The following is a 57,671-nucleotide window of genomic DNA, read 5'->3' on the forward strand; positions in this document are numbered from 1 at the left end:
ACCCTCGGTGACCAGGCACCGGATGTCGTTGCCGGTGACGTCGCTGACCTCGACGGCGACCCGGCCGTCGTCGATCAGCAGCCGGTCGCCCGGCTTCACCTCCTGGGGCAGCTTGCGGTAGGTGCAGGAGACCCGGTCCTTGGTGCCGAGGATGTCGTCCCCGGTGATCACCACCGAGTCGCCGGTACGCCACTCGTGCGGCCCGTCGGCGAACCGGCCGAGCCGGATCTTGGGGCCCTGCAGGTCGGCCAGGATGGCGACCGGGATGCCGACCGCCTCGGAGGCCTCGCGGACCAGGCGGTACACCGACTCGTGGTCGGCGTGACTGCCGTGGCTGAAGTTCAGCCTGGCCACGTTCATGCCCGCCTCGACGAGCCCCCGGATCCGCTCCGGGGACGAGGTGGCGGGGCCAAGAGTGCAGACGATCTTCGCGCGGCGGTTCACGCCCATCAGGCTAGTCTCTCCTCCGGGTCGACCTGCGGGCCGACCCCTTGCGGACTGAGGAACAGGGTCCGACGACGCGCGGGGTGGGCGCGTGGCCGGCGGGACGCGGGCCACGCCGGGGGCACGTCGGGAAGTGGCGGGCATCGGCGACCGCGCGCCGGGAATCGTACCGCCCGACGACAATCGCCGTCTGCGCGCTCCCGTGCTCTCGTGCGCCGCCACCGCCACCGTCGGTCACCGTCGCGCCACGCCCGCCGCCCCGGCGGTCAGCTGTCGGTCTTGACCAGCGGGAACTCCAGCGATCCCGCCGGGCAGAGGAAGGTCAGCACGTCGACCATGTAGAGGCCGGCCTGCACCGCCGGGTCCGCCTCCATCACGCTGCGTACGTCCTCGACCGATCCGGTGCGGGCCAGCCCGATGCCGATCGGTGGGGCGGGCTCCCGGGCCGGGCCGTCGATCGAGCCGGCCACCAGCACCAGACCCCGCCGTTGCAGCGCCCGCATGTGCGCGGTGTGCTCGGCCTGGAGGCGCTGCACGGTCTCCTTCGGCAGCACCCGACCGGCCGGGCCGGGATAGAGCACGATGCACTCGTACGTGTCGAGTGCGAAGTCCAGCTGCGGCGTACCCGTCATCGCGTCCCCTCCCCCGCGTCGGCGCCACACCGCGCCGGTGTCCCCCGGACCCGGCCAGCGTCCCACGGTGGGGACGCCGCTGACCGCCGGTCGGGACAACTTCGGGCCGGACGGGGCCGTGCCCGGGCGGACACCGGGTGCGGCGGGCGGCACCGACGGCCTTTCGGCCGGCCCACGCCGACAGATCGGCAGACGTGCCCGTCAGCCGACGCTGGTACGGTCCGACTGATGGGGAAGGCGCTCGATCCGCAGAGCGGAGGTCCCGACATGACTCGCTCCGCCGACGCCCCCCGGCCGCCGGACGACTCCCGCTGGCGCGATCTGCTCTCCCGCGCCGGCCGGGCCGGCCGGTGGATCGTCGACCACGACTGGGCCGGCACCCCGCTCGGGCCGCTGGCGCAATGGCCGCCCAGCCTGCGTACCGCCCTGGTCGTCTGCCTGCACAGCCCGACGCCGGCCGCGCTCTGGTGGGGTCCGGGCCTGGTGCTGCTCGCCAACGACGGCTACCTGGACCTGCTGGGCCCGGCCGGCAGGCGGGCGCTGGGTCGGCCCGCCGCGGCGGTCTGGCCCGAGGCGGTGCCCGCGCTGACCGGGGTGCTGACCGCCGCCCGGGTCACCTGCCGGCACGGCGACGACGGGCCGGGGCCGGTCTTCTCGTCGGGTCCGGTGGTCGACGCCGCCGGCCACCCGCAGGGCGTCCTCACCACCGTCACCGCCGTGCCGGGCGGCACCGCCGACGCCGCGCCCGGCGGCCCGGTCGTCGTCGCCGCCGACGGGGACCGGCGGCGGGCGTTGCGGCAGGCCGAGGGGCTGGCCCGGCTCGCCGGGGCGCTCAGCGCCGCCGGCAGCCGGCAGGCGGTGATGGACGTGGTCGGCGCGGTCACCCCGGGGCTGGTCGGCGCGGACGGGGTCCGGGTCGCGGCGGCCACGGCGGGCGCCTGGGAGCTGACGGTGACCGACGAGGTCGGCACCGTCGAACTGCGGGTCACCGACGACGAGCCGCTGGCCCGCGCGGTACGGGAGGAGACGACGGTGCCGCTGCCGGACGGGCTCTGCCTGCCGCTGCGCGACGGCACCGGCACCGTGCTCGGGGCGTTGGAGGTGCGCTGGGACGGGCCGGCCGCCGACGAGGAGGCCCGCCGCATCCTGCTCGACGCGGTGGCCGGCCTGTGCAGCCAGGCGCTGCGGCGGGCCGAGCTGACCGCGTCGGCGCGGGCGATGGCGGAGTTCGCCGCCCGGCTCAGCGTCACCCGCTCCACCGGCGAGGCGATCGAGGTGATCCTGGACGCCGCCCCGATGGCGCTCGGCGCGGCGCTGCCCGGCCTGGCGATGCGCGACGAGGGCCGGCGGGTCCGGCTGTGGCACGCGGAACTGCCGAGCGGGCTGGTCGCCACCTTCGACGACCTGACCATCGACGATCCCCGGCCGATCGCCCACGCGCTGCGCACCGGGGAACGGATCATCCTGCGTAACCGGGCCGAGTTCGCCGCCCGGCATCCCGGCCTGCCCGACCCGGCGGGCGAGTACGGGATGGTGACCACCGTCGTGCTGCCGCTGCTGGACGCCTCCCGGCGGCCCATCGCCGCGCTGGGTTTCGGCTGGCCCCGCGAACGGGCGCTGCACGACGACGACCTGGCCCTGCTGGACACCGTCGCCGACCTGTGCGAACAGACCCTGGAGCGGGTCCGGTTGGCCGCCGCCGAACACAACCTGGTGACCCGGCTGGCGGGCCGGCTACGCACCTCGGCCACGATCGGGCCACCCGGCCTGGAGCTGGCGACCCGCTACCAACCGGCGATGAGCGGCCTGCACCTGGGCGGCGACTGGTACGACCTGGTCGACCTCGACGACGGCCGGCTGGCCGTGGTCGTCGGGGACGTGGTGGGCCACCAGGTCGAGGCGGCGGCCGACATGGCGCAGCTGCGGACGGTGGTGAACACGCTGATCCGCTCCGGGGTGCCGCTGGCCGAGGTGTTCCCCCGGTTGACCGGGCTGCTCGGGGTCGGGTTCCTCGGCACCTGCCTGGCGATGGTGGTCGACCCGGTGGCCGGGCAGGCGCAGGTCGCCCGGGTGGGGCATCCGCATCCGGTGCTGCTGCGGCCGGGTCGACCGCCGGAGACGGTCTGGACGGGGCATTCGCTGCCGCTCGGGCTGGTCCGCGACCCGGTGCCGGTGACCACCGTGGCGTTCGGCCCGGGTGACCTGCTGGTGGCGTACACCGACGGGCTGGTGGAGCGGCGCGACCAGGCGTACGACGCCGGGGTGACGGCCCTGCACGAGGTGCTCGTGCCGGTGCGGGACCAGCCCGTGGAGGTCATCGCGGACACCCTGCTGACCAAGCTCTCCGGCTCCGACGACGACCAGGCGTTGGTGATCATCCGGCACGCCGGCTGAGTGTCGGTGCCCACATTCGGCCCGTGGGTGTTGCCGGCCGCGATCTTCGGGAAAGCCGTCGGGGTGGGTGGCTAGATTTGCCACCGACGACTACGAACAGGATCGGGGTACGGCACATGGGGTCCAGCAGTCAGCCCGCGAAGGCGTCGGGCACCTACCGGATCGGCGGCGACCTCCAGGTCGACCGGCTCGGCTACGGGGCCATGCAGATCACCGGGCCGGGGGTGTGGGGCGACCCGAAGGACCCGGCCGAGGCGGTCCGGGTGCTGCGCCGGGCGTACGAGCTGGGCGTCACGTTCATCGACACCGCCGACTCGTACGGGCCGTTCGTCTCCGAGCTGCTGATCAGGGAGGCGCTGCACCCGTACGCCGACGACCTGGTCATCGCGACGAAGGCCGGCCTGACCCGCTCCGGGCCGGGCGACTGGCGGCCGGTGGGGCGGCCGGAGTACCTGCGTCAGCAGTGCGAGCTGAGCCTGCGACACCTGGGCCTGGAGTCCATCGGCCTGTACCAGTTGCACCGGATCGACGCGAAGGTGCCGCTGGAGGACCAGCTCGGCGAGTTGGCCCTGCTCAAGCAGGAGGGCAAGATCCGGCACATCGGGCTGTCCGAGGTGACCGTCGCGCAGATCGAGGCGGCCCAGAAGATCACTCCGATCGTGTCGGTGCAGAACCTCTACAACCTGGCCGACCGCAACGCCGAGGACGTCCTGGACCACTGCGAGCGCAACGACCTGGCGTTCATCCCGTGGTTCCCGATCGCCACCGGCAACCTGGCCAAGCCGGGCGGCCCGCTGGACGCCATCTCCACCGGCCACGACGCGACGCCCGCCCAGCTCGCGCTCGCCTGGCTGTTGCGCCGCTCGCCGGTCATGCTGCCCATCCCGGGTACGTCCTCGGTCGGTCACCTGGAGGAGAACGTGGCCGCCGCCGAGGTGCAGCTCACCGACGAGGAGTACGAGGCCCTGGCCAAGGCCGCCTGACGGGCCCAGCCCGCCGGAGATGACGGCGTCGCCCGCGCCACCACGCATACCGGGTCACCGTGGCGGCCCGTCGGGGATCACGGGCATCGCCCGCCGCCCCGGCGTGTCGTGCCTGCCGGCAACAGGTCGAACAACCCTTATGCCTCTCCGCAGCGCCCGGCGTACCACGGGGGCGAGGTAGCGGCATCCCGAGCTGCGGATACCGCTACCTCGCCCCCGTTGTTGAGCCCCGACGGGCCGGGTGGCGTGGGGGCCGGGTGGCGGCGGTCAGCCGCCGGGGGTGATCTCGTTGCCGGGGTCGGTCGGGCGCAGGGCCCGCTGGGCCTCGTCGAGCAGCTTCGCCGCGTCGGTGCGGCCGTTGACCTGGATCTCCACCTCGGAGTCGCCGACCTGGAGCCGGATGCTCACCTCGGTCCGCTGCTGGTCCACCCAGCTCTGCACCAGGTTGAACAGGCCGGGCAGCAGCCCCTGGGCGACCACCGCGATGATCACCGCGTCACTGAAGCCGGCCCGGCCACCGCCGCTCTGCCCGGCGTCGCGGACCAGGGCCCGGTAGCGCGGGTCGCGGTGCAGCCAGGCCAGCAGCGTCATCCGCTGCGGGCCGGCGGCGCGCGGGGCCAGCACCAGCCGGGCCGGGGCGGTGGAGCGGGGCGCGGTCATCTCGATCTCCATCTCTGTCGTCGCCCACGGTGCGGTCCGGCCGCCGGGCGGCTCAGTCGTCACCGGGTTGGAACGTCAGCGTGCCGTCGACCACCGACAGCACGCCGCTGACCCCGAACGTCTCGTTCTCGATGAACGGGGTGGTCCCGAAGTAGCCGACGGTGCTGCCGGTGGCCTGCGCCGACCCCTGCGACTCGTACGAGGTGGAGACCCGGGCGGTGGTCGGGCCGGTCAGGGTCAGCTCGATCGTCGGGTACCGGGTGATCTTCCAGGCGATCTTCTTCACCGGCGTACCGCCGGTGTAGTAGCGGAACGGGCACCCCTGCGGGGCGGCCACCGTCAGCGCCGCGCAGCCGTCCAGGTAGGACCGCACGCTCTGTTCCGCCGCCGCCTGCGCCTCGGGCCGCAGGGTGGGCGTCAGCTCCGCGCCGCTCACGCTCTGCTGCCCGGGTACGACGTAGACCACCCGGGGCGCCGTCTCGCTGAGCGCGTTGCTCTCCCCCGCGACCGTGTACGCCCCGGGCAGCAGCGGCACCGCCACCCCGTCCTCCTCCGCACCGGTGGGCGCGGGCACCCCGTTGACGGTCAGCGGGGCCGGGCCGCCGGGCAGGGTCAGGGTCGCCGGGGCGGCGTCGATGTGCCAGCGGTGGAACAGCCCGAGCACGGCGGAGTCGTCGCGGCGCAACGGCAGCTCGGCGGTCAGCTTCTGCCCGGCGAGGGTGTAGGCGACCGTGGCGACCGCCTCGTCGCCGTCGCGTTCCACCCCCGTCACGGACACGTCGGTGGGCGGGCGGTAGTCCTTCGCCGCCACCATCCGGGCGAGCTGCCCGCTGTCGCCCAGCGCCGCCCGCACGTCGGGGGTGAGCTGTTCGAGCGCCTCCGGGCCGTCGTGGTCGGCCAGGGCAGCGAAGTAGTCGCCGACGGCCGCCTGGGGACGGAAGAACGCCCACTGGGCCGTGGTCAGCCCCCCGCCCAGGCAGCTCACCAGCACCAGCGCGCCGACGACCAGCAGGGCGCGACGGGAGCCGACCGCCGCTGTCGTCGTACCGCCGAACAGCTCGTCGAGGCCGCGTGCGGTGGCCGCGCGGTCGGTGGTGGGGTCGGGGACGGGCCGGTCCAGCCGGTCCAGGCGCAGCTCCGACGGGGGGTGGGTGGCGCAGACCGCCTCGTCCCAGCCGCTGCGTCCGGTCTCGAAGGAGCGTCGCCGCTCCAGCATGGACCGCATCCCCTCCCGGTGTCCGGCGAGCACCGCACCGGCGTCGGCCCGGTACTCGGCGGCCCGGACGTCCCGGCGGTGGCAGGGCAGGACCACATACCGCATGGTGAGCAGCACCGGCCAGAAGAACATGAACACCACGAAGTCGGTGGCCGGGTGCGGGAACCGCCGCATCAGCCAGGCCGGGACGGCGTGCACCAGCACCAGCGGCAGGCCGACGCCCCGGATGAACGCGCTGGTCACCTCGTCGCCGGTGCGCCAGTGCACCAGTTCGTGGCTGAGTAGCGCGGCGATCTCCTCGTCGGTGCAGTCGAGCACGGCGGTGCTCACCACGACGTGCCGGGCGTACGCGCGGGCGTTGGTGAGCACCGGGTCGTCCTCGATCAGCAGCCGGGGTTCACCGGGCAGGCCGAGCCGGGCCGCGCAGTCGCTCAGCAGCGGACGCAGCCGTTCGGCCTCCCGCCGGCTGAGCTGCCGCGCCCCCGAGACGCCCAGCAGCCACGGTTCCAGCAGCACCCGCCCGACGGTGTAGAGCACCCCGACCAGGCCGGCGGCGATCACCATCCCGGCCAGGCCGGTGAACAGGTTCGCCGGTTCGTCGACGGCGTTGCGCCAGGGCAGCACGAGGATGGCCAGGAAACCGACCAGGGCGCCGAGCGCGAACCCGGCGAACCCGCCGACCACCCCGCCGGAACGCGCCACGAAGGCCTCCAGCAGCGGCCCGACCAGCGGCGCGTCCCGCAGCAGCGCCGGCACCGCCTCGTCGGACTGGGTACCCCCGGCGACCAGCCCGTACAGGCCGAGGGCGAGGCCACCCCAGACCGCCGCGACCAGCGCCAACGGTACGTAGAACCAGGTGGCGAGGAAGGCGCCGAGCACGCCCCGCCAGTCCCGCACGATGCCGGCGCGCAGCCAGACCAGGGCGCTCGGGTAGCCGGGCGGGCGGTGGGCGAACCGGTCCCCGGCGGTCGGGGACTCCTGCGCCTGCGCGGCACCGGTGGGCGTCGTCGCGGCGGCCGGCGGTCCGGCGTCGGGCCACGCCGATCCGCCGGGCGACGCCGGGTCGTCCGCCGGGCGCAGGGGTGTCCCGGCCGGCGGTACGGCCTGCCGGTCGGCGGGCGGGCCGGGCTGGGCCGCGCGGGGTCCGGGTTGCGGCTCGGGGTCCAGGTCGGGCACGGGAGGCTCCTCGACTACGGATGTCGCCGGCCGTGACCGGGGCCCGGCGGACCGGACCACCGGCGGACCGGTCGGGCGGCGGACCCGACGGCCGCAACGCCGAACGGGTCGGGCAGACCGAGCGGATCGCCGGACCGGTCGCCACCGGCGACGAATGACACCAACGCTGTCGGTCGACTCCGCGGATGGCGGAATTCGACGCGGCTGGACATTACCGATGACGAATGCCGTCCGCGATCCCATTTCCCAGCGGAGATCGGCTTTCCGAATAAGTGTCGGATATCTGTCCGTCGACGGTTCCCGGTGCCATTTCTGTCGTGGCCCCGGCGGGCCGGTCGGGGAGACGATCCAGGTCCGGCCACCCGTGCCCGCGGGCGGCACCGACCGGGAGGTCGACGATGGACATGGACGTGCTGGTGGTCGGGGGCGGGATCATCGGTCTGACGGCGGCGGTACGGCTGCGGGAGCGCGGCGCGCGGGTGACCCTGCTGACCGCCGACCCGCCCGGCGACACCGTGTCGGCGGTCGCCGCCGCCGTCTGGTACCCCAGCCACACCGACGCCGACCCCCGGGTGCTGCGCTGGGCCACCGGGACGTACGCGGAACTGGGCCGGCAGGCCGACGCCGGGGTGCCCGGGGTGGTGGCCCGGCCGACCCGGATGCTGCTGCGCCGCCCGTGGACCGGCCCGCCGTGGTGGGCGGCGGCGGTCGGTGACCTGGTCGCCCACCCCGGCTCCGGGCCGTACGCGACCCAGTTGCGGTTCACCGCCCCGACGGTGGAGATGTCGCCGTACCTGGACTGGCTGGCCGACCGGTTCACGACGGCCGGCGGGCGGATCGTGGCCGGCCGGCTGACCCGGCTCGACGACGGCTTCGCGCTGGCCCCGACGGTGGTCAACGCCACCGGACTGGCCGCCGGCCGGCTCGCCGACGACCCGGCGGTGCATCCGGTACGCGGGCGGCTGGTGCTGGTGGCGAACCCGGGCCTGACCATCTCGGTGCGCGACGAGGAGAACCCGGCCGGCATCACCTACGTGCACCCGCGCCGGCACGACGTGGTGCTCGGCGGCACCGCCGAACCGGACCGGTGGGACACCGGACCCGACCGGGCCACCTCGGCGGCGATCCGGGCCCGGTGCGTGGCGCTGGTGCCGGAGTTGGCCGACGCCCCCGTGCTCGGGGTGCGGGTCGGGTTGCGGCCGGCACGGCACGGCGGGCCCCGGGTCGCGGTGCAGGCCGGGCCGGCCCCGGGGCAGCGGCTGGTGCACACGTACGGCCACGGGGGCGCCGGGGTGACCCTGTCCTGGGGCTGCGCCGACGAGGTGGCCGGGCTGGCGCTGGACGGCTGACCGGACGGACGGACGCGCCCCGGCCCCGACCCACCGGGACCGTGGGCGGGGCCGGGTGCCGGGGCGGAGGGGCGGGCACCCTCCCGGAGCGTCATCGGCGTTCGTAGAAGGTGATGCTCACGCCGCCCGGGGCGGAACCCGGGTCGGAACTCAGCCAGGTGTTCGCGTTGAGGAAGGCGTACGGGCCGGCGGCGCGGGCCTCGAACGTCGGCACCAGCCGGCCGAACGCCCCGCAGTTGCGGACCAGGATCAGCTCCCGGTCGGTGGTGGACAGGACGTACCGGGCGTCCAACGTGGTGGTCGACCCGATGAGCTGGTAGTCCGCGCCACCGGGCAGGACCGAGCCGGCCACCCGGCCGGTGGTGGTGCCGCCGGTGATGGGGATGATGTTGCGGGTGCCGCGCTTGCTGGCCCCGATCGAGACGCTGGCCCCGAGCGTGACCGCCTCGGTGAACACCGCCGCGCCCCGGGTGCCGCTGCCGGTCAGGCAGTCCCACGACTGGTTGGCCGTCCCGGCCGGGTCCCGCAGTTGCACGCGCGGGTCGGCCGGGGACACCCCGGAGACGTCGTACACGGCCAGGTTCAGGGTGTTCGTCGTGGTGTCGACGGTCCGGGTGCCGACGTAGGTCCCGGTGTTCAACCAGGCGTACGGGCTGGAGTTCGGGGCCTCGAAGTCGGGCACGATCCGCACGGTGGAGTCGCCGGCCGGTGCGACCCCGCAGGTGCGCAGGTAGATCGGGGTGCCGTCGCCGGTGCGCAGGATGGCGACCTGTTCCAGCTCGGTCGCGCCGGTGCCGAGGGTGAGTTCCAGGTCGAGGCCGCCGGTGAGGATGCTGCCGTTGATCCGGTCCCCGGTGACCGTGCCGCCCCGGATGTCGAGGATGCGACGGTGGCCGTACTGGGTGACGCCGACGTCGCGGATCGCGCCGAGTTGGGCTGCGGCCCGGAACACCAGCCGGCCACGCGTGGGCGGCACGAGGCCGGTGGACCGGCCGCAGGTCCAGGACGGGTCGGGCACGATGGTCGCCTCCGCGCCGCTCGGGGTGGTGCTCGGGGTGGGTGGTGGGGTGCTCGGTGGTGGGGTGGTCGGCGGTGGTGTGGTCGGGGTGGGCGGCGGCGTGGTGGGGGGCGGGGTGCCCGGGGTGGGCGTGGTGGGCGTCGTGCTGCCGGTGCAGGGGGTGCCGTTGAGCGCGAAGTCGGTCGGCGCCGGGTTGCTGACGTTGTTCCACGAGCCGTTGAAGCCGAACGACGTGCTCCCCCCGGTGCCGAGCGCGGCGTTCCAGGTGGTGTTGCCGACGGTGACCCGGCCGCCGTTCTGACTGACGGTGCCGTTCCAGTACTGGGTGACCTGCTGCCCGGCAGTGAACGACCAGGTGAGCTGCCAGCCGTTGATCGGGTCACCGAGGTTGGTGACGGCGACGTTGGCCCCGAAGCCGCCGTTCCACTGGCTGGAGACCGTGTAGGTCACCCGGCAGCCGGTGGCGGCGGAGGCCGCGGTGGCGACCCCGACGACGCCGACCAGGGTGGCGGCGGCGAGCGCTCCCGCGAGCAGGGGCCGCCGGTGTACGAGCCTCATCTGGTCCTCCCGGAGCGGCCTTGCACGCACGGTTATGTTTCATCGAGTGTCCCGATCGGACAAACTTCTGTCAATCGATACCTGTCGATCAGCTTGGCGCGGTGGACTTCGCCGGGCAGGAGGCGGTGCGGCGGGTCCCGGTGCGGGCGGGGCGGGTTGAAGTCCGGCCGGTCGGACGTAGATCGAGCGGCGGGCCACCGCGTCGCCCCTGGCGTCGATCTGGTAGCCGTCGAGCCAGGCCCAACCGTCGTACGTGATCCACTCGGTGCGGACCCGGATCAGGCGGAACAGGATCGGCTTGACGAACTGCGGGCTCGCTTTCCGCGTCACCTGGACCAGCGCCCCGGCCCGTAGCTCGATCATCGCGGCCCGTCCTGGCTCGGCCAGTGCCGCCGGTTGATCGGGATGCGGTGCCGGTAGCGACAGGGCAGTTCGTTGCCGCACCGGCAGACGAACCGCCACCGCCGCCACGACCACGCCGGCCGGTGCCGCCGCGCCAACGTCATCGCCGTGGCGAGCAGATGCTCGTGGTAGGACACTCGCCGTGACATACCGACACGGTCCCCGGTGGAGGTTCAGTCAGCTGGCAATAGCCGATCGGAAAGTCAGCGAATCACTACGCTCGGCGACATGAGTCGTGACCCGGTGCTGCTGATGGGTCCCTACGAGATCGCCCAGCGGATGGGTGTCTCGCGGCAGCGGTTCCAGCAGCTCACCCGGCATCCCACCTTCCCGAGGCCCTACCAGGAGCTACGCGGCATGAAGGTGTGGCTGGCCGAGGACGTCGAAGAGTGGATCACCAATCACCGGCCCCCGCGCCCCACCGAGGACGACACCCCGGAGTAAGCGACCACCCCGAACACGCCGGCAGCCACGAACCAGTCCGGAGTTCTGCGCACCACGAGCGCGTCGGCGTAGCGGGGCGAGGACGTCACGACGACACGCGCTGACCGTGGCGGCCGAGGCTGTAGCGCGAATCATGAATGTGGTGGCACCGACAGGCAGGCCATGTTCGTGGAGATCTGTTGCGCCCAGGACGACAACAACTCTCCCCGAAGGAGGGCGGATTGGATCAGCGCCAAGGCCGACGCTCGGCGGTGACGGGAGCCCCTTACCCGCGCGCCCGGTGGCGGATCTTGATGTCGGCGAGGTCGGTCGACACCGACGTGAGATCACGGTGGCCCGCGCCGAGTTCCGCGACGGCGGCTGCGGCCGACGCTTCCGCCCTGCCGATCACCACCGCCTCATCGTCCTCCCCGGTGGCCGGGACGAGGCAGCGGAAGGTGAACCCGAGCAGGGACCGCTCGTAGGTGACGGTGCCTTCCTCGGTGAACTTCGCCTGGTAGACGTCATGCTCGTCCGCCCTGGCGAGCAGCGCGGCCCGCTGCTCGTCACCGAGCGGCGCGAACCTGCCGCGCACGATGACCTGATAGGTCGTACCGGCCACTGTGGGGAACCTCCGGCTCTGACGGGACACGACGGCATCGACGGGCGAGCTGGTTCGACCGCCAGTTGTGCAGCCACGGAGCGGTACACCACCGGCCGACCAGCACGGCACCTGCCGGCGACCCTACCCATAGGGTCACCGGAGCACCCGGGCTTTTCCCAGGGTCAGGCGGCGGGCAACTCCCTGACGGAGCCGGCCACCTCGATCGCGGTTTCCGCGTCGAACCGGTCGAGGTCCACCAGCACGTCGACCGCGAGGCCCGGCCGGACGAGCCAGAACGCCTCACCCCCGCCGGCCAGCCCGACATCCCCGCCACGGGCGAACTCCGCCAGCGGCCACTCGGCGGAATCCCGCTCGTGGTAACCGGCCAGGAACTCGCGCAGGCGCACCAGCGTGGTCAGAGGTTCGCCGCGCAGGACGTGCACCCGCAGGTCCACCCGGTAGCCGTCGTCGACGGCCCGTTCCCAGACCCGGGTGGCGAAGCTGACGTCCTCCCACTCGGAGGCGAAGTCCGACACCAGTTCCCCGGCATCCTCCGGCACCCGCCCGACGTGGAACCCGTCCAGGTCGCCGCCGTCGCGCCCATTCACCACCGTCACTGCGCCACCTCGATCGTCACGTCCATCCTGTCCCTCCGGTCGACCGGCGGCACCGGCACGGGCCGGGACCGATGTGTGATGGGCCGCCACCACGCATCCGCCCGGAATGCCGGGTCACCGGGTTCCCGCTCAGTTGCCCAGCGCGCGTACCTTGGCGATCGTTTCCTCGACCTGCTGCCGGGCCGGCTGGCCAGCCTGGACGGCCTGGTCGAGCGCCTGCCGGTAGTTGTCGATCATGCCGATCAGCGGGCCGGCGGCGACGCCCTGCAACGCCCCGGCGACCAGGGCCCGCGCCTCGGCGGCGTCCTGGACGGCCGACGCCGTCTTGGCCCGCGCCTCGTCCAGCTTCTGCGCGGCCACGGCCAGCTTCGCGATCATCTCCGCCGCACTCACCCGCACTCCCCCGCCCCTGTCGCCCTCCCACGGTCACCGCGAGCCTACGAGGCGACCACCGGACGCAGCCACCCCGCGTCCGCCTCATGTGGGCCGATGTAGCGGCATCGGACCGGGCCGGACCCCGCATCATCGGCCCATATGAGGGGATCACGCGGACAGGTCGATCACGCGTCAGCGGCTCCAAAAGGACAGCGTCACGGTGACGCAGTAGGTCAGCGGCATCGCCAGCGCGCAGATCACGAAACCGAGCGGGGCGTACCGCGGCGGGTCGGTGGTGGCCAGGGCCGGCCGTCCCCACTGGCCGAGGACCAGCCAGCCGGCCACGAAGGAGATCAGCGGCAGCCCCGCGCACATCAGCGCGCTTAGGGTGACACCGTCGACCACGCCGACGTTGTTGGCGGTCACCAGCACCAGCGTGACCAGCGCCCCGACGGCGGCACAGCCGACGTAGACGGCGACCGCGCGGGCGGTCGGCGACCAGGTGGGCAGCAGAGCGGGCCGCCGGGCCAGCGCCTCGGCCTGCTGGCCCAGCCGGTCGGCCTCGTCGACCAGCCGCCCGGCCTCCGCCAGCACCACCGCCGGATCGCCGTCCACCCCGGACCCGCCCGGACCCGTGTCGGCCCCGGGGGCCGTGTCCGGGCCGGGCACGGCGGGCAGGCCGGGGGCGGCGGCGAGCTGGGCGAGGCGCTCTTCCAGCTCGGCCAGCCGCTGACCGAGCTGGGTCACCCCGGCGTGCAGGGTACGGCGGCGTTCCGCCTCGGCGACGGCACCGCGCTCCCCCTCCCTGATCCGGGCGGAGAGCTGCCGGACGGCCGCCGCGTACTCGTCGTAGCCGGCCACTCAGTGCTCCTCGTCGGGGTGGTACCCGGGGCGGACGAACGGCACGATCAGCGCGGTGCGCGGGGCGTGCCGGTCGACCAGCAGGGCCCGGTTGGGGCGGGGGGTCCACACCAGGTCGGTCACCCCGAGGTGCAGCCCGAGGTCGTCGGCGGGCACGTTCAGCGCCACCAGGCAGGCCACGTCGTCGCGGTTCTGGCTGCCGCCGAGGTCGTCGGCGAGCCGGCGCAGGCCCCGCCACCAGCCGAGCAGGTGCACCCCGCGCCCCGGCCCCGCCCGCAGCAGCGCCCGCAGGTCGTCGTGGCCGGTCCGGTAGGTGTCGGGGTCGGCGGCGGCGAGCACCGCGTGGGCCGCGTCCACCCCGAAGACCACCAGGTACGTCCGGCCGCGCTCCCCGCCGCCTGCGGCCAGCCCGGCGATGCGGGTGCGCAGCCCGGCCGCGTCGACCTGGGTAACCGGGTGCCCGGCGGCCTTCAGCCCGGCGGCCGTGTCGTCGGCCAGTTCGTCGGCGGCGGCCACCAGCGTGGCCAGCACGAACTCGGCCTCCCCGGGCCGGTGCTGGCCGGCCAGGCTCAGCGCGGCGGCCCGTAGCACGTGCGCGCCGGTGGTCGAGGTGCCCACCACGGCCAGGTGCCGGCCGGGGGAGGCGTCCAGGTCGAACCGGGCGGTGCTGCCGGCCACGTCGACCGTCCGGCCCACCAGCACCGCCGGCCGGCGGGTGGCGGCAGGGGTCGGCTCGTCCTCCAGGTGGGCGGTGGCGTAGCCCCGGAAGACCTCGGGTGGGCCGGTGTCGTCGGGGCGCGCGTCCCACAGCTCGTAGCGCAGCCGGGCGAGCTGGCGGGTGTCGGCGTGCGCGTCGGGGAACCGCAGCAGGATGTCCGCGCCGGTCGCCCCGGCGGCGGTGTTGACCAGCGCCGTGCCGATCCGGGTGGGGCCGGCGACGGTCGCCCGGGGGCCGAGCACCGCCTCACCGCCGGGTAGCGCCACCCGCAGCGCGAACTGCCCGAACAGGGACTCGGCCCGGCCGTACAGGGCTTCCACGCCGCTGGTGCTCTGACTGGCCAACACCAGGTGTACGCCGTACGAGCGGCCCTTGCGGGCCAGCTCCTCCAGCAGGTCGACAGCTTCCCGGGCCAGCCGGTCGTTGCCGGCGAACAGCACGTGGAACTCGTCGATCACGGCGACCGTGCGGGGCACCGGTTCGGTGTCCGGCAGGTCGGCGAGCTTGGTCACCCCGTGCCGCTTGAACAGCCCGGCCCGCCGGCCCAGCTCCCGGCGCAGTTCGCGGAGCACGGCCAGGCCGTACTCCCGGTCGGACTCGACGCCGACGGCCCGCGCGTGCGGCAGGAACGACGGGTCACGGTCGGTGGGGACGAACTCGGTGAAGCTCACCCCCTCCTTGAAGTCGAGCAGCCACAGGTGCAGCTCGGCCGGGGAGTAGCGGGCCGCCAGGCCGTAGAGCACGTCGAGCAGGAAGACCGTCTTGCCCGCGCCGGTGCGGCCACCGACCAGCCAGTGCGGCGTCGCGTCGTCGAAGGCCAGACTGACCGGGGTACGCCCGGAGCGGCCGACCACCGTCGTCAGGCCGCCCCGCGCGGAGCCGGTCCAGCGCCGCTCGGGCAGCAGGTCGGCCAGGTGCAGGGCGGTGTCCCGGCGCACCTGCGCGCCCAGCCGGTCGGCCAGCGCCTGGACGGCGGCGGCGGGCGGGTCACCGTCGAGCAGCACCGGCACGGGCAGGCCGGTGCCGTCGGCGCTGAACGGGTAGCCGGGCGGGTCGCCGACGCGGGCGTACCGTTCGTCGAGACGTACCTCGGTGGTGCCGCCCAGCGTGGGTGGGGCCTGGCCGGGCGTGGTCACCGCGCGCCCGGCGAACAGCACGCACACCCCGGCGGTCGGCCCGGCGTGGGTGAGCGCGGCGAGCCGGGCCAGCTCGCGCGGGCCGGGCGCGGACGCGGCCACCACCAGCAACAGTTCGGCCTCCCCCGCGCGGGCGTGCGCCTCGGCGGCGTCCAGCAGCGCGCCGATCTCGGCCTCGGTGGTGGCGACGCTACCGAGTACCCCGGCGTCGCGCAGCGGACGCAGCGGGATGAAGGTGGCCCCCCAGGCGGCCGGGTCGATACCGACCACCCGCACGCTGCCCGGGGCGGCCGTGGTGAGCAGCCGCAGCACCAGCACCCGCAGCAGCACCGCCACCCGGGGATCACGGGCGTCCCCGTCGACCGCCAGGTGCCGGCCGGCACCCAGCGGCAGCAGCAGCGGGAACCGACCGTCCGCCGTGGACGCCTCACCGATGCGCACCGCCGCCGGGCCGTCGCCGGGGGACGCCGCACGGTGGCCCCGGGCCGGACCGCCCGGCGACACGACGACGTGTCCCGGCGGCGGGCCACCGGGTGCCCCGGCGACGGGGCCGGGTGCCGGTCCGGTGGGTGCAGGTCCGCCGGGGGCCGTCGCGCCGGCCCGGTCGGTGCTGCCGGGCGGCGGGGCGGCCAGCGCGTCGGCCAGCCGGGCCAGCCGGGCGACCAGGTCGGCGGTGCGCTCCGGGACGGGCTGCCCGGCCAGCCGGTCCAGCAGGGCACGGGCTGCCGTCCACCGCTGCCGGGCCTGCCGGTGCGCGGCGACCGCCTGCCCGTACGCCGATGCGAGCCTGCCCACCCACTGCTCCCCACCCACGTGCGGACGAATCGAGGGAACCCTAGCGCCCCGGCGGGTCCGGACGCACGACCCGCCCACGGGTCAGACGGGTCGGCAGCCCGGGTCCGGTCCGCTGTCGGCCGCACCACAGTGGAACACCTCGACCGGCTCGGCGGCCACGTCCGGCACCCACGCCACCCGCAGCAACGCCAGCCGCTTGGCGACCGGCTCGCCCGAGTCGGGGGCGTACCGGATCACCCCGGCGACCCCCGGGTAGCCGACGGCGGCGTTCTGCCGCAGCACCTCGGCGTGCACGCCGACCGGGTTGACCGAGCGGGGCTCCCAGCGCCGGCCGGTGTCGGCGTGCCGCAGCCGGGCGGCGAGGCTCTCCAGTGCCCGCACCATCATCATCGCCGCGTCGTAGGCGAGGCTGACCCGCTCGCCGACGGGTGCGCCGACACCGTCGCGGCAGCGCGGCGGGTCGAGCAGGTCGTCGGCGCCGACCCAGGTCAGGAAGCTGCCCCGGGCGTCGTCCCGGGCGGCCTGCGCGGCCCGCAGCGCGGCGCAGGTCGCCAGCGCCGCCTTCGACACGTACGTCACCGGCAGGTTGCCCGGGGCACTGGCCCGCAGCCCCGGGTTGGCCATGTAGCGGTTGACCGAGTCGTCGGCGATGAGGTGCCGGGGCGGATCGTTGCCGCACTCCTTCAACGCCCGCAGGAACCCGTCGAACTCCGACCAGCGCCCGGCGAACAGCAGCACCCCCCGGTAGCCGCACTCGGCGGTCAACCGTCGCCCGGTACGCCACTCGTCGAGCCGGGTGAGCCGGCTGCCGAACCGCTGGCGCAGCCCGTCGACCAGGGTGCCGACGTAGAGGTCCTCGGTGAGCGAGCTGTCCTCGCCGGTGGTGTAGTAGGCGTGCGCCTCGGTCACCCGCAGCACCTGCCGGGCGTACGTCTCGATCATCGCGGCCTGCGCCGCGTTGGGCGCGGAGATCTGGAGGTAGAGGCTGGAGTTCTGGTCCATCCGGTCGGCCGACAGGGTGGGGGCGAGCACCGGCAGGCCGACCCGGTTGAGTTCCCGCACCGCCGCGGCGGTGCTGGTGCGGCTCTCCACCAGCCCGACCACCCCGAGCACGGTCGGGTCGTCGTGGGCCAGCAGTTCCAGCATGGCCACCGCCGGCCCGGCGTGGCGCATCTGCCGGCCCCCGTTGGCGACCACCACGTGCAGCAGGGCCGCGCCGTCGGCCGCCGCGGACTCCTTGAGCAGGGCGTACTGGGCGGTGGCCAGGCCCTCCAGTTCCTCGCGTTCGGAGACGTAGGACTCCTCGTCGGCGCGCGTCCGGTTGCCGGTGAGGGTGCCCAGGTAGACCAGGGTGAGGTAGGGCCGACGCCGGTCGCTGCGCCGCCACACCTCCTCGGCGGCCCGGTTCTGCGCGAAGATCCGCCGCTGCACCGACCGCAGCCGGTCCTGGCCGGGTTCGGCGTTGAACACCTGGGCGGCGGTGTCGCTGTAGCCGACGCACTCCCCGGCGATCACCCGCACCCGCACCTGGCCGGTCGGCGTCGGATGGCAGTCCAGCGTCCACCGGCTGTCCGCCCACACGCCGACGCCGGCCAGCAGGACCACGGCCACCGCCGCCGGCAGGAACCGCCGTGCCCACCACGGCGGGTCGGGGGCGACCAGCGCGGGCGGGACGACGCCCGGTGGCGGGGTGGCGTCCTCGTCGTCCGGGCGCAGCGCCACCAGCCAGGCGGCCGCCCGCCGCAGCCGCCGGGTCTCGGGCAGCGCCTCGGCCCACTCGTCGCAGGCGTCGTCCGCCTCGCGCAGCGGGCGGGTGCCGGGCAGTTCCGGCGGCGGCGCGGTGGCCAGCGCCACCACCAGCAGCGGATCGTTGCGGCCGGTCTCGTTGCGTACGTCGGTGAGCAGCCGGACCAGGGTGTGCCCGACGCCGTCGACGTCCACCCCGTCGAGCAGCAGCACCGGGTACGCGGTACGCCGCCAGTCCCCGGGCCGCCACACCCGTCGCCGGTACGCCTGCCGCAGGTCCTCCAGGAACGCGTGCAGCAGCAGCTTGTCCACCTGGGCGGGTTGTTCGCCGTCGCGCCAGCCGGCGGTGAGCCGTTCGGCGAACCCGAGGAAGGTCACCGACTGGCGGGGGGCCAGGTACTGCTGCCGCATGAACCACCGGTAGTGGCCGCCGACGACCGGCACCCGGCCGGAGACGGCGATCCGGAACACCGCGCTGGGCACCGCCCGGCGCAGCAGCCAGAGCAGCACCTGGAGCGCCGTGCCGACCCCCGACTCCCCGCTGACCTGCGGCTCCTCGACGGGACGCCGGCCCCGCCAGTCGCGCAGCCGGCGGACCAGGGTGGCCCGGCCGCTGTCGGCGGCGTCGACGCCCACGTCGAGGGTCTGCTGCATCAGCCAGTCGGCGAGCGGGTAGTGCCGGAACCGCAGCCGGGCCGCCCCGAACGCCTCCAGCGACAACTGCCGGTGCAGTTCGCGCAGCACCGCCGGGACGTCGGCGAGGTCGGGGCGGGCGGCCAGGTCGAGAACGGCGTGCGGGACCCGGCGACCCGCGCCCCGCCCGACGAAGCGGCGCAGCAGGGCCCCCGGGTCGCCGCCGGTGGCGGCCCGGACCAGCCAGAGCACCGGCAGCCGGCGGTCGCCCCGACGCGGCCGGCGCAGCAGCCGGGTGAGCAGGGCGAGCAGTTCGGTGCCGCCGACCGGGGGGCCGTCCACGGTGGGTGGCCGGGGCGGCGGCGGGGTCACCGGTTCGCGCATACGGGCACCTCCGCCGCCGACAGGGTCCAGAGAGGGCTCCCATTGTCGACGACGGAGGCAACCGAGGGTGTCCGGTGGGATGCGACCGGTCACCCGGCCGGCCCGGTCAGCGCAGCGCGGCGGTCAGCGTCGGCAGGTAGCCGTACCGGTAGCCGTCGGCGTTCGGGTGGTACGCCTCGATGACGCCGCTGACGTCGCGGATCCACGGGGTGGCGGCGCAGACGCCGTGCCCGGTGAAGAACGGGCGGGCGTCGGCGAAGGTGGCACCGGCCGCGCCGGCCCGGGCGGCGGTGACCGTGGCGAGCACGTCGGCGGCCTCGTTGAGGATGGTCCGCTTGTAGCTGCTCATCGCGAGCACGCCGCAGGAGCCGGTCTCGAAGAGCCGGGGGTAGCCGAGCACCACCAGCCGGGCGTTCGGGGCCCGGTCGCGGATCGCGGCGTAGGTGGCGTCGAGCCGGCCGGGCAGCGTGGAGGTGGCGAAGCTCTTGGCCTTGTCGACGGCGGCGGTGCAGGTCGCCGTGCTGCCGAACCGGCAGCTGGTGATGACGTCGGCGAAGCCGGCGTCGTTGCCGCCGATGGTGATGGTGACCAGGGTGGTGGTGGCGCTCAGTGAGCCGACCTGCTTGGCGATCACGTCGGCGGTGACCGCGCCGCCGCAGGCGGGGAAGGCGAAGCTGGTCACCGCGTTGGCGGCGGCCCAGAGCGGGGCGTACGACTTCTGGCTGCGCAGGCAGGTGGACAGGTCGTACGGCCCGGCGCCGACACCGGAGGAGTACGAGTCGCCCAGCGCGACGTAGTGGACGGTGGCGGCCTGGGCGGCGGTCGGGACGAGCAGGGCACCGGTGACGGTGGCGAGGACGGCGGCCAGGGCGGTGACGGCCCTGGCCAGAACGCGGCGGGGTAGGGCGCGGTGGGGCATGACGGATCCTCCAGGGGCAGCAACGGGGGAAGCCTCTGGACCGCGCGCGTGGCCAGGGGGGTGAGGCGTTGTTACTAGTCGGTAATGCTAGCGAAACATCGACAGGATGAGAACAGCCGATCCCCGCCATCCGGGGCGCACGTTTCCACCGCCGTCGATTAGGTTGTCGGTGCGAACACCCCGATGGAGGGAGTCCACCCCGTGCGACGTGTTTTCACGGCGGCCATCGCCGCCCTGACCGTCACCACCGCCGGCACCCTGGTGACCGGCGTCCCCGGCCAGGCCGACGCCCGACCGGGCAAGAGCCGGTCGGTCGCGGTCTCGGCCGCCCCGAAACCCGGCAGCCCCGGCCTCGGCGACCCCTACTTCCCCGACTACGGCAACGGCGGCTACGACGTCGACCACTACGACGTCCGGCTGCGTTACGAGCCGGCCACCGACCGGCTCAGCGGCACCACCACCATCCTGGCCACCGCCACCCAGGACCTCTCCCGGTTCAACCTCGACTTCCTGCTCGACGTGGAGTCGGTGCGGGTCAACGGGTGGACCGCCCGGTTCGCCCGGGAGGGCGCCCACGAGCTGGCGGTGACCGCGCCGCGCGGCCTCACCACCGGTCAGGCGATGACCGTCGTGGTCACCTACTCCGGCGTGCCGTCGGAGACCCTGGTGGACGGCTACTCCGGGTGGACCCGCACCAGCGACGGCGCGCTCGCCGTCAACGAACCCGAGTCGGCCTGGTGGTGGTTCCCCTCCAACGACCACCCGCTGGACAAGGCCACCTGGGACGTCTCGGTGTCGGTGCCCGCCGGCGTCGAGGTGATCAGCAACGGCGTGCAGCCCCGGCCCCCGCTGGCCGAGGCCGGCAACCGGATGCGGTGGGGCTGGCGCAGCACCAAGCCGGGCGCCACCTACCTGGCGTTCCTGGCGATCGGCCAGTACGACATCGTCACCGACACCGCCCCGAACGGGCAGCCGGTGATCAACGCCTACAGCACCACGCTGGGCGACCGGGGGCCGGCCGCCCGGGCCAGCATCGAACGCACCGCCGAGGTCGTCGACTGGGAGAGCGGCATCTTCGGGCCGTACCCGTTCGAGGCGCAGGGGGGCGTGGCCGCTCCGCTCGACAGCCTCAGCTTCGCCCTGGAGACGCAGACCCGCCCGGTGTACGGGCCCGGCTTCTGGCGGCGCGGCAGCAACCCGTACGTGGTGGTGCACGAGAACGCCCACCAGTGGTTCGGCGACTCGGTCTCGGTGGCGGACTGGAGCAACATCTGGCTGAACGAGGGCTTCGCCTCGTACGCCGAGTGGCTCTGGTCGGAGGCCCAGGGTGAGGGCACCGCGCAGGAGCTGTTCGACTTCACCTACGCCAACTACCCCGCCGCCGACGGCTTCTGGCAGGTGCTGCCGGGCAACCCGGGTGCCGGCGCGGTCTTCGACGACGCGGTCTACGACCGGGGCGCGATGGCGCTGCACCAGCTCCGGCTGGCCGTCGGCGACGACGCGTTCTTCCGCATCCTGCCCGCCTGGACCGCCGCCCACCGGTACGGCAACGGCACCATCGCCCAGTTCCAGGCCCTCGCCGAGCAGATCTCCGGCCTCGACCTGGACCCGGTCTTCACCACCTGGCTGTTCACCCCCGGCCGGCCCGCCCCGGCCGCCGCCACCCGCACCACGACCGCACCGGCGCAGCCGAAGTCGTGGACCCAGATCCGGGCGGCGCACCAGCTGCTGGCGCGCTGACCGACCCCGGTTCGGGCTGCCCGCCCCCGGCACCGGCGCGGGCAGCCCGAACCGGCCCAGAACCGTGACCCCCGGGCCGGTCTCGGCTCGGTCCGGCGGAACGGTGGTTCCGGAGAGCGCTATGCCTGACGGTCATAGATATGACGGACAGGCATAGCGCTTTCCGTGGGACACGTGCCCGCGCAGGGGTGGCCCCAACGCCCCGCGGCACCACAGCGGAGCCCGGACAGGTCGTGCTCCAGAAACGGCTGCGAGCCGGGGGCGCCGGCCCCAAGGTCGAGTCGGCTGACGGCCACCGATCGACCTACCTGACACCGTCGACCAGCAGGCGGGCGAAGATCAGCGGACGGTCGGCGGGCAGGGGTCAGCGGGCGGCGAGGGGTTGCCGGGCCGGGTCGACCGGGGCCGGCAGGTCACCCGCCCCACCCAGGTAGGAGTGGATCGCCGCGGCGGCGGCCCGCCCCTCGGCGATCGCCCAGACGATCAGCGACGCCCCCCGGTGCATGTCCCCGGCGACGAAGACCCCGTCGGCGTCGGTCTGCCAGTCGGGGCGGGCGTCGACCGCGCCCCGGGCGTTGCGGGTCACCCCGAACTGGGCCAGCAGCGGCTGCTCCTCGGTGCCCTCGAAGCCGATGGCGAGCAGCACCAGGTCGGCCGGCAACTCCCGCTCGGAGCCGGGCAGCGCGGTGACGATCCGACGGCCGTCCCGCCGCTCCACCGTCACCTCGGCGATCCGGACGCCCCTGACCTGGCCGGTGCCGTCGTCCACGAACTCCTGCACGGCGACCGCGAAGACCCGCTCGCCGCCCTCCTCGTGCGCCGGGTAGTTGCGCAGCACCCACGGCCAGGTCGGCCACGGGTCCCGCTCGGCGTCGCGGCCGTGCGGCGGCTCCGGGTAGAGGTCGAGCTGGTGGACGCCGGCCGCGCCCTGCCGGTGGGCCACGCCCAGGCAGTCGGCGGCGGTGTCGCCACCACCGATGATCACCACGTGCTTGCCGGCCGCGTCGATCGGCGTGCCGTCGGGCAACACCGCCAGCGCGGGCCGGCCGTCCCCGGCCGCCGCCACCACCCGGTTCGCCGCGACCAGGTGGGTCATCGCCTGGTGGACGCCGCGCAGCGGCCGGCCCGGCGTCTCCGGGGTGTCCCGCCCCTGGAGCGCGCCGCACGCCAGCAGCACCGCGTCGTGCCGGGCCCGCAGCTCCTCGGCGGTCACGTCGACGCCGACGTTCACCCCGGTGCGGAACTGCACGCCCTCGGCGGCGAGCTGGGCCAGCCGCCGGTCGATGTGTTGCTTCTCCAGCTTGAAGTCGGGGATGCCGTACCGGAGCAGGCCGCCGATCGCGTCGTCCCGCTCGTACACGGTGACGGCGTGACCGGCGCGGGCGAGCTGCTGGGCGGCGGCGAGCCCGGCGGGCCCGGAGCCGACCACGGCGACGGACCGGCCGGTCGACGCCGGCACCGGGCGGGGGGTCAGCCCGCCCCGGGCCACCGCCGCATCGGCGATCTCCACCTCGACCTGCTTGATGGTGACCGGCTGCTGCCCGCCCAGGCCCAGCACGCAGGCCGCCTCGCAGGGGGCCGGGCAGAGCCGGCCGGTGAACTCGGGGAAGTTGTTGGTGGCGTGCAGCGACTCCACCGCGGCGTCCCAACTGCCGGTGCGGACCAGGTCGTTCCAGTCCGGGATGCGGTTGCCCAGCGGGCAACCGTCGTGGCAGAACGGGATGCCGCAGTCCATGCACCGGGTGGCCTGCTCCCGGATCAGCTCGGCACCGGCGGGCGGGTACACCTCCCGCCAGTCGGTGATCCGCACCGCCACCGGGCGGCGGGCCGGCAGCCGCCGTTCGTAGCGCAGGAAACCGTTCGGGTCAGGCACGAGCCACCTCCTGGGCGACCACCCGCGGGACGGGCGGCACCGACGCGGTCAGCGCAGACATGACCGCGTCGTCGACGTCGCGGCCGGCGGCTTCGGCGGCCTTCATGATCTCCATCACCCGGCGGTAGTCCCTCGGGACCACGGCCGTGAACTCCCCGACCGCCTCCGGCCAGCGCTTGAGCAGCTCCGCGCCGACCGCCGAGTCGGTCTCGGCGACGTGCCGCTGCACCAGATCGTGCAGCAGCTCCCGCTCGGTGTCGCGCAGCGGGGACAGGTCGACCAGCTCCGCGTTGACCCGGCCGGTGTCGAGCCGGTGCACGTACGCCGTACCGCCGGACATGCCGGCGGCGAAGTTGCGGCCGGTCTCGCCGAGCACCACCACCGTGCCGCCGGTCATGTACTCGCAGCCGTGGTCGCCGACGCCCTCGACGACGGCCACCGCGCCGGAGTTGCGGACCGCGAAGCGCTCCCCCACCCGGCCGCGCAGGAACAGCTCGCCGCCGGTGGCCCCGTACAGGATGGTGTTGCCGGCGATGATCTGGTCCTCGGCGCGTTGCCCGGCGGCGGCCTCGGGGTCGACGAACGGCGCGGCGGCGTCCGGGCGGACCACGATCCGGCCGCCGGAGAGCCCCTTGCCGACGTAGTCGTTGGCGTCGCCGTGCAGCCGCAGGGTCACCCCGCGCGGCAGGAACGCGCCGAAGGACTGCCCGGCGGTGCCGCGCAGCACGAACTCGACGGTGTCGTCGGGCAGGCCCGCGCCGCCGTGGCGGCGGGTCACCTCGCCACCGAGCATCGCGCCGACGCTGCGGTGCTCGTTGCGCACCGCCACCTCCACCCGGACCGGGCTGCCGTCGCGCAGCGCCGGCTGGGCCAGCGCGATCAGCTCGTTGTCCAGGGCCTGCTCCAGGCCGTGGTCCTGGGCGCGGACGCCCCGCCGGGCCGTCCCCTCCGGCAGCTGCGGGGTGTGCAGCACGCGGGTCAGGTCGAGGCCGTGGCCCTTCCAGTGGTCGATCGCCGGTACGACGTCGAGCACCTCGGTCTGCCCGATCGCCTCTTCGATGCTGCGGAAGCCCAGCTCGGCCAGGTAGCCGCGGACCTCCTCGGCGAGGAAGAGGAAGAAATTCTCCACGAACTCCGGCCGGCCGGTGAAGCGTTCCCGCAGCACCGGGTTCTGGGTGGCGATGCCGACCGGGCAGGTGTCCAGGTGGCAGACCCGCATCATCACGCAGCCCTCGACGATCAGCGGGGCGGTGGCGAAGCCGAACTCCTCCGCGCCGAGCAGCATGGCCACCACCACGTCCCGGCCGGTCTTGAGCTGCCCGTCGACCTGCACGGTGACCCGGTCGCGCAGCTTGTTGAGCAGCAGCGTCTGCTGCGCCTCGGCCAGGCCCAGCTCCCAGGGGGTGCCGGCGTGCTTGAGCGAGTTGAGCGGGGACGCGCCGGTGCCGCCGTCGTGCCCGGAGATCAGGATGACGTCGGCCTTGAGCTTGGCGACCCCGGCCGCGACGGTGCCCACGCCGACCTCGCTGACCAGCTTGACGTGCACCCGGGCGGCCGGGTTGACGCACTTGAGGTCGTGCACGAGCTGGGCGAGGTCCTCGATGGAGTAGATGTCGTGGTGCGGCGGCGGGGAGATCAGGCCGACGCCGGGGGTGGCGTGCCGGGTCCGGGCGATCCACGGCCACACCTTGTTGCCGGGCAGCTGCCCACCCTCGCCGGGCTTCGCGCCCTGCGCCATCTTGATCTGGAGGTCGTCGGCGTTGACCAGGTATTCGCTGGTCACCCCGAAGCGTCCGCTGGCGATCTGCTTGACCGCCGAGCGGCGGGCCGGGTCGTGCAGCCGGTCGACGTCCTCGCCGCCCTCACCGGTGTTGGACTTGCCGCCGAGCCGGTTCATCGCGATGGCGAGGGTCTCGTGCGCCTCGGCCGAGATCGACCCGTACGACATGGCGCCGGTGGCGAACCGCTTGACGATCTCGGTGGCCGGCTCGACCTCCTCGATCGGCACCGCCGGGCGCAGCCCGGTCCGCAGGGTGAACAGCCCGCGCAGCGAACCGGCCCGCGCGGCCAGCTCGTCGACCTTGGCGGTGTACTGGCGGAACACGTCGTACTGGCGGCTGCGGGTGGCGTGCTGGAGCAGGAAGACCGTCTCCGGGTTGAACAGGTGCAGCTCACCCTCGCGCCGCCACTGGTACTCGCCACCCACCTCCAGCCGGGCGGAGCCGACGGTGCCGGGGGCCGGCCACGCCTGCCCGTGCCGGGCGGCGACCTCGGCGTGGATCTCGGCCAGCCCGATCCCGCCGATGGTGCTGGGGGTGCCCCGGAAGTAGCGGTCGACCAGCCGGGTGTCCAGGCCGACGGCCTCGAAGACCTGCGCGCCGCAGTACGACGACACCGTCGAGATGCCCATCTTGGACATGATCTTGAGGACGCCCTTGCCGAGCGCCTTGACGTAGTTGCGGACCGCCTTGCCCGGCTCCACCCCGACCAGCGCCCCGGTGGCGATCATGTCCTCCACCGACTCGAAGGCCAGGTAGGGGTTGACCGCCGCCGCGCCGTACCCGATGAGCACCGCCGCGTGGTGCACCTCGCGGCAGTCGCCGGACTCCACGATCAGCGCGACCTGGGTCCGGGTCTGCTCCCGCACCAGGTGCTGGTGCACCGCCGCGGTCAGCAGCAGCGACGGGATCGGCGCCAGGTCGGCGTTGGAGTCCCGGTCGGACAGCACCAGGATGCGCACGCCGTCCTCGATCGCCTCGGACACGTGCCGGCAGATCTCGGTCAGCCGGGCCTTGATGCCGGCCCCACCGTCGCGGATGCGGTAGAGCCCGGACACCCGGACCGCCTTGAAGCCAGGCAGGTCACCGTCCTCGTCGACGTCGAGCAGCTTCGCCAGCTCGTCGTTGTCGATCACCGGGTAGGGCAGCACGATCTGCCGGCAGCTCGCCGCGCCCGGGTCCAGCAGGTTGCCCTCCGGGCCGATGGTCGACGCCAGGCTGGTCACCAACTCCTCCCGGATCGCGTCCAGCGGCGGGTTGGTGACCTGGGCGAACAGCTGGTGGAAGTAGTCGTAGAGCAGCCGGGGCCGGGTCGACAGCGGCGCGATCGGGGTGTCGGTGCCCATCGAGCCCAGCGGCTCCGCCCCGGTCCGGGCCATCGGGGCGAGCAGGATCTTCAGCTCCTCCTCGGTGTAGCCGAAGGTCTGCTGCCGGCGGCGCACCGAGTCGTGGGTGTAGACCACGTGCTCCCGGGCGGGCAGGTCACCGAGGTCGATCAGGCCGGCGTGCAGCCACTCGTCGTACGGCTGGGCGGCGGCCAGCTCGGTCTTGATCTCGTCGTCCGAGACGATCCGGCCGTTGACCGTGTCGACCAGGAACATCCGGCCCGGCTGGAGGCGACCCTTGGCGACCACCGTGGCCGGGTCGAGGTCGAGCACCCCCGCCTCGCTGCCCAGCACCACCAGCCCGTCGGCGGTCCGCCACCAGCGGCCCGGCCGCAGGCCGTTACGGTCCAGCACCGCCCCGACGATCTCACCGTCGGTGAAGGCGACCGACGCCGGACCGTCCCACGGCTCCATCAGACTGGCGTGGAACCGGTAGAAGGCGCGCTTGTCCGGGCGCATCGCCGGGTCGTTCTCCCACGCCTCCGGGATCATCATCAGCACCGCGTGCGGCAGGCTCCGGCCGGCCAGGTGCAGCAGCTCCAGCACCTCGTCGAAGTTGGCCGAGTCGGAGGCGGCCGGGGTGCAGACCGGGAACACCCGGCGGATGTTGCCGGGCAGCTGCGGGCTGCGCAGCAGCGCCTCGCGGGCCTGCATCCAGTTCCGGTTGCCGCGGATCGTGTTGATCTCGCCGTTGTGCGCGATGAACCGGTACGGGTGGGCCAGCGGCCAGGACGGGAAGGTGTTGGTGGAGAACCGGGAGTGCACCAGCGCGATCGCGCTGTCGACCCGCTCGTCGGTCAGCTCCGGGAAGTACTCCGGCAGCTGGTCGGGGGTGAGCATGCCCTTCCAGGTCATCGTCCGCGCCGACAACGACGGGAAGTAGGCGGTCACCCCCCGCTCGGCGGTCTCCCGCTCGGCCTGCTTGCGGACGCAGAACGCCACCCGGTCCAGGTCGATGCCGGCCAGCGGGGAGCCCGCCGGGCCGGCCGGGGTGTCGGTGAGCCGGTGCGCGGCCAGGAAGAGCTGCCGGATACGGGGCATCGCCGCCAGCGCGGTCTCGCCCAGGCCGCTCGGGTCGGTCGGCACCTCGCGCCAGCCCAGCACCTCGGCCCCCTCGACGAGGGCGTACTTCTCCACCACCTGACGGGCGCGGGCCTCGCCACCGTCGTCGTCGGGCAGGAAGACCAGGCCGGTGGCGTACTGGCCGGCCGGGGGCAGCGGGAAGTCCACCACCGCGCGCAGGAACGCGTCCGGCACCTGGATCATGATGCCCGCGCCGTCGCCGGTGTTCTGCTCGGCGCCCCGGGCGCCACGATGGTCGAGCCGGCAGAGCGCGCCGAGGCCGTTCGCCACCACCGCGTGGGAGCGCCGCCCGTAGAGGTCGGCCACGAAGGCCACCCCGCACGCGTCGTGCTCGTGCGCCGGGTCGTACAGACCGGTCGCGGAAGGGACCGGCTGCGGGCTGTGCGGGTACGGAAGGGCCACCGGGTCTCCTGTCGTCACTCAGGTTGTTTCATGGTCGGGACGACGTCGGCCCTGGGCGGTCTGTTGAGTCTACGTTAGGGCGACCCGGGCAGGGCCAGTGCAGATTGATCACACCTTCCAGACTCTGGGACGTGTAGTCTCGCGCGGTGGATCCTGCACACCGCGACCTGTTCGACCGGTTGGAACGTTTCTACGACGCGGTGCCCCGGGACGCCGCCCGCGCCGAGGAACACGGCGCTCTGGTGCTGTTCGCCCGGGACGGGGCCGGTTGGCCGTTCTACGCCCGCCCCCGCCTCGACGCCGACGCGCCACCGTCGCTGGCCGATGTGCACCAGGTGCGCGAACGGCAACGTGAGCTGGGTCTGCCGGAGGCGTTCGAGTGGGTGCACGAGACCACCCCGGAACTGCTCGCCACCGCCCGGGCCGCCGGGCTGAGCGTGCTGGAGGCCCCGCTGATGGTGCTCGACCCGCAGGCCGGCCCGCCCGACCCGGCGACGCTCACCGACGTACCGGTGCGGGTGCTGGACCCGGACGCGGCCGGCTTCGCGCTCGACGTGGCGGCCCGGCGCGCGGTCGCCGCGGTCGGGTTCTCGGCCGCCGGCACCGTGCCCGGCGACGCCGGCCCGGCCGAACGGGACGCCGCGATGACCGAGCTGGACGTGGCCGCGCTGGACGAGGAACGGGCCGCGATCGCCGCCGGCCGCCGACTGTCGGCGGTCGCCTGGACGCCGGACGACGGCGTGCTGGCCAGCGGAATGGCGATGCGGGTCGACGACGTCGCCGAGATCGCCGGGGTGGCCACCCTGCCGGCCGCCCGCCGCCGGGGGCTCGCCGCCGCGGTGACCGCCACCCTGGCCCGCACCCTGCGCGCCGCCGGCACCGACCTGGTCTTCCTCTCCGCCGGCAGCGAGGACGTCGCCCGGATCTACCTACGCGTCGGCTTCCGCCGCATCGGCACCGCCTGCATAGCCGAACCCACCGCCCTCATCTGACCGCACTCTGCCCCGGCGCTGCCCCCGCGACCCGGTGCTGCCCCGACCCACGTCGGCCCCGACCCGCGTTGGCCCCGGTGATCAAGAGGTTTGCGTCACCCCACGCGCTCGCCGTGACGTAAACCTCTTGATCAACGCCCGAGGGCGACGGGGCGGGGAGGGCGCGGGTCAGGGGGTGGGGGGACGCCAGGTGGCGGCGGTGGTGGCGGCGCCGGAGAGCAGGCGTGGCGTGATCGTGCCGAGGGCCGCGTCGCGGGCGCGCAGGGCCAGCCGGCCCCGGGTCTGGAGCACCGCCGACATCCGCCGGGTCTGCCGGACCACGGTGGCCGCGCGGGGCCGCCGCACCCGGTCGTACGCCAGCACGGCGTCGGGGAGCCGGGACTCGCGCAGCAGCGACGACAGGGTGGCCGCGTCCTCGAACGCCAGGCAGGCGCCCTGCCCGAGGTGCGGCGGCATGGCGTGGGCGGCGTCACCGAGCAGCACCACCCCGCCCGGCCCGGCCGGGAAGCCGTACGCCCGGGGCAGCGGGCGCAGCTCACGGATCTCCTGCTGCACCAGGTCGGCGGGTTCGGTGGCGGCCAGCAGCTCACCGATCGGCGCGGGCCAGCCGGCGTACCAGCGTTGCAGCAGGGCGAGCTGGGTCTGCGGGGGCTCCGGCCGGGGCGCTCCGGCGGCGGTGGCCACCCAGTAGACGCCACCCCGGCGGGACGCCCCGGAGGAGCCGCGCTCCCCCAGCGAGGCGGCCACGAACCGGTAGCCGGCGCCCAGCACCTCGCCCCCGACCGGCCGGTCGGCCGGCAGGGGTGCCCGGTACCAGGGGATCACCGCCCGCCAGGCGGCGCAGCCGGAGCTGACCACGGCGGCCTCGGGGGCGAGTTGGCGGCGCAGCACGCTGTCCGTGCCGTCGGCGGCGACCACCAGGTCCGCCTCGACGAACTGGCCGTTCCAGCCCACCCCGGGCCGCTCGGCGGCGTCGGCCCGGACGCTGTCCACGGCGACCCCGGTGCGCAGCTCGACCCGGTCACCGAGGCCGGCGATCAGCGCGTCGTGCAGGTCCTCCCGGTGCACCACCACCGGCATCCGGTCGGCCGGGGTGGGCCGGGGCTGCACCAGCCAGTGACCGTCGGGGCGGCGGATACCGCCGTCGGGCAGCGGGGTCGCGATGGCGTCCAGGCCGGCACCGATGCCGAGCACCTGCAACGCGCGTACCCCGTTGGGCCACAGCACCACAGCGGTGGGTTCCGGGCGTACCCGGTCGGCCCGTTCCAGCAGGGTGACCCGCCACCCGGAGCGGGCCAGCGCGCCGGCCACCGCCAGACCGCCGAGGCCGGCCCCGACCACCACCGCGCTGCGCATGCCGCGCCCGCTCAGCTGTCCCGGTCGGCGGACCGGTCGGTGGCACCGGCGGACCGGTCGGCTCCGGCGGGCTCGTCGCCGCTGTCGGCCCCGGAAGGCCGGTCGTCGGCGTCGGGAGCAGGGTCACCGGCCTCCGGCCCGGTGACCCGGTCGTCGGCCGGCGGCGCGCCCGGCGCGTCGGGCAGCACCCCGCTCTCCCGGTACGCGGTGAACTGTTCCTCGTCGACCACCCGGTACCCCGCCGGGGCGGCCGTCGGGGACCCCTTCCCGGTGGCGGCGAGGTCGACCTGGGAGACGTCGCTCCCGGCGCCGTCGGCGGTGGGAACGGCAGCGGGGGCGTCGAGCGGGATCAGGAACTCGCGGGGGCCCCGCACCCGCAGGAAGTAGATCAACGCGCCGAGGAAGACCAGGCCGGCGGTCCACACGTTGAGCCGCAGACCGAGGATGTGGTTCGCCTCGTCGGTGCGCATCAGCTCGATCCAGAACCGGCCGGCGGTGTAGCCCATCACGTAGAGCGCGAAGGCCCGGCCGCGTCCCAGCTTGAACCGCCGGTCCAGGGCGAACACCAGGCCCGCGACGCCGAGGTTCCACAGCGCCTCGTAGGCGAACGTCGGATGGTAGAGGCCGGGTTCCAGGATCGGCTGGTTGGCATCGTCGCGCAGCGCGTGCCCCGGGTTGTCCGGGTCCATCCGGTGGATCTCCAGGCCCCACGGCAGGGTGGTCCGCCCGCCGTACAGCTCGTTGTTGAACCAGTTGCCCAGCCGACCCACCGCCTGGGCCAGCGGCAGGCCCGGGGCCAGGGCGTCGGCCACCACCGTCAGCGGGATGCCGAGCTGCCGGGCGGCGATCCAGGCGCCGACCGCGCCACCGGCCACGGCCCCCCAGATGCCGAGACCACCCTCCCAGATGGCGAACGCCTTCCACGGGTCACCGCCGGTGCCGAAGTACTTCTCGGGTGAGGTGACGACGTGGTAGATCCGGGCACCGATGATGCCGGTCGGGACCGCCCACACCGCGATGTCGAGCACCGCGCCGGGGGCGACGCCCCGCTGGCGCAGCCGGTGCTCGGTCACCAGGCAGGCGACCACGATGCCGGCGACGATGCAGAGGGCGTACGCCCGCAGCGGGACCGGCCCGAGCTGCCAGACGGCGGTGGTCGGGCTGGGCAGCGCCGCCAGGGGCGTCATCGAGACGAGGGTCACGGGTGCACAGGCTACCGCTGCGGACGCCCGCCGTGGCACCCCGGTCCGGTCAGAGCCCCGGTACGACCGGCCGCGCCGCGGTCCGGCCCGGTGATCCGCGCGCACCACCCCGGCCGGCGCCCCGCCGTCGGGGAACCGTCGTGTCGCCGGCACGTCAGTTCGATCGCCCCCGTGGCCGGGGCGGGCGGGTCAGCGGGCCGGGTTGCGGACGCCCTCGGCGAGTTCGGCGGAGAGGGTACGCAGGGCGGCCAGGCCGGCGTCGAGGTCCGGTGCGTCCAGCAGCCGGCGGATCAGCGCGCTGCCCACGATCACCCCGTCGGCGTACCCGGCGACGGTGGCCGCCTGCGCGCCGGTGCCGACGCCGAGCCCCACCCCGACGGGCAACTCGGTGGCCTCCCGCACCCGGGAGACCAGCACCGGTGCGGCGTCGGAGGTCTGCGACCGGGCCCCGGTGACGCCCATGATGGCGGTGGCGTAGACGAAGCCCCGGCAGTGCTCGACGGTCATCCGCAGCCGGGCGTCGGTCGACGACGGGGAGACCAGGAACGTCCGGTCCAGCCCGTACGCGTCCGAGGCGGCCAGCCACTCGCCGGCCTCCTCCGGGATCAGGTCCGGGGTGATCAGGCCGGTGCCCCCGGCGGCGGCCAGGTCCCGGGCGAACGCGTCCACCCCGTACTGCTCGATCGGGTTCCAGTAGGTCATGGTGACCACCGGCGCGCCGGTGGCCGCGACCGCCTCGACGATGCGCAGCGTGTCGGCGGTGCGGACGCCGCCGGCCAGGGCGATGTCGCTGGCCTTCTGGATCACCGGGCCGTCCATCACCGGGTCGGAGTAGGGGATCTCCACCTCGATGACGTCCACCCCGGCCTCGACCATCGCGGTCATCGCGGCGATGCTGCCGTCGACGGTGGGGAACCCGGCCGGCATGCAGCCGACCAGGACGGCCCGCCCGTCGGCGCGGGCCTTGTCGAAGGCCACCCCGATCCGGCTCACGGTCTCACTGCTCCTTGTCGAGGATGCCGAAGTACTCACCGGCGGTGTGCACGTCCTTGTCGCCCCGACCGGAGAGGTTGACCACCAGGACCGGTTCCCGGCCCAGTTCGGCGGCGAGCTGCGGGGCGATCTGCACCGCGCCGGCCAGGGCGTGCGCGCTCTCGATCGCCGGGATGATCCCCTCGGTGCGGCAGAGCAGCTCGAACGCGGCCATCGCCTCGGCGTCGGTCACCGGCCGGTAGCGGGCCCGGCCGGTGTCGTGCAGCCAGGCGTGCTCCGGGCCGACCCCGGGGTAGTCCAGGCCGGCGGAGATCGAGTGCGACTCGATGGTCTGGCCGTCGGCGTCCTGGAGTACGTAGGTGCGGGTGCCGTGCAGCACCCCGGAGCTGCCGCCGGTGATGCTGGCCGCGTGCCGGCCGGTCTCCACGCCCTCGCCGCCGGCCTCGAAGCCGTACAGCCGCACGTCGGTGTCGGGGACGAACGCGTGGAAGATGCCCAGCGCGTTGGAGCCGCCGCCGACGCAGGCCAGCACCGCGTCGGGCAGCGCGCCGGTCAGGTCGAGGCACTGCCGGCGGGCCTCGTCGCCGATGCCGCGCACGAAGTCCCGGACCAGCTCCGGGAACGGGTGCGGCCCGGCGGCGGTGCCGATCAGGTAGTGGGTGTCGTCGACGTTGGCGACCCAGTCCCGCATCGCCTCGTTCATCGCGTCCTTGAGGGTGCGCGAGCCGGTGGTCACCGGGACCACGGTCGCGCCGAGCATCCGCATCCGGGCCACGTTGAGCGCCTGCCGCTCGGTGTCGACCTCGCCCATGTAGACCACGCATTCGAGGTCGAACAGGGCGGCGGCGGTGGCGGTGGCGACCCCGTGCTGGCCGGCGCCGGTCTCGGCGATCACCCGACGCTTGCCCATCCGCCGGGTGAGCAGCGCCTGGCCCAGCACGTTGCGCACCTTGTGCGCGCCGGTGTGGTTGAGGTCCTCCCGCTTGAGCAGCACCCGGGCACCGATCCGGGCGGAGAACCGCTCGGCGGGGTACAGCAGCGAGGGGGTGCCGGCGTAGTCGCGCAGCAGGGCGTCGAACTCGGCGAGGAACTCCTCGTCGGTCATCGCCTTGCGGTACGCGGCGTCCAGCTCGTCGAGCGCCGCGACCAGCGCCTCGGGGACGAACCGGCCACCGAAGCGGCCGAAGTGACCGGCGGAGTCGGGGAACCGCTCGGCCACCTCCCCGGCGCTCATGCCGTCACTTCCGGGCCGGTGGCGCGCCGACGCTCCGTCGCGTCGCCGGTGACGAATCGCTCGCTCATCGCGATGTCCTCTCGCTGCGCGGATCTGCCCGTCGGGTCAGCGCGCCGGGCGGGGCGTGGCCGGATGGTTCCCGGCGTTGACCAGCTCGGCGACCGCCTCGCGGGGGCTCTTCTGGGTGACCAGCCCCTCGCCCACCAGGACGGCGTCGGCGCCGGCCGAGGCGTACCGGATCAGGTCGTGCGGGCCCCGCACCCCCGACTCGGCGATCTTGACGACGCTGCTGGGCAGGCCGGGCGCGATCCGCTCGAACACCGACCGGTCGACCTCCAGGGTACGCAGGTCACGGGCGTTGACCCCGATCACCTGCGCGCCGGCCTCCAGGGCCCGGTCGGCCTCCTCCTCGGTGTGCACCTCGACCAGCGCGCACATGCCCAGCGACTCGATCCGCTCCAGCAGGCCGACCAGGGCGTTCTGCTCCAGCGCGGCGACGATCAGCAGCACCAGGTCGGCGCCGTGCGCCCGCGCCTCGTGCACCTGGTAGCTGGATACCACGAAGTCCTTGCGCAGGACCGGCACCTGCACGGCGGCCCGGACGGCGGCCAGGTCGTCGAGGGAACCGCCGAACCAGCGCCCCTCGGTCAGCACACTGATCGCCCGCGCGCCACCGGAGGCGTACTCGCCGGCCAACTCGGCCGGGTCGGCGATCTCGGCCAGCCGGCCCCGGCTCGGCGAGGAACGCTTCACCTCGGCGATCACGGCCACGCCGGGCTTGCGCAGGGCCGCGTACGCGTCCAGCGGTGGTGGCGCGGCGGCGGCCAGTTCGCGCAGCCGCTCCAGCGGAAGCTGCTCCTGCCGCCGGGCCACGTCCTCACGGACGCCGGCCAGGATCTCGTCGAGCACGCTTCCGGACGCCGCCGAACCGGCCCCGTCCCCCTCTGCGTGCGCATGCTCAGCAGTCACCAACGGACTCCCCTCTCCGGGTGTCATGGGCCGATGCTAGGGGGCGCCACCTGGCGACAGACGCCGGGGGTATGGCGCTCCTCACGAGATGGGCTGTGGCATGATGCCGGACCTCCGGTGAACGGAATGTCACGCAGCGCCACCGGGCCCGTCGGTGGGTGTCATCGACACCCGTCGTCCGGGGCGCCCCGGACCATCGATCGATGCCCATACGCTATGAGATCACGTCCCGGCCCGGCGCGCAGCACGACCGGTCAGGCCCGGCGGCTGTGACCAAGCTCAAGAAGGACCATGCCGCGCAGGTGGGGGCCGTTGACCGGGCCGTCACCCGGGCGAAACGTGAGCCCGGCAGCATGGGTGTCGGGCAGACTCGACGATGCGCCTGCCCACCATCGGATCTCATCGTGCGGGGTGACCTATGAGCACTGCGGGGCCGAACGCCGGCATCGGACTCACCACCATCTCCCGGACCGTCGCCTCGCTGGCCGTCGAGGTGGTGCACACCGTCGAACGCGTCGTGGTGGGCGAGAGCCGGGTGCGTACCGCGCGGGGCAACGCCTGGGAGGCGGTCTGCGCCGACCGGGCCCGCGCCGACCAGCGCGCCGCCCTGGACCGGCTGGTCGCCGAGCTGGCCGCCACCCGGGACCGGCCGGCCGCCCGCACGCCGCAGCCGGTCAGCTGACCGTCGGGTCCTCACCCCGGTCGAGCGCGTCCCACGCCTCCCGGTTGCCCCCCTCGGCGATCGGCCGGCCACCCGGCCGGGCCGGCCCGTCGGCGCGGACCGTCCGCTCGTAGCGGGCGCCCATCGCCGGCCAGGCCGCGCCACGCCGCGCGGTGAGCAGCCCCCCGCCGGCCGCCACCAGCCCGCCGAGCAGGCAGAGCGCCGGCCACTGCCGGTGCGCCTCGACGCCACCGGCGGCGACCAGCCCGTAGCCGCCGCCGGCGGCCACCGCCAGGCCGAGCAGGGCGACCAGGCCACCCAGCAGCCGCCGGACCCGCCCCCGGGTGGCCAGCACCGCGCCGCCGCCGGCCAACGCGACGAGCGCCAACGCCGACAGCCACGGCAGCAGGTCCGCCCCGGAACGCTCCTGCCGGCTCGGCGGCAGGGCACCCCGGGCGAGCACCTCCACCGACCAGGTCCGGGTCGCCGCCCACGCGGCCAGGCCCGCGCCGGCCAGGCAGAGCAGCACGGCGTACGTCAGCTCGCGCCGGCCGGTCGACGGGCCGTCGGTCGCCGTCGTCGCGGTGGCACCGGTGCCGCTCACCGGGCCGGTCGCAGGGTCTCGGCGGCGGCGATGGCGGCCAGCACGGCGGCGGCCTTGTTCCGGGTCTCCTGGTCCTCGGCGGCCGGATCGGAATCGGCCACCACCCCCGCCCCGGCCTGCACGTACGCCCGGCCGTCGCGGATCAGCGCGGTCCGGATCGCGATCGCCATGTCGAGGTCGCCGCCGAACCCGAAGTAGCCCACGGTGCCGCCGTAGAGGCCCCGGCGGACCGGCTCCAACCCCTCGATGATCTCCATGGCCCGGACCTTCGGCGCACCGGACAGGGTGCCGGCGGGGAACGTCGCGGCCAGCGCGTCGAAGGCCGTCCGGTCGTCGCGCAGGGTGCCCACCACCGTGGAGACGATGTGCATCACGTGGCTGTACCGCTCGATGGTGGCGAACTCCGGCACCTGCACGGTGCCCGGCCGGCAGACCCGGCCCAGGTCGTTGCGGCCCAGGTCGACCAGCATCACGTGCTCGGCCCGTTCCTTCGGGTCGGCCAGCAGTTCGGTGGCGAGCCGGGCGTCGGCCACCGGGGTGGCCCCGCGCGGCCGGGTGCCGGCGATCGGGTGCAGCATCGCCCGACGCCGACCGTCGGTGTCGGCGTTGACCTTGAGGTGCGCCTCCGGGGACGAGCCGACGATGTCGAACCCGTCGAAGCGGAGCAGGTACATGTACGGGCTCGGGTTGGTCGTCCGCAGCACCCGGTAGACGTCCAGCGGATCGGCGTCGGTGGCCCGCTCGAACCGCTGGGCCAGCACGATCTGGAAGCACTCGCCGGCCCGGATCGCCTCCTTGGCCGCCTCGACCGCCTTCGGGTAGCCGCCGTCCGGGGTCCGGCTGACCACGTCACCGGCCGGTGGCCGGCCCACCGTCGAGATCATGGGCGGAATCGGTCGGGACAGCGCGGTGGTCATCGCGTCGAGCCGTCCCACCGCGTGGTGGTAGGCGGCGGTGACCCGCTCGGCCCGGTCCGGGTCATCCAGCGGCGGCAGCACCGCGTTGGCGACCAGGATCGCCGACCCGTCGTAGTGGTCCAGCACCACCAGGTCGGTGGCGAGCATCATGCCCAGCTCCGGCAGCCCCAGGTCGTCCTCGGTCAGCTCGGGCAGCCGCTCGAACCGGCGGATCAGGTCGTACCCCAGGTAGCCCACCATGCCGCCGGTCAGCGGCGGCAGGCCGGCGGCCGGGTCCGGCGTCCCACCGGCGAGCGCCGCGACGGTCTCCCGCAGCACGTGCACCGGGTCGCCGGAGACCGGCACGCCGGCCGGCGGGGTGCCGGTCCACTGCGCGACGCCGTCCCGTTCGACCAGGGTGGCGCTGCTGCGCACCCCGATGAACGAGTAGCGCGACCAGGCCATGCCGGCCGAGCCGACACCCTGCTCGGCGGACTCCAGCAGGAAGGTGCCCGGCCCGCCGGCCAGCTTGCGGTAGACCCCCACCGGGGTCTCCGCGTCGGCCAGCAGCCGACGGGTCACCGGCACCACCCGCCACCGGGCCGCCGCCTCGACGAAGCCCGCCAGGTCGGGGCTGAGCGCACCGTCGGTCACCGCTGGACCTCCTGACGGGTGACCGGGAGTTCGGTGAAGAAGCAGGTGCGCTCGCCGGTGTGGCAGGCCGCGCCGACCTGGTCCACGCCGACCAGCAGCGCGTCGCCGTCGCAGTCCAGGGCCACCGAGCGGACGTACTGGTGGTGGCCGGAGGTGGCGCCCTTGACCCAGTACTCCTGCCGGCTACGCGACCAGTAGGTGGCCCGGCCGGTGGTGAGGGTGCGGTGCAGCGCCTCGTCGTCCATCCAGGCGACCATCAGCACCTCACCGGTGTCGTGCTGGCGCACGACCGCGGCGACCAGGCCGTCCGGGGTGCGGCGCAGCCGGGCGGCGACGGCCGGGTCGAGACGGGAGGGGCGGACCGCGCCGCCGGGTCCGCCGTCGCGGGGGAAGAGTCAGGTACGGGCACAGTTACCGATTGTCCCGCACGCGGCGCGGGCACCTGCGAGCCGTCCCCGACCGCCCGGGACAGCTGGGCGACGTACCGCTCCAGCCGGCCGTCGCACAGGGCGCGGGCGAGGTCCGGGCCGGCGGTCTCGGCGACCCGGTCGGCGTACGGGCGCACCAGCGGGAGCACCCCGCTGACCAGGCGGGCGGCGGCCACCCCGACCTCGCCGGTGCCGCCGGGGCGTACCCCCAGGCAGAGCAGCATGTCGTCGCGGTAGCCCGGGGGCGCGACCGGCAGGTCCAGGGCGGCGGCGAAGGCGGCCCGGCGGGACGCCACCCGCACCCCCGGGTTGGCCGGGCGCAGCACGGACGGGCAGAGCCGGGCCAGGTCGGCGGCGGCCAGCCGGACGCCGAGCGGGTCGTCGGCGGCCAGCGCCCCGGCCACCTTGCCGAGGGTGGCCACCAGTTCCTCCAGGCGGGGCTGGTCGGCGGGCTGGCAGAGCACCGGCAGGTCGATCCGGCGACGCCAGGTCGGGTCGGCCCAGAGCAGCCGGGTGGGGGTGGTCACCGGCAGCCCGAACGCCCAGTCGGCGGGTTCGCCGAGCCGGTCGACCCAGGTGCGGACGTCCCGGGCGGCCACCGACACGTGCACGATCCGCCCGTCGACCTCGGCCAGGTAGGCCCGGCGGGCGTCGTACGGCGCTCCGCTCGGCCACCGGCCGCGCGCGGACCCGCCGGTCGGGTCGACCGGGCCGGTCGCCGCGCCGCGCCGCGTGCCGCCCGCCCGGCCCGGCGGTCCCACCGGCGCGGACCGGCCCGCCGCCCGGGCCTGCTCGGGTGCGACCGTCGGGGTCGACGCGCCGCACGGACCGGGCCCGCCCGGCGGCGGCACCGCCGGGGTGGGCCCGGTCGTGCTCACCAGCACGTCGAGGTCGACGTCGCTGTACGCGGTGGCGGCCCGCCGGGCGTGGCTGCCACGCAGCAGGATCCCGACCACCGGGCGCTCGGCGGACGCGCGCAGCCGGTCGGTCCAGTCGGCCAGGAAGGCGGCCTCCGGCAACGGAGCGTGATCCACCGCGCCATCGTGCCGTAGGTCCGATCGGGGCGCAATGCCCGAAGGCGGACTCCCTGTCCGGTCCGAAGGCTAGCGCCCGGTCCGGAGGCTAGTGTCCGAAGCCGTCGGTCGATGGACCAGTGCCCGACCGTCCGCATCCCGGCCGCCGGATACCGCTCGCCGGCCACCGCGTCGACGGGGACCGCCTCCCGCAGCCGGGCCTGCTGCCCGGCGGTGAGCCGCAGGTCGGCGGCGTCGGCGTTCTCCTCCAGGTAGCGGACCCGCCTGGTGTCCGGGATCGGCAGCACGTCCTCGCCCTGGGCGAGCAGCCAGGCAGGGGCGGCCTTGGCCGGGGTGCAGCCGGTCTCCTCGGCCACCACCCGGACGGCGGCCACCAGCCGCAGGTTGGCGTCGAGGCTGTCCGCCGCGAAACGGGCTGCCGCCGCCCGCCAGTCACCCTCGGTGAGCTGATCCCGGCCGGTGATCGCCCCGGTGAGCAGCCCCCGCCCGACCGGCGAGTACGCCACCAGCGCCACCCCCAACTCCCGGCAGGTGTCCGGCATCTCCCCCTCGACGTCCCGGCTGAACAGGGGTACTCCATCTGCACGGCCGCGATCGGGTGCACCGCGTGGGCCGTGCGCAGCGTCGCCGGGCTGACCTCCGACAGGCCGAGCAGGCGTACCTAGCCCGCCGCGACCAGTTCGGCCATCGCCGCGACGGTCTCCCCCGGTCGGGGTGCCCGGGTCCCGGCGGTGCAGGTCGATGGTGTCGACGCCGAGCCGGTGTTGCGCGGTGTCAGGGAATTCAACTACCGTTGATTTCAACGAGTGATGAATTTATCGGGAGGTGCGCGATGGACGACGCCATCGCCGTCCGCGACCTCGTCGTCGACCGGGGTCGACGACGGGTGCTGGACGGCATCGGGTGCACGGTGCCGCGTGGCACGGTCACCGGGCTGCTCGGCCCGAGCGGCAGCGGCAAGACCACCCTGTTGCGGGCCGTCGTCGGGGTGCAGACGATCACCTCCGGCACGGTCACCGTGCTGGGCCGGCCGGCCGGTGCGGCCGACCTGCGCCACCGGGTCGGCTACCTGACCCAGGCGCCCAGCGTCTACGCCGACCTGACGGTCCGGGAGAACGCCCGCTACTTCGCCACCCTCCAGGGGCGCAGCGCCGCCGACGCCGACGCGGCGGTCACCGACGTCGGCCTGACCGCCGCCGCCGGCCAACTGGTCGGCACCCTCTCCGGCGGGCAACGCAGCCGGGCCTCGCTGGCCTGCGCGCTGGTCGGCGAGCCGGAACTCGTCGTCCTCGACGAGCCCACCGTCGGGCAGGACCCGGTGCTGCGGGCCGACCTGTGGGCCCGGTTCCACGCCCTGGCCGCCGCCGGCACCACCCTGCTGGTGTCCAGCCACGTGATGGACGAGGCGGCCCGCTGCGACCGGCTGCTGCTGATCCGCCACGGCCGGCTGATCGCCGACGACACCCCCGACGCGGTCCGCGCCGCCACCGGGGTGGACGACCTGGAGGAGGCGTTCCTACGCCTCATCCGGGCCGGCGGAGCCGACCCGACGGGCACCGGGGAGGCGGCGTGAACCCGACGATCCTGGCCGCCACCACCGGGCGCATCCTGCGTCAGCTGCGGCACGACCGGCGTACGGTGGCGCTGCTGGTGGTGGTGCCGACGGTGCTGCTCACCCTGGTCTACTTCATGTACGCCGACCAGCCGACCCCGCCCGGCCAGCCGTCCCCCTTCGACCGGGTCGCCCTGGTGATGCTGGGCTTCTTCCCGTTCATCATCATGTTCCTGGTGACCAGCATCGCGATGCTGCGGGAACGCACCAGCGGGACGCTGGAACGGCTGCTCACCACCCCGCTGGGCAAGCTCGACCTGCTGTTCGGCTACGGCATCGCGTTCGGGCTGGCCGGGGTGGTGCAGTCGACCGTCGCCGCCGCGGCGGCGTACCGGCTGCTCGGGTTGACCACCGCCGGGTCCGCCGGGCTGGTCGTGCTGATCGCCGCGGTCAACGCGGTGCTGGCCGTCGCGCTGGGGCTGTTCTGCAGCGCCTTCGCCCGGACCGAGTTCCAGGCGGTGCAGTTCATGCCGGTCGTGGTCGCCCCGCAACTGCTGCTGTGCGGGCTGTTCGTGCCGCGCGACCAGATGGCCGGCTGGCTCCGGGCGGTCAGCGACGCGCTACCCCTGTCGTACGCGGTGGAGGCCCTCCAGGAGGTCGGCGCGCACTCCGCACCGACCGGCCTGATGTGGCGGGACGTGTCGATCGTGGCCGGCGCTGCGGTGCTGGCCCTGGTGCTCGCGGCGGCGACCCTGCGCCGGCGCAGCGGGTGAGCCCGGTGGCCCGCCGCACCGGCCGCCGCCCCGGCAACCAGGACACCCGGGAGGCGATCCTCGCCGCCGCCCGGTCGGCGTTCGCCGAGCGCGGCTTCGACGCGGCCTCGATCCGGCAGATCGCCACCGCCGCCGGGGTCGACCCGGCCCTGGTGCACCACTACTTCGGCAGCAAGGAGGAGCTGTTCCGGGCCACCGTCGACATCCCGGTCGACCCGGCCGTGCTGCTGCCCGCCGTACTGGCCGGCGACCCGGACGGGCTCGGGGAACGGCTGGTCCGCACGTTCCTCGGGGTGTGGGACTCGCCGGCCGGGGTGGCGGCGGTGGCGCTGCTGCGCTCGGCGACCAACAGCGAGTGGACGGCCCGGCTGATGCGCGAGTTCCTGACCACCCAGGTGCTGCGCCGGGTGCTCGACCGGCTCGACGTGGACCCGGCGGAGCTGCCGCTGCGCGGCGGGCTGGTCGCCACCCAGATGATCGGGCTGGCCATGATGCGCTACGTCATCCGCCTGGAGCCGGTCGCCTCCGCCACCGCCGACACCCTGGCCGCCACCCTGGGCCCCACCATCCACCGCTACCTCACCGCCCCCTCCCCCGCTCCCCCACCGCTCCACCGCCCGCCTCGCCTCCCGCTCCACCCCCCACCGAACCTCGGTGATCAAGAGGTTCGCGTCATGCCGGGTGGGCGAATCTGGCGCAAACCTCTTGATCACCGAGGTCCGGAGGGGGAGGGGAGGGGTGCGGCGTGCGGGCTGGGTGGGGGTGGCGGGGGGGCAGCCCGTGGCGGGAAGGGCCACGGGCTGCGGCGGGGCTAGTCGCGGTCGGTTCGGGTGTTGGCGGGGTGGCGGTGCGGGCGGGGGTGGGCGGTGGAACGGGTGCAGAGCAGCGGGTGCAGCAGCCGGGACAGCTCCGACAGGTCGGTCACCGGGTGCGGGAACGGCAGGCGGGCGCGACGGCGGTCGCCGGGGCCGCCGAGCGCCACGACCAGTCCGTACCGGTCGAGGCGGACCACCCGGGGCTCACCGCCGGTCAGGTCGAGTCGACGGCGCAGGTACGCCGTCACCTGCGGCCCGTGGTGGTCGGCGAGGTCGGCCAGCAGGGCGGCCTCGTCGGCGTGCACCGGGTCCGGTTCGGCGGCGGCGTACTCGCCCGGATCGACCCGGTGCACCACGCCGGCGGTCTCCAGCCGGGCCTCGGCCACCTCGAAGCGGTGCAGCCGGAACCGGCTCCCGACGTCGAGCAGGTCGCCGGTGGGGTCCACGGCGGCGAACTCGACGGCCGCCCGGCGGGCCGAGTCGCCGGTCAGCGGCACCGCCCAGCCGGACACCCAGGCCCGGCCGGCCGACGGCGCACCGGCGGCCGGGGGCAGGTCGAGCACGTCGAGCACCACGGCCACGTCGCGCACGGCGGCCGGGTCCAGCTCGGCGGCGAGGTCGCTGAAGACCGGGACGAGCAGCAGCACCCGCCCCTCCGCGTCGGTGGCGTGCCGGACGTGGAACGGGCCGGGGCGGTGGGCGAGGTGCACCAGGCCGGGTAACCGACCGGCCACCAGGGTACGGATCAGCTCAGCAGGGGTCGGAGCCACGGGCACCTCCGATAAAGGTTAGCCTTACCTAACCCGCAGAGTAGAGCACCGGGGCGACCACGTCCACCGGATGCCACCGCCAACGCGGAGCAGCCGGTGGATCAGCGGGTCTGCTCCAGCCACGACGCGTAGAGCAGGGCATACACCGAGTCCGGATCACGCAGCAGTTCCTCGTGCGGGCCCCGCTGGACGATCCGGCCCCGGTCCACCACCACCACCTCGTCGGCGGCCTGCGCGGTGGACAACCGGTGCGCGATCGCCAGCGTCGTACGGCCCCGGGTCACCGCGTCCAGGGTGCGTTGCAGGCGTACCTCGGTGGCCGGGTCGACCGCGCTGGTCGCCTCGTCCAGCACCAGCAGGTCAGGATCGGCCACGTACGCCCGGGCCAACGCCACCAGCTGCCGTTCCCCGACGCTCAACGCCTCCCCCCGCTCCCCCACCGGGGTGGCCAGTCCGGCCGGCAGCCCGTCCAGCCAGTCGGCCAGGCCCAGCTCGGTGAAGGCGGCCGTCAACTCCGCATCGGTCAGCTCCGGGCGGGCGAAACGGACGTTCTCCCCGACCGTGGCGTCGAACAGGAACCCGTCCTGCGGCACCATCACCACCCGGGACCGCAGCGAGTCGAACCGCACCTCGTCCAGCGGCACCCCGGACAGCAGCACCCGCCCCTGCGTCGGGTCCATCAGCCGGGTGAGCAGCTTGGCGAAGGTGGTCTTGCCGCTGCCGGTCTCGCCGACCACCGCCACCCGGCTCTTCGCCGCGATGTCCAGGGTGACCGCGTGCAGCACCGGCGGCCCACCCGGGTAGGCGAACGTCACGTCCGCGAAGCGGATGTCCAACGGCCCCGCCGGCAGGTCCCGGCCCTGCTCCCCCGGGTCGGCCACGTCCGGGGCCATGTCCAGCACGTCGAGCACCCGCCGCCAGCCGGCGATCGCGTTCTGCGCCTCGTTGAGCACCTCGGTGGCGATCTGCACCGGCTGGATGAACAGGGTGACCAGGAACAGGAACGCGGTGAGCTGGCCGACCGACAGCGTCCGGTCCACCCCCAGCGACACCCCGACCACCACCACCCCGGCCAGCGCCACCCCGGCCGCCAACTCCCCCACCGAACTGCCCATGATGCTGATCCGGATGGCCCGCTGCTGGGCCAACCGCTGCCCCTCGATCGCCGTGTCCAACCGCCGGGCCGTGCGCCCCGAGACGCCGTACGCCCGGATCACCGGCGCGCCCACCACGCTCTCGGCGATCGTGCCGAGCAGGGTGCCCGTCCGCTGCCGGACCACCCCGTAGGCCCCGGCCAGCCGGCGCTGCAACAACCGGATGATCAGCACCGCCGGCGCGAAGGCGACCAGCACCACCAGCGTCAACTGCCAGGAGTACGCCAGCATCACCGCCGTGGTGACCGCGAGCTGACCCAGGTTGACGATGAGGATGACCCCGCCCCACTGGAGGAACTGGGTGATCTGGTCGACGTCGCTGGTCACCCGGGAGACCAGCGACCCGCGCCGCTCCGACTGCTGGTGCAGCATCGACAGGTCGTGCACGTGCCGGAACGCCCTGGTCCGGACGTTGGCCAGCGCGGTCTCGCTGACGGTGAACAGCCGCCGCATCATCAGGTAACCGCAGACGGTGGTGAGCACCAGCACCGCCGCCGTGGCGGTGACCACCGTGACGATCACCCCGAGATCCGGCCCGTCGGGGACGGCGATCCCCTGGTCGATGCCGCGCTGCACGGCCACCGGCACGGCCACCCGGCCGACCATGTAGACAAGCGCCAGCGCCAACGTGCCGGCCAGCCCGGTACGCAGCTCCGGCGAGAGCGCCAACCCCCGCCGCAACGTCTGCCAGGTCCCCTCGGTCCGCTCGACCGGCTCGTCCCCGCCACCCTCGCCCACCGGCGTCGACCTTCCGCTCCCGACCACACGACTCCGCTGCGCTGCACTCCTCGCGCTCACCGGGCCACCCCTCCGCTCGCGACTGCGGGGCTCCGCTGCGCTGCACTCCTCGCGCTCACCGGGCCACCCCTCCGCTCGCGACTGCGGGGCTCCGCTGCGCTGCACTCCTCGCGCTCACCGGGCCACCCCTCCGCTCGCGACTGCGGGGCTCCGCTGCGCTGCACTCCTCGCGCTCACCGGTCCACCTCGATTTCCAGGCCCGACGGGAGCGGGGCGACCTCGTCGTACGTCCGGTTCTCCGCGCGTTCCTGTTCGGCCTGCTCGTAGGCGGTGACCAGGTCGACGTAGCCGGGCACGGTGGCCAGCAGCTCGGCGTGGGTGCCCCGGGCCAGCACCCGGCCCTGCTCCAGGTAGATCACCTCGTCGGCGAGCGCGATGGTGGCCCGCCGGTACGCCACCACCAGGATCGACGCGGCGGCCGGCTGCCCCGGCACCGGGGCGCGCAGCCCGGCCAGGATGGCGGCCTCGACCCGGGGGTCGACCGCGCTGGTGGCGTCGTCGAGCACCAGCAACCGGGGCCGGCCGGCCAGGGCGCGGGCCAGGGTGAGCCGCTGCCGCTGACCGCCGGAGAGCGAGGTGCCCCGCTCACCGACCATGGTGTCCAGCCCGTCGGGGAGGGCGGCGACGAAACCGTCCGCCTCGGCCAGCCGCAGCGCCGCCCAGACAACCTCGTCGTCGATGCCCGGCCGGTCGAGGCTGATGTTGGCCCGGACGGTGTCGTCGAAGACGAACGGCACCTGGGCGACCAGGGCGGCGGTCGAGGCGAGCGACGCGGCGGTGAGCCGGCGCACGTCCACCCCGTCGAGGGTGACCGTGCCGGCGTCCGGGTCGACCAGCCGGACCGCCAGCGAGGCGATGGTGGACTTGCCGGCGCCGGTCGGCCCGACCAGCGCCACCGTCCGCCCGGCGGGCACGGTGAAGGCGACCTCGCCGAGCACCTGCGTTCCGGGCAGGTGCGCCTCGGCGGGCTCGTAGCCGAAGTGGACGCCGTCGAAGGCGAGGGTCGCCGGGCCGGCGGCGTCGTCGAGGGTGACCTCGCCGTAGGGCATCTCGCCGGTGGCGTCGAGCACCCGGCTGACCCGGTCCCACCCGGCCACGCTGCGCGGCAGCTCGGCGAGCACCCAGCCGATCGCCCGCACCGGGAAGGCCAGCACGGTGAAGAGGAAGGCGACGCTGACCAGTTCGGTGACGGTGATCGCGCCCTGCCGCAGCCGGACCGTGCCGACCACCAGCACGGCCAGGGTGCCGAGGCTGGGTAGCGTCTCCAGCAGCGGGTCGAAGACGCCGCGCAGCCGGCCGACCGCGATCAGCGAGTCCCGCAGTTCCCGGGCCCGGCCGGCGAACCGGGCGGTCTCCTGGGCCTCCCGGCCCATGGTCTTGACCACCAGCGCGCCGTCGAAGCTCTCGTGGGCGATGCCGCTGACCTCGGCCCGCAGCCGTTGGGCGCGGGCCTGACGGGGGGCCATCCGGCGGGAGTAGACCACGTTGAGCGCGAACAGGGCGGGGAACACGGCCAGCCCGACCAGGGCGAGCGCCCAGTCGGTGACGAACAGCGAGCCGACCGCGCCGACCAGCATCACCAGCGTGCCGACCGCGAACGGCAGCGGCGCGATCGGGTACCAGGCCGCCTCGACGTCGGAGTTGGCGTTGGACAGCAACGTGCCGGTGGCGTTGCGGTGGTGCCAGGCCAGCGGCAGGTCCAGGTAGCGGCGGGTGACCCGGCGACGGTAGGCGGCCTGGAGGCGGAACTGCATGTAGCCGGCCCCGAGCCGCCGGCCGAAGATGCCGACCACCCGCAGCACGCTGATCCCGAACAGCGCCACGGCGGCCAGGGCCACCGTGCCGGTGCCGACCTCGCCGGCCTCGACCGCCGGCACCACCACGTCGCCGACGACCGCGCCGACCACGTACGCGCTGGCGATCACCAGCCCACCGAAGAGCACGCTGCCGGCGACCGCCACCGCGAAGATGCGCGGTTGTTCCCGGATCGCCCGGCCGAGGACCCACAGCCCCCGGCGGATCACGTCCCGACTCGTCCCGCTCGCCACGCTCTCCCCCGCCGTAAGCCGCAATTATCTCCCTTATCCTTACCGTTCCCGGCCACCGCCGCCGCCCGGCGGCCTATGTCCACCGTCACGTCCCGCCCACGCCCGCCCCGGGCCCGGCGGGTCTCCCGCCGCGCCGACGGCGGCCCGCCGACCTACGATCGCTGCATGCCGCGGTACGCCCGAACGGAGCGCGAGGCGCTCGCCGACCTGATGCTGGAAGTGGGCCCGGACGCCCCCACGATCAACGAGGGGTGGACCGCCCGGGACCTCGCCGCCCACCTGGTGGTGCGGGAGCGCCGCCCCGACGCCGCCGGCGGCATCCTGTTGCCACCCCTGCACGGGTACGCCGAGCGGGTGCGGCTACGGGTGGCCGACCGCCCCTGGCCGGAACTGGTCGAACAGGTGCGCCGGCCACCGGTGTGGAGCCCGGTCAGCAATCCGCTGACCGACGAGCTGGCCAACACGATGGAGTTCTTCATCCACCACGAGGACGTCCGGCGGGCCCGCCCGGGTTGGCACCCCCGGGACGTCCCGGCGGGGCTGGCCGCCCGGCTGTGGAAGCCGGTGTCCCTGCTGACCCGGACCCGGGCCCGACGCTTCCCGGCGCACCTGCTGGTGCAGGCACCCGGCCACGGCGAGCTGACCACCGGCCGGGGCGGTGACCAGGTACGGCTGGTCGGTCCCCCCGGTGAGCTGGTGCTGTTCCTGTCCGGCCGGCAGCGGGTGGCCCGGGTCCAGCTCGACGGCCCCCCGGCGCTGACCGAACGGCTGCGCACGGCCGCGCTGGGGTTGTGAGCCCCGGCCCGGCGTCACCTCCCGCACGGTCGCCGCGCGGCGGGACCGTCGACGGGTTCCCGCTGCGGCGGACACCCTGCGCGGCCGGTTGATCACCTGACGCAGTGCAGCGCGTCGCTGTTCGCGGCAGGGGTGGAATCGGTCACCCCGACCCCTCCGGCAATGACTGGTGTCGATCTCTTTGCCGTACTCTCCGGCGACGCCGCTCGTGGGGGGTGGCCGACTGGGGACGCCATGCGAAGCTTCGACGTCTCGGCGCTGTGCGAGCCACCGTTCGTCAGCCGCCGGCACGTCGCCACCGACCGGGTGGCGGCGGAGAGCCTGGAGTGGGCCCGTCGGCACGGCCTGGTCGAGGTCGGACCGTCGACCTCCCGGCTGCACCGGGCCAGCGCGGCCGAACTGGCCGGACGGGCCTGCCCGCAGGCGTCGGTGACCCGGCTACGCCTGCTCACCGACCTGTTCTCCTGGCTGTTCGTGATGGACGACGTCTGCGACGACGACGGCCTGGGCAGCGCGCCGGCCACCCTCGCACCGACGGTCGCCGCGCTGCTGGACGTGCTGGACCGGCACGGCGGGTCGCCCGGCACGGGGGTGGCGGCCGGCGCGACGGCGGTCGCCGACCCGGGCGGACCGGTCGCCGACGGTCTCCCCGGCGCCGCGTTCGCCATCGCCGGCCAGCTCGTCGACGAGGACCTGATCGCGGGGACCGGACGGGACGCGCCGGCCGGGGCGCTGGGCACGGCGCTCGCCGACCTGTGCCGGCGGGTGCTCGACCAGCGCCGTCCCACCCTGCTGCTGCGGCTGGTCAGCCAGCTACGGGAGTACCTGCTGGCGCTGCTGTGGGAGGCGGCGAACCGGGAACACCGGCGGGTCCCCGGGGTCGCCGAGTACCGCCAGATGCGCCGGCACACCGGCGGCGTACGCCCCAGTCTCACCCTCACCGACCTGGCGTACGGCGGGCTGCCCCACTCGGCCCGGCGGGTCGATCCGGCGCTGGTCGCGTTGGACGACCTCGCCGTCGACCTGGTCTGCTGGTGCAACGACCTGTTCTCCTACCGTAAGGAGCGGGACGCGGCGGCCGACCCGCACAACCTGGTGACGGTCCTCGCCGCGCAGCACGGGCGGGGCGAGGCGGCAGCGTTCCAACTGGCCGCCGGCTGGTTCAACGACGGGCTGGCCGGCTACCTGGTGCGGGAGGCGACGCTGGTCGCGCACGCCGGGCCCGCGGTGACGCCCTATCTGGCGGCCCGCCGCGCCTGGCTGCGCGCCACCTACGACTGGTCGATGCGGGCGGACCGGTACGCCGGGCCGGCCGACGTGCCCGACGGGACTCAGCCGCCTCACAGGTTGGAGGGCTAGCCGATGCCCGGGTGCAGGCAATACCCTTCGGTAACCGCAGAGCGACGTGACCCCCGTCACGTCACCCACCCCCGAAGGCGGCAACCTCGATGGCTCTCGATGTCCCATACCGTTCCATCCCCGACATGTTCCGCAAGCGGGTGGCCGCCACCCCCGACCAACGCGCCTTCGCCCACCCGGCGGCGGACGACTCGGGGCCGGTCTGGTTGACCTGGGAGCAGGTCGGCCGGCGGGCCGACGCGGTCGCCGCCGGCCTGCACGGGCTCGGGGTCGGGCTGGAGGACCCGGTGGCGATCCTGGCCAACACCCGACTGGACTGGATCATCGCCGACTTCGGCATCATGTGCGCGGGCGGCGCGACCACCACCGTCTACCCCACCACCGAGCCGCAGGACGCGACGTACATCGTCGCCGACTCCGGCTCCCGGGTGCTGTTCGCCGAGAACCCGGCCCAGGCGGCGAAGCTGGCCGGCGCGCAGCTGCCCGCGCTGACCCACGTGGTGCTCTTCGACGGCACCCCCGACCCGACCGCCGCCGTGCCCCAGCTGACCCTGGCCGAGCTGGAGGAGCAGGGCGCGCGGGCGCTCGCCGCCGACCCGGGCCTGGTGGACCGGCTGATCGCCCCGGTCGGCCCCGAGCACGTGGCCACGCTGATCTACACCTCGGGCACCACCGGCCGGCCGAAGGGGGTCGAGCTGCTGCACGGTGGCTGGTGCTGGGAGGGGGTGGTGCAGGCCGAGACGGGCCTGCTGCGCGACGACGACGTGCAGTACCTGTGGTTGCCGCTGTCGCACTCGTTCGGCAAGACGCTGCTCTGCGGCTCGACGCACGTCGGCCTGCCCACCTACGTCGACGGCCGGGTGGACAAGCTCGTCGACATGCTCGGGGTGATCCGGCCGACGCTGATGTGCGGGGCACCCCGGGTCTACGAGAAGGTCTACAACAAGGCGGTCACCACCGCGCAGGACGCCGGGGGCGCCAAGGCGAAGATCTTCGCCTGGGGGGTCGCGGTGGGCAAGCAGAAGGTCGCCCTGGAGCAGGCCGGCCGGCCGGTGCCCGGTGGCCTGAAGCTGCGTTACGCGGTGGCCGAGAAGCTGGTGTTCAGCAAGCTCCAGGCCCGCCTCGGCGGCCGGATCAGGGTGCTCGTCTCGGGCGCGGCCCCGCTGAGCGCCGAGATCGCCACCTTCTTCGCCGCGGCCAACCTGCCCATCTCCGAGGGGTACGGCCTGACCGAGACCAGCGCCGGCAACTTCGTCAACCCGCCCGACGGGCTGCGGATCGGCACGGTCGGCCGGGCGATGGGCGACCTGGAGTGCCGGATCGACACCGACGGGGAGATCCTCGTACGCGGCCGGCCGGTGATGCGCGGCTACCACAACCTGCCCGAGGAGACGGCCGCCGCGTTCACCGAGGACGGCTTCTTCCGTACCGGTGACATCGGCAGCCTCGACGACGACGGCTACCTGCGCATCACCGACCGGAAGAAGGACCTGGTCAAGACCTCCGGCGGCAAGTACGTCGCGCCGTCGCACATCGAGGGCATGTTCAAGGCGATCTGCCCGTACACCTCGCAGGCGATCGTGATCGGCCAGGCCCGCAACTACTGCACCATGCTGGTCAGCCTGGACCCGGACGCGATCCGGGGCTGGGCGGCGGGCGGCCCGCTTCAGGGGCGCGACTACGCCGAGATCGTCGCCTCGCCCGAGGCCCGCGCCATGGTCGAGGAGCACGTCGCCCAGCTCAACACCAAGCTCAACCGCTGGGAGACGATCAAGAAGGTGACCGTCCTGCCCCGCGACCTGACCATCGAGGACGGCGAGATGACCCCCTCGCTGAAGATCAAGCGACGCGGGGTGGAGAGCAACTTCGCCGCCGAGATCGACCGGATGTACGAGGGCAGCCTGGCCGAGATCTGACCCCCGCCGACCGGCCGGTGTCCGTGTCCCCCCGTCCCGGGACACGGCCGCCGGCCGGTCACAGGTGGTCGTGCCGCCACCGGCTCTGCGCCTCCTCGACGGCCTCCTCCTGTGCCAGGGCCAGCTCGCGCACCCGTCGCCGACGCCGGCCCTGGGTGCGGGTCTGCACCGCGGCCAGCGCCACGCAGACCAGCGCCAGCAGGGCCAGCGCACCCACCTCGGGCACCCGGGCCCCGGCCGGGGCGAGCACCGCCAGGGCCAGCACCGCCAGCACCGGCGGCCAGCGCAGCACCCGGGTCGCCCGCAGCTCGCAGGCGACGAGGCTGAGCAGGTAGAGGCCCACCCCGCCGTAGAGCACCAGGACCCAGAAGCCACCCAACGGCAGCCCCCAGTGCGGGGTGTCCGGGTCGGCCACCTCGGCCAGCAGGTCCTTGAGGCCGAGGGCGAAGAAGATCACGCCGGCGATGATCGGCAGGTGCAGGTAGGTGTAGGCGTCGCGGGCCAACCGGGCCCGGCGCACCGGGTCGCGGCTGCGGTGCAACGCCTGCTCCAGGGCGAGCGCCAGGGTGTCGAAGTAGGCCCACCACAGCACCGACGCGATGGCAATGCCGAGCACCGCGGCGATCACCACCGGCCAGGTCAGCGGCAGGCCGGTGACGAACTTCGGGCCGACACCGAGCGCGATGATCGACTCGCCGAGCGCGATCAGCACCATCAGGGCGTGCCGTTCGGCCCAGTGCCCGGCGGAGAGCACCGCCCAGTAGGCTCCGCCGAGGCGTACCCCGGCCACGTACTCCAGGAGCAGGGCCAGCGTCCAGAGGGTGAGTTGCAGGGCGGTCGCGGTGCCGTCCGCGGCGACCCGGTGGGGCAGCAGCGCGGAGGCGACCAGCAGCGCCGTGGCGGCCACCGGCAGCAGCGCGAGCCGGGTCCACTGCCGCCACCGGGCCGGGTCGCCCCGGGCCAGCACCCCGAATACCCCCAGCTGGCAGGCCCGGACGAGGAAGTAGCAGCCGGCGAAGACCAGTGGGCCGTTCAGCCCGCCCGGCTCGTCGACGAACGCCCCCGGCATGCTCAGCGCCAGCAGGAAGGTGGCGGTGACGGTGAGGAAGCCGAGCAGCGGCAGCGGCCCCTGGTCGGCGCGGACCGCGTTGCCCAGGCCGGCGAACCCGGTCCAGCACCACCACAGCAGGCCCAGCACCAGCAGACAGCGCAGCAGGTTGGTGCCGGTGGGCTCCTGCGAGGTCAGCGCGGTGACGGTGAAGAACGCGAAGACGAAGACCAGGTCGTAGAAGAGTTCCAGCCGGGTGGTCCGGGAGCCGGGCGCACCGGGCCGGACCCCGTGCCACCATCCCGGGCCGCCCACACCGGCAGTCTCCCAGCCGGGACCGCCCGGTCAGGGCGGTTCGCCCCGACCGGCGACGCGGCCGTGGGCGACGGGCCGCCCGGCGCTGCGGGGCCCGCCCGAGCGGGGCGGGACCGTCGCGGCCCGACCGGGGACCGTCGCGGGCGACCGGCTCAGGCGATGACTGCCGGTTCCCGCCAGCGCGGCCGGCCCGCACCACGGTCGAGGTCGTAGCGGATCGCGGCCAGCCGGCCGACCGCCTCCACCAGGTCGGCGACGGGCAGCGTGAAGGGCAGCCGCAGGAACCGTTCCAGGGTGCCGTCCAGGCCGAACCGGGGACCGGGCGCCAGCCGTACGCCGACCTCCTCGGCCGCGCGGGCCAGCGCGCTGGAGATCGGGCCGTCCAGCTCGACCCAGAGCGTGACGCCGCCCCGGGGCACGTCGAAGCGCCAGTCCGGCAGCCGTTCGGCGAGCACGGCGAGCAGCGCGTCGCGCTGGGTGACCAGTTGTGCCCGGCGGGCCGCGACGATGGCCGGGGCCTGGGCGAGCAGGTGCACCGCCACCAGTTGGTCGAGCACCGGGCTGGCCATGTCCACCCCGACCCGGGCGGCGGCGAGCCGCTGCACCTGCGGGGCGGAGGCGCGGACCCAGCCGATCCGCAGCCCACCCCAGTACGGCTTGCTCATCCCGCCGATGGAGATCACCCGGGAGTGCCTGTCGAACACGGCCATCGGCGGGGGCAGCGGCGTGCCGTCCAGCGGCAGGTCCACGAAGGACTCGTCGACGACCAGGTCGGTGCCGGCGGCGTGGGCGGTGGCGACCAGCCGTTCCCGCAGCTCGGCGGCCATCAGGTGCCCGGTCGGGTTGTGGAACTCGGGGATCAGGTAGGCCAGTTTGGGCCGGGTCTGCCGGACGCTGCCCAGCAGCAGGTCGGCATCCCACCCGATCCCGTCGACGGCGAGGCCGTGGGTGGTGATCCGGGCCCGCCGGGCGGCCAGCGCGGCGAGCGCGTTCGGATAGGTGGGCGATTCGACCAGGACGTTCCCGCCGGGCACCAGGGCCAGCCGCAGCACCAGGTCCAACGCGTGCTGGGTGCCGCTGGTCACCATGATCTGCTCGGCGCTGGTGGGCAGCCCCCGCTCGGTGTACGTCCGGGCGACCGCCTCGCGCAGTTCGATGATGCCGGTGGGGTGGTAACCCGCGCCGGACAGGTACCGGGGCAGGTCCTCCACGGCGGCCCGGGCGGCCGGGACCAGTTCGGGCGGGGCGGCCAGCGCGGCCACCCCGAGATCGATCATGTCGCGGTCGTCCAGCGGGGTCCACAGGCCGGTGCTGGCGACCCGGTGGGTGCCGGGCAGCATGGTCCAGCTCCCCGCGCCGCGCCGGCTGGCCAGGTGGCCGGTCTCCCGCAACTGCCGGTACGCGGCGGTGACCGTGGTACGGCTGATCCGCAGCGCCTCGGCCAGCTCCCGTTCGGCCGGGAGGCGTACCCCCAGGGGGAGCCGGCCGTCGGCGAGCAGTCCCCGGACGGCGGCGGCGAGCGCGGCGTAGTCGGGGCTGCGGCGTCGACCGGGCAGGGCGTGCCACTGCCCGAGCAACCGCGCCAATTGGACCCCTCGCACCTGGCTGGTCACGGCCACCCCTTCGGAATTGGCTCTTCAGTGGGCGATATTGGACCCTAGGGTGGCATGCATGGCTCCGATTGGCAATCTCCGGCACCGGCCCGGCCGACGGCTCACCCAGCTCTACGCCGGGCTGGTCCTCTACGGGGTCAGCATGGCCATGATGATCCGTTCCGGGCTCGGCCTGGACCCGTGGGACGTCTTCCACCAGGGGTTGTCCCGGCAGACCGGCCTGTCGTTCGGCACCGTGACCATCGCGGTCGGCGCGGTGGTGCTGCTGCTCTGGATTCCGCTGCGGCAACGCCCCGGGCTCGGCACGGTGAGCAACGTGGTGGTGATCGGGCTGGTGGTCGACGCCACGGTGGCCCTGCTGCCGGCCGGGTGGCCGCTGCCCGCCCGGATCGCCCTGCTGCTCGGCGGCATCGTCGCCAACGGCGCCGCCACCGGCCTCTACCTCGGCGCCCGGCTCGGCCCCGGCCCCCGCGACGGCCTGATGACCGGGTACGTCGCCCGCCGGCCGGGCCGCTCGGTCCGGCTCGTCCGCACCGTGATCGAGGTCACCGTGCTGGCCCTGGGATGGCTGCTCGGCGGCACGGTCGGCGTCGGCACCGTCGCGTACGCGCTCGGCATCGGCCCGCTGGCCCAGTTCTTCATCCCCCGTTTCGCCCTCCCCGATCCGCCGGCGGCGACCCCCACCGCCCCGCGAACCGGCGCCCCGGCATCGGTGTCCACCCCGCCGCGCGGCGCTGCGTCCGGAACCGAGCACGCTGAGCTGCGCTGACAGGACAGGGGGAAAGTAGGTGTTTCCTCAACGGACACCTACGGGCATCATTCGTGCATGGGGGAGAACGCGTGGCGCTGGACGGACGCCTGGATCTTCGTGTCACTGGTGATCGCCAGCGGGGCCGGGCGGCACCGGCGGGCGGCGGATTCCCGCCGCCCGGAGGGGGTACGGCTCACCGACGTGCTGTCCACCGCCGACCACCTCAACCAGGCGATACCCGAACGGCAGGACGTGGAGACAGCGGTCCGGCGGCTGGTCGGCGCGGGGCTGGTCACCGTCTCCGACGGCTGGTTCCGGATCACCCCGGACGGTGAGCAGCTCTGGCGTACCCGGCCCCGGGCCGGGGTGGGTGGCACGGTCGACAGCATGCAGGGGGTGCTCGTCCGGCGGCACGCCCCGGGCAGCGCGGACTGGCAACTGGCCGAGGAGGAGCACGCCGCCGCCGTACAGGAGTACGTGGTCCGCTCGATCCCGGCCCCCCGCCGCTCGCCCGAGGGGCAGAGCGGGCGCTGACCGCCCGCCCGGGCGCGGGTCGGCGCACCCGGGGGTGGCCCGCACGGCCACAGGTCAGCGCACGGGGTGACCCGCGTCGCGCAGGGCGTCCTTGACCTCGCCGACGGTCAGCTCGCCGAAGTGGAAGACGCTGGCGGCCAGCACCGCATCGGCACCCGCGCCGATCGCGGGCGGGAAGTGCGCCACCCGGCCGGCGCCGCCGCTGGCGATCACCGGCACGTCGACCACCGCGCGGACCGCCTCGATCAGGGTCAGGTCGAAGCCGGCCTTGGTGCCGTCGGCGTCCATCGAGTTGAGCAGGATCTCCCCCGCGCCCAGCTCGGCCCCGCGCGCCGCCCACTCGACCGCGTCGAGCCCGGTGCCCCGGCGGCCCCCGTGGGTGGTCACCTCGAAACCGCTGGGGGTGGTCCCGGCGGGGGCCCGCCGGACGTCCAGCGAGAGCACCAGCACCTGCCGGCCGAACCGGTCGGCGATCTCGGCGATCAGCCCGGGACGGGCGATGGCGGCGGTGTTCACCCCCACCTTGTCGGCCCCGGCGCGCAGCAGGGTGTCCACGTCGGCGACCTGGCGTACCCCGCCGCCGACGGTGAGCGGGATGAAGACCGACTCGGCGGTGCGGCGCACCACGTCGAGCATGGTGCCCCGGTCGCTTGCGGAGGCGGTGACGTCCAGGAAGGTCAACTCGTCCGCGCCGGCCCGGTCGTACGCCGCCGCCAACTCCACCGGGTCACCGGCGTCGCGCAGGTCGAGGAAGTTGACCCCCTTGACCACCCGACCGGCGTCCACGTCCAGACACGGGATCACCCGCACCGCCACCGTCATGCGCCGAGCCTATCCAACGCCCCCACCCCGCCGGCCCCACCCCGCCCGGCCCTGCCCCGCCCGGCCCTGCCCCCGGTGATCAAGAGGTTTGCGTCAGTTCGATCTCGAAGGGTGACGCAAACCTCTTGATCACCGCTGTCGGCGAGGGGGGCGGGGGGTCAGATGCGGACGAGCATTTTGCCGAGGTTCTCGCCGCGCAGGAGGCCGAGGAACGCCTCGGGGGCGTTCTCGATGCCGTCGACGATCGTCTCGTCGTAGGAGAGCCGCCCCTCGCGCAGCCAGCCGCCGACCTCGGTGACGAACTGCTCGCGCAGGCCACCGTGGTCGCCGACCAGGAAGCCGCGCAGGGTGAGCCGCTTGCCGATGACCAGCGCCAGGTTGCGCGGCGCGGCCGGCGGCTCGGCCGCGTTGTACTGGGCGATCATCCCGCAGATGGCGGCCCGGCCGTGCAGGTTCATCGCCCCGATCGCCGCCTCCAGGTGCTCGCCGCCCACGTTGTCGAAGTAGACGTCGATCCCGTCCGGGGCGGCGGCCTTCAGCGCGTCGCGTACCGGGCCGTCGTGGTAGTCGAAGGCGGCGTCGAAGCCGAGCTCCGTCAACCGGGCCACCTTGGCCGGCGAGCCGGCGCTGCCGACCACCCGGCCGGCGCCCCGCAGCTTGGCGATCTGGCCGACCATGCTGCCCACCGCGCCGGCCGCGCCGGAGACGAAGACCGTCTCCCCCGGCCGCATCGCCGCCACGTCGAGCAGCCCGGCGTACGCGGTCAGCCCGGTCATCCCGAGCACGCTCAGGTAGGCGGTGACCGGGGCGAGGTCCGGGTCGACCCGGCGGGCGGACCCGGCGTCGAGCAGCGCGTACTCGCGCCAGCCGAGCCCGTGCAGCACGGTGTCGCCGACGCTGATCCCGTCGCCGCCGCCGGCCACCACCTCGCCGACCGCGCCGCCGTCGAGCGGCGCGTCGAGGGCGAACGGCGGCACGTAGGACTTGACGTCATTCATCCGGCCCCGCATGTACGGGTCGACCGAGATGAACTGGTTGCGGACCACGATCTGCCCCGGCCCGGGGGTGGGCACCCCGGTATCGACCAGGCGGAAGTTGTCGGCGGTCGGCCAGCCCTGCGGGCGGGAGGCCAGGTGGATCTCACGGTTGCTGCTCATACGGTGTCGTCCTCTCGTACCCGATGGTGGTGGCCCTGGTGCGGCGGTCAGGCCGCAGCGGCCTCGCGCACGGTGAGGGTCACCTCGATGTTGCCCCGGGTGGCGTTGGAGTAGGGGCAGACCT

The 57,671-nt window shown here is 74.6% G+C and carries 47 protein-coding genes and 3 pseudogenes (2 of these 50 running past the window's edge); 16 read left to right on the forward strand and 34 right to left on the reverse strand.

Annotated features, from left to right (window positions below):
* Together pyk and FJK98_RS23415 are read right to left on the reverse strand one after the other, a co-directional pair.
* Positions 1-450, reverse strand: the beginning of a protein-coding gene (pyk, locus tag FJK98_RS23410; RefSeq protein WP_145920924.1) for a pyruvate kinase. 999 nt of this gene lie to the left of the window's left edge; only the first 450 of its 1,449 coding nucleotides appear in the window; its start codon is at positions 448-450; the stop codon falls past the left edge of the window.
* 260 nt (positions 451-710) lie between these two features.
* The gene (locus FJK98_RS23415; protein ID WP_088643099.1) at positions 711-1,076 is read right to left on the reverse strand and encodes a YciI family protein; all 366 of its coding nucleotides are present in this window, start codon (positions 1,074-1,076) and stop codon (positions 711-713) included.
* Between the two features lie 267 nt (positions 1,077-1,343).
* Here FJK98_RS23415 and FJK98_RS23420 point away from each other — a divergent pair, with 267 nt between their 5' ends.
* Both FJK98_RS23420 and FJK98_RS23425 read left to right on the forward strand, forming a co-directional pair.
* Positions 1,344-3,470 carry a PP2C family protein-serine/threonine phosphatase gene (locus FJK98_RS23420; RefSeq protein ID WP_145920925.1) on the forward strand — a complete coding sequence of 709 codons (2,127 nt, stop codon included), beginning with the start codon at positions 1,344-1,346 and terminating at the stop codon, positions 3,468-3,470.
* Between the two features lie 116 nt (positions 3,471-3,586).
* Positions 3,587-4,453 carry an aldo/keto reductase gene (locus FJK98_RS23425; RefSeq protein WP_145920926.1) on the forward strand — a complete coding sequence of 289 codons (867 nt, stop codon included), beginning with the start codon at positions 3,587-3,589 and terminating at the stop codon, positions 4,451-4,453.
* A 267-nt stretch (positions 4,454-4,720) separates the two neighbouring features.
* Here the strand turns inward: FJK98_RS23425 and FJK98_RS23430 are convergent, their stop codons facing one another.
* The gene (locus tag FJK98_RS23430; protein WP_145920927.1) at positions 4,721-5,176 is read right to left on the reverse strand and encodes a hypothetical protein; all 456 of its coding nucleotides are present in this window, start codon (positions 5,174-5,176) and stop codon (positions 4,721-4,723) included.
* Positions 5,166-7,505, reverse strand: coding sequence for a M48 family metalloprotease (locus tag FJK98_RS23435; protein WP_145920928.1), 2,340 nt, complete (start codon positions 7,503-7,505; stop codon positions 5,166-5,168). Before FJK98_RS23435 ends, FJK98_RS23430 begins: the two co-directional genes overlap by 11 nt.
* Before the next feature lie 32 nt (positions 7,506-7,537).
* On the opposite strand from FJK98_RS23435, the gene FJK98_RS34590 reads away from it, so the two are divergent.
* Both FJK98_RS34590 and FJK98_RS23440 read left to right on the forward strand, forming a co-directional pair.
* Positions 7,538-7,663: a hypothetical protein gene (locus FJK98_RS34590; protein ID WP_255470032.1), complete on the forward strand. Its 126-nt coding sequence runs from the start codon at positions 7,538-7,540 to the stop codon at positions 7,661-7,663.
* Between the two features lie 240 nt (positions 7,664-7,903).
* Entirely contained in the window at positions 7,904-8,854 is a 951-nt protein-coding gene (locus FJK98_RS23440; RefSeq protein ID WP_145920929.1) for an FAD-dependent oxidoreductase, read from the forward strand.
* A gap of 91 nt (positions 8,855-8,945) precedes the next feature.
* Here FJK98_RS23440 and FJK98_RS23445 read toward each other — a convergent pair whose 3' ends face one another.
* Genes FJK98_RS23445 through FJK98_RS23455 form a run of 3 tightly spaced genes read right to left on the reverse strand, consistent with a single transcriptional unit; the run spans position 8,946 to position 10,981 of the window.
* Positions 8,946-10,430 carry a DUF3237 family protein gene (locus FJK98_RS23445; protein WP_145920930.1) on the reverse strand — a complete coding sequence of 495 codons (1,485 nt, stop codon included), beginning with the start codon at positions 10,428-10,430 and terminating at the stop codon, positions 8,946-8,948.
* Positions 10,431-10,469: 39 nt separating this feature from the next.
* Positions 10,470-10,793 carry a hypothetical protein gene (locus tag FJK98_RS23450; RefSeq protein ID WP_205789169.1) on the reverse strand — a complete coding sequence of 108 codons (324 nt, stop codon included), beginning with the start codon at positions 10,791-10,793 and terminating at the stop codon, positions 10,470-10,472.
* Positions 10,790-10,981 carry a hypothetical protein gene (locus tag FJK98_RS23455; RefSeq protein ID WP_145920931.1) on the reverse strand — a complete coding sequence of 64 codons (192 nt, stop codon included), beginning with the start codon at positions 10,979-10,981 and terminating at the stop codon, positions 10,790-10,792. The genes FJK98_RS23450 and FJK98_RS23455 overlap by 4 nt, the downstream gene beginning before the upstream one ends.
* Positions 10,982-11,060: 79 nt before the next feature.
* Here FJK98_RS23455 and FJK98_RS23460 point away from each other — a divergent pair, with 79 nt between their 5' ends.
* Positions 11,061-11,276: an AlpA family transcriptional regulator gene (locus tag FJK98_RS23460; protein WP_205789171.1), complete on the forward strand. Its 216-nt coding sequence runs from the start codon at positions 11,061-11,063 to the stop codon at positions 11,274-11,276.
* Between the two features lie 265 nt (positions 11,277-11,541).
* Here FJK98_RS23460 and FJK98_RS23465 read toward each other — a convergent pair whose 3' ends face one another.
* The 7 genes from FJK98_RS23465 to FJK98_RS23495 all read right to left on the reverse strand — a co-directional run bounded on the left by FJK98_RS23465 (position 11,542) and on the right by FJK98_RS23495 (position 20,043).
* Positions 11,542-11,850 (reverse strand): DUF6204 family protein, encoded by a 309-nt coding sequence (locus FJK98_RS23465; RefSeq protein WP_205789173.1) that lies wholly within the window; start codon positions 11,848-11,850, stop codon positions 11,542-11,544.
* Between the two features lie 191 nt (positions 11,851-12,041).
* Positions 12,042-12,476 (reverse strand): hypothetical protein, encoded by a 435-nt coding sequence (locus tag FJK98_RS23470; RefSeq protein WP_145920933.1) that lies wholly within the window; start codon positions 12,474-12,476, stop codon positions 12,042-12,044.
* Positions 12,477-12,605: 129 nt separating this feature from the next.
* Positions 12,606-12,869, reverse strand: coding sequence for a DUF6244 family protein (locus FJK98_RS23475; protein WP_145920934.1), 264 nt, complete (start codon positions 12,867-12,869; stop codon positions 12,606-12,608).
* 174 nt (positions 12,870-13,043) lie between these two features.
* Positions 13,044-13,712, reverse strand: a complete 669-nt coding sequence (locus FJK98_RS23480; protein WP_145920935.1) for a hypothetical protein — start codon at positions 13,710-13,712, stop codon at positions 13,044-13,046.
* Positions 13,713-16,361, reverse strand: a complete 2,649-nt coding sequence (locus tag FJK98_RS23485; protein WP_240762296.1) for an FtsK/SpoIIIE domain-containing protein — start codon at positions 16,359-16,361, stop codon at positions 13,713-13,715. It lies immediately after the preceding gene.
* 81 nt (positions 16,362-16,442) lie between these two features.
* Positions 16,443-19,124, reverse strand: a complete 2,682-nt coding sequence (locus FJK98_RS23490) for a hypothetical protein (protein ID WP_145920936.1) — start codon at positions 19,122-19,124, stop codon at positions 16,443-16,445.
* A 106-nt stretch (positions 19,125-19,230) separates the two neighbouring features.
* Entirely contained in the window at positions 19,231-20,043 is an 813-nt protein-coding gene (locus FJK98_RS23495) for an SGNH/GDSL hydrolase family protein (RefSeq protein ID WP_145920937.1), read from the reverse strand.
* A gap of 201 nt (positions 20,044-20,244) precedes the next feature.
* Between FJK98_RS23495 and FJK98_RS23500 the strand changes: the two genes are divergently transcribed.
* Positions 20,245-21,783 carry a M1 family metallopeptidase gene (locus FJK98_RS23500; protein WP_145920938.1) on the forward strand — a complete coding sequence of 513 codons (1,539 nt, stop codon included), beginning with the start codon at positions 20,245-20,247 and terminating at the stop codon, positions 21,781-21,783.
* A 364-nt stretch (positions 21,784-22,147) separates the two neighbouring features.
* On the opposite strand, the gene FJK98_RS23505 is transcribed toward FJK98_RS23500, so the two are convergent.
* Complete coding sequence (locus FJK98_RS23505; RefSeq protein WP_145920939.1) at positions 22,148-23,656, reverse strand: glutamate synthase subunit beta; 1,509 nt, start codon at positions 23,654-23,656, stop codon at positions 22,148-22,150.
* Positions 23,649-28,304, reverse strand: coding sequence for a glutamate synthase large subunit (gene gltB, locus FJK98_RS23510; protein WP_145920940.1), 4,656 nt, complete (start codon positions 28,302-28,304; stop codon positions 23,649-23,651). Before gltB ends, FJK98_RS23505 begins: the two co-directional genes overlap by 8 nt.
* Before the next feature lie 146 nt (positions 28,305-28,450).
* Here gltB and FJK98_RS23515 point away from each other — a divergent pair, with 146 nt between their 5' ends.
* Positions 28,451-29,296 (forward strand): GNAT family N-acetyltransferase, encoded by an 846-nt coding sequence (locus tag FJK98_RS23515; RefSeq protein ID WP_145920941.1) that lies wholly within the window; start codon positions 28,451-28,453, stop codon positions 29,294-29,296.
* Between the two features lie 168 nt (positions 29,297-29,464).
* Here FJK98_RS23515 and FJK98_RS23520 read toward each other — a convergent pair whose 3' ends face one another.
* From FJK98_RS23520 to trpC, 5 genes are all read right to left on the reverse strand, one after another.
* Positions 29,465-30,652 carry an NAD(P)/FAD-dependent oxidoreductase gene (locus tag FJK98_RS23520; protein WP_145920942.1) on the reverse strand — a complete coding sequence of 396 codons (1,188 nt, stop codon included), beginning with the start codon at positions 30,650-30,652 and terminating at the stop codon, positions 29,465-29,467.
* Positions 30,653-30,663: 11 nt separating this feature from the next.
* A complete protein-coding gene (gene lgt / locus FJK98_RS23525; RefSeq protein ID WP_145920943.1) occupies positions 30,664-31,854 on the reverse strand; it encodes a prolipoprotein diacylglyceryl transferase in 1,191 nt (396 codons plus the stop codon).
* Positions 31,855-32,043: 189 nt separating this feature from the next.
* Positions 32,044-32,847, reverse strand: coding sequence for a tryptophan synthase subunit alpha (trpA, locus tag FJK98_RS23530; protein ID WP_145920944.1), 804 nt, complete (start codon positions 32,845-32,847; stop codon positions 32,044-32,046).
* Between the two features lie 4 nt (positions 32,848-32,851).
* Positions 32,852-34,081, reverse strand: a complete 1,230-nt coding sequence (trpB, locus tag FJK98_RS23535) for a tryptophan synthase subunit beta (protein ID WP_145920945.1) — start codon at positions 34,079-34,081, stop codon at positions 32,852-32,854.
* A gap of 105 nt (positions 34,082-34,186) precedes the next feature.
* Entirely contained in the window at positions 34,187-34,990 is an 804-nt protein-coding gene (gene trpC / locus FJK98_RS23540; protein ID WP_176738808.1) for an indole-3-glycerol phosphate synthase TrpC, read from the reverse strand.
* A 478-nt stretch (positions 34,991-35,468) separates the two neighbouring features.
* Here trpC and FJK98_RS23545 point away from each other — a divergent pair, with 478 nt between their 5' ends.
* On the forward strand, positions 35,469-35,732 hold the full coding sequence (locus tag FJK98_RS23545) for a hypothetical protein (RefSeq protein ID WP_145920946.1): 264 nt from the start codon (positions 35,469-35,471) through the stop codon (positions 35,730-35,732).
* On the opposite strand, the gene FJK98_RS23550 is transcribed toward FJK98_RS23545, so the two are convergent.
* The 5 genes and pseudogenes from FJK98_RS23550 to FJK98_RS34320 all read right to left on the reverse strand — a co-directional run bounded on the left by FJK98_RS23550 (position 35,725) and on the right by FJK98_RS34320 (position 39,869).
* Positions 35,725-36,315, reverse strand: coding sequence for a Trp biosynthesis-associated membrane protein (locus FJK98_RS23550; RefSeq protein WP_145920947.1), 591 nt, complete (start codon positions 36,313-36,315; stop codon positions 35,725-35,727). The genes FJK98_RS23545 and FJK98_RS23550 overlap by 8 nt on opposite strands.
* A complete protein-coding gene (locus FJK98_RS23555) occupies positions 36,312-37,865 on the reverse strand; it encodes an anthranilate synthase component I (RefSeq protein ID WP_145920948.1) in 1,554 nt (517 codons plus the stop codon). The genes FJK98_RS23550 and FJK98_RS23555 overlap by 4 nt, the downstream gene beginning before the upstream one ends.
* A pseudogene (gene hisI / locus FJK98_RS23560) lies at positions 37,862-38,307 on the reverse strand (phosphoribosyl-AMP cyclohydrolase). The gene FJK98_RS23555 and the pseudogene hisI overlap by 4 nt, the downstream one beginning before the upstream one ends.
* Before the next feature lie 174 nt (positions 38,308-38,481).
* Positions 38,482-39,249 (reverse strand): annotated as a pseudogene (locus FJK98_RS33345) (hypothetical protein); the annotation flags it as partial.
* Positions 39,168-39,869 carry an aldo/keto reductase gene (locus tag FJK98_RS34320; protein ID WP_240762298.1) on the reverse strand — a complete coding sequence of 234 codons (702 nt, stop codon included), beginning with the start codon at positions 39,867-39,869 and terminating at the stop codon, positions 39,168-39,170. The gene FJK98_RS34320 and the pseudogene FJK98_RS33345, both read right to left, overlap by 82 nt.
* 290 nt (positions 39,870-40,159) lie before the next feature.
* On the opposite strand from FJK98_RS34320, the gene FJK98_RS23575 reads away from it, so the two are divergent.
* The 3 genes and pseudogenes from FJK98_RS23575 to FJK98_RS34325 form a co-directional block, all read left to right on the forward strand.
* Positions 40,160-40,900, forward strand: a complete 741-nt coding sequence (locus FJK98_RS23575) for an ABC transporter ATP-binding protein (RefSeq protein WP_145920949.1) — start codon at positions 40,160-40,162, stop codon at positions 40,898-40,900.
* Positions 40,897-41,652: an ABC transporter permease gene (locus FJK98_RS23580; protein WP_145920950.1), complete on the forward strand. Its 756-nt coding sequence runs from the start codon at positions 40,897-40,899 to the stop codon at positions 41,650-41,652. Before FJK98_RS23575 ends, FJK98_RS23580 begins: the two co-directional genes overlap by 4 nt.
* A gap of 5 nt (positions 41,653-41,657) precedes the next feature.
* Positions 41,658-42,242 (forward strand): annotated as a pseudogene (locus FJK98_RS34325) (TetR family transcriptional regulator); the annotation flags it as partial.
* Between the two features lie 221 nt (positions 42,243-42,463).
* Here the strand turns inward: FJK98_RS34325 and FJK98_RS23590 are convergent.
* The 3 genes from FJK98_RS23590 to FJK98_RS23600 all read right to left on the reverse strand — a co-directional run bounded on the left by FJK98_RS23590 (position 42,464) and on the right by FJK98_RS23600 (position 47,237).
* A complete protein-coding gene (locus FJK98_RS23590) occupies positions 42,464-43,237 on the reverse strand; it encodes a DUF2470 domain-containing protein (protein WP_145922954.1) in 774 nt (257 codons plus the stop codon).
* 101 nt (positions 43,238-43,338) lie between these two features.
* Entirely contained in the window at positions 43,339-45,129 is a 1,791-nt protein-coding gene (locus FJK98_RS23595) for an ABC transporter ATP-binding protein (protein ID WP_145920952.1), read from the reverse strand.
* 233 nt (positions 45,130-45,362) lie between these two features.
* Positions 45,363-47,237: an ABC transporter ATP-binding protein gene (locus FJK98_RS23600; RefSeq protein ID WP_145920953.1), complete on the reverse strand. Its 1,875-nt coding sequence runs from the start codon at positions 47,235-47,237 to the stop codon at positions 45,363-45,365.
* Positions 47,238-47,402: 165 nt separating this feature from the next.
* Between FJK98_RS23600 and FJK98_RS23605 the strand changes: the two genes are divergently transcribed.
* The 3 genes from FJK98_RS23605 to FJK98_RS23615 all read left to right on the forward strand — a co-directional run bounded on the left by FJK98_RS23605 (position 47,403) and on the right by FJK98_RS23615 (position 51,307).
* Complete coding sequence (locus FJK98_RS23605) at positions 47,403-48,032, forward strand: TIGR03085 family metal-binding protein (protein WP_145920954.1); 630 nt, start codon at positions 47,403-47,405, stop codon at positions 48,030-48,032.
* 234 nt (positions 48,033-48,266) lie between these two features.
* Positions 48,267-49,391: a terpene synthase gene (locus FJK98_RS23610; RefSeq protein ID WP_145920955.1), complete on the forward strand. Its 1,125-nt coding sequence runs from the start codon at positions 48,267-48,269 to the stop codon at positions 49,389-49,391.
* 89 nt (positions 49,392-49,480) lie between these two features.
* Positions 49,481-51,307 (forward strand): long-chain fatty acid--CoA ligase, encoded by a 1,827-nt coding sequence (locus tag FJK98_RS23615; RefSeq protein ID WP_145920956.1) that lies wholly within the window; start codon positions 49,481-49,483, stop codon positions 51,305-51,307.
* 58 nt (positions 51,308-51,365) lie between these two features.
* Here FJK98_RS23615 and FJK98_RS23620 read toward each other — a convergent pair whose 3' ends face one another.
* Positions 51,366-52,670 (reverse strand): low temperature requirement protein A, encoded by a 1,305-nt coding sequence (locus FJK98_RS23620; protein ID WP_145920957.1) that lies wholly within the window; start codon positions 52,668-52,670, stop codon positions 51,366-51,368.
* Positions 52,671-52,822: 152 nt separating this feature from the next.
* Positions 52,823-54,283, reverse strand: coding sequence for a PLP-dependent aminotransferase family protein (locus FJK98_RS23625; protein ID WP_145920958.1), 1,461 nt, complete (start codon positions 54,281-54,283; stop codon positions 52,823-52,825).
* A 58-nt stretch (positions 54,284-54,341) separates the two neighbouring features.
* On the opposite strand from FJK98_RS23625, the gene FJK98_RS23630 reads away from it, so the two are divergent.
* Both FJK98_RS23630 and FJK98_RS23635 read left to right on the forward strand, forming a co-directional pair.
* Positions 54,342-55,052: a hypothetical protein gene (locus FJK98_RS23630; RefSeq protein WP_240762300.1), complete on the forward strand. Its 711-nt coding sequence runs from the start codon at positions 54,342-54,344 to the stop codon at positions 55,050-55,052.
* 57 nt (positions 55,053-55,109) lie between these two features.
* Positions 55,110-55,568: a hypothetical protein gene (locus FJK98_RS23635; RefSeq protein ID WP_145920959.1), complete on the forward strand. Its 459-nt coding sequence runs from the start codon at positions 55,110-55,112 to the stop codon at positions 55,566-55,568.
* Positions 55,569-55,622: 54 nt separating this feature from the next.
* Here the strand turns inward: FJK98_RS23635 and hisF are convergent, their stop codons facing one another.
* From hisF to FJK98_RS23650, 3 genes are all read right to left on the reverse strand, one after another.
* The gene (gene hisF / locus FJK98_RS23640) at positions 55,623-56,390 is read right to left on the reverse strand and encodes an imidazole glycerol phosphate synthase subunit HisF (RefSeq protein ID WP_145920960.1); all 768 of its coding nucleotides are present in this window, start codon (positions 56,388-56,390) and stop codon (positions 55,623-55,625) included.
* 158 nt (positions 56,391-56,548) lie between these two features.
* Positions 56,549-57,547 carry an NADP-dependent oxidoreductase gene (locus FJK98_RS23645; RefSeq protein WP_145920961.1) on the reverse strand — a complete coding sequence of 333 codons (999 nt, stop codon included), beginning with the start codon at positions 57,545-57,547 and terminating at the stop codon, positions 56,549-56,551.
* Between the two features lie 47 nt (positions 57,548-57,594).
* Positions 57,595-57,671, reverse strand: the end of a protein-coding gene (locus tag FJK98_RS23650; RefSeq protein ID WP_145922955.1) for an organic hydroperoxide resistance protein. The gene runs 355 nt beyond the window's last position; the window shows 77 of its 432 coding nt (coding positions 356-432); its start codon lies off the right edge, out of view; the stop codon is at positions 57,595-57,597.

The sequence above is a fragment of the Micromonospora sp. HM134 genome, assembly GCF_007833915.1.
Classification (GTDB): domain Bacteria; phylum Actinomycetota; class Actinomycetes; order Mycobacteriales; family Micromonosporaceae; genus Micromonospora; species Micromonospora wenchangensis.

Excerpts from the sequence above, each read along its gene's own strand:
- FJK98_RS23415 (WP_088643099.1), bottom strand. The coding sequence starts at position 1,076 with ATGACGGGTACGCCGCAGCTGGACTTCGCACTCGACACGTACGAGTGC.
- FJK98_RS23420 (WP_145920925.1), top strand. The coding sequence starts at position 1,344 with ATGACTCGCTCCGCCGACGCCCCCCGGCCGCCGGACGACTCCCGCTGG.
- FJK98_RS23425 (WP_145920926.1), top strand. The coding sequence starts at position 3,587 with ATGGGGTCCAGCAGTCAGCCCGCGAAGGCGTCGGGCACCTACCGGATC.
- FJK98_RS23440 (WP_145920929.1), top strand. The coding sequence starts at position 7,904 with ATGGACATGGACGTGCTGGTGGTCGGGGGCGGGATCATCGGTCTGACG.
- FJK98_RS23445 (WP_145920930.1), bottom strand. The coding sequence starts at position 10,430 with ATGAGGCTCGTACACCGGCGGCCCCTGCTCGCGGGAGCGCTCGCCGCC.
- FJK98_RS23450 (WP_205789169.1), bottom strand. The coding sequence starts at position 10,793 with ATGATCGAGCTACGGGCCGGGGCGCTGGTCCAGGTGACGCGGAAAGCG.
- FJK98_RS23455 (WP_145920931.1), bottom strand. The coding sequence starts at position 10,981 with ATGTCACGGCGAGTGTCCTACCACGAGCATCTGCTCGCCACGGCGATG.
- FJK98_RS23460 (WP_205789171.1), top strand. The coding sequence starts at position 11,061 with ATGAGTCGTGACCCGGTGCTGCTGATGGGTCCCTACGAGATCGCCCAG.
- FJK98_RS23490 (WP_145920936.1), bottom strand. The coding sequence starts at position 19,124 with ATGCGCGAACCGGTGACCCCGCCGCCGCCCCGGCCACCCACCGTGGAC.
- FJK98_RS23495 (WP_145920937.1), bottom strand. The coding sequence starts at position 20,043 with ATGCCCCACCGCGCCCTACCCCGCCGCGTTCTGGCCAGGGCCGTCACC.
- FJK98_RS23520 (WP_145920942.1), bottom strand. The coding sequence starts at position 30,652 with ATGCGCAGCGCGGTGGTGGTCGGGGCCGGCCTCGGCGGTCTGGCGGTG.
- trpB (WP_145920945.1), bottom strand. The coding sequence starts at position 34,081 with ATGAGCGCCGGGGAGGTGGCCGAGCGGTTCCCCGACTCCGCCGGTCAC.
- FJK98_RS23545 (WP_145920946.1), top strand. The coding sequence starts at position 35,469 with ATGAGCACTGCGGGGCCGAACGCCGGCATCGGACTCACCACCATCTCC.
- FJK98_RS34320 (WP_240762298.1), bottom strand. The coding sequence starts at position 39,869 with ATGCCGGACACCTGCCGGGAGTTGGGGGTGGCGCTGGTGGCGTACTCG.
- FJK98_RS23575 (WP_145920949.1), top strand. The coding sequence starts at position 40,160 with ATGGACGACGCCATCGCCGTCCGCGACCTCGTCGTCGACCGGGGTCGA.
- FJK98_RS23605 (WP_145920954.1), top strand. The coding sequence starts at position 47,403 with ATGCCGCGGTACGCCCGAACGGAGCGCGAGGCGCTCGCCGACCTGATG.
- FJK98_RS23610 (WP_145920955.1), top strand. The coding sequence starts at position 48,267 with ATGCGAAGCTTCGACGTCTCGGCGCTGTGCGAGCCACCGTTCGTCAGC.
- FJK98_RS23615 (WP_145920956.1), top strand. The coding sequence starts at position 49,481 with ATGGCTCTCGATGTCCCATACCGTTCCATCCCCGACATGTTCCGCAAG.
- FJK98_RS23630 (WP_240762300.1), top strand. The coding sequence starts at position 54,342 with ATGGCTCCGATTGGCAATCTCCGGCACCGGCCCGGCCGACGGCTCACC.
- FJK98_RS23635 (WP_145920959.1), top strand. The coding sequence starts at position 55,110 with ATGGGGGAGAACGCGTGGCGCTGGACGGACGCCTGGATCTTCGTGTCA.
- hisF (WP_145920960.1), bottom strand. The coding sequence starts at position 56,390 with ATGACGGTGGCGGTGCGGGTGATCCCGTGTCTGGACGTGGACGCCGGT.
- FJK98_RS23645 (WP_145920961.1), bottom strand. The coding sequence starts at position 57,547 with ATGAGCAGCAACCGTGAGATCCACCTGGCCTCCCGCCCGCAGGGCTGG.